Origin of the sequence: Bowmanella yangjiangensis (genome assembly GCF_018531185.1) — a bacterium.
Classification (GTDB): Bacteria; Pseudomonadota; Gammaproteobacteria; order Enterobacterales; family Alteromonadaceae; genus Bowmanella; species Bowmanella yangjiangensis.
In genome coordinates this window covers 57,468-114,886 of record NZ_JAHDJU010000005.1, presented here as the reverse complement: position 1 = coordinate 114,886, position 57,419 = coordinate 57,468, and the positions used below count along the sequence as shown (strand labels likewise).

Sequence of the window (57,419 nt, the reverse complement as noted above, 5' to 3'; positions counted from 1 at the left end):
GCTGGGCGACTGGCAAGGACCATTAATTATGGACTCATGCTGCGGCGTGGGGGAAAGCACTGCCGTTATCGCAGCACTCTATCCAGAGGCTAAAGTGATTGGCGTAGATAAGTCTGCTCTGCGCACCAGCAAGCACGAGCGCGGATATGCAGTGGATCAGGACAACTATCTGGTGCTGCGCGCTGATTTAAACGACTTCTGGCGTCTGGCTTATCAAAGTGGCTGGAAACTGCAACGACATTTCCTGCTTTACCCCAATCCCTGGCCCAAATCTATGCACGTTAAACGTCGCTGGCATGGGGGGGCGGCCTTTGCCGATATTCTTAAGCTAGGCGGCACCCTAACCGTGCGCAGTAATTGGCCTTTGTATATTGAAGAGTTTGCTCTGGCATTGGCTATAGCCGGCGTGACAGCCACACCAGCGCTATATCAAGCGGCCGAACCCATGACACCATTCGAACGTAAGTACTGGGCCAGTGGTCAGCAAAGCTGGCAGTTGGAAGTCGACTTGCCCTAAAAACACAAAAGCCCCGCCGATGCGGGGCTTTTCTTTTTAAACCTACTTTAGAGAAAGGTAGATATCTCACTCAGGTCTTTTTTCACCAAGGCATGTTCGGGCACTGTGGCGTCCTCGGCGGGATAACCCGCGATCAAGAGCATAAAGGGACGTTCGTTATCCGGATTGCGCTGGCATATTTCAGTAAGAAAGCTCATGGGCTTGGGTGTATGAGTCAGTGTCACCAATCCCGCTTGATGCAACGCCTGGATCAGAAACCCCGTGGCCAGTCCAACAGATTCATGCACATAGTAGTTCTGCTGATTATCTTGCGCATGAATGCCACCACGCTTTTGGCTAAACACAGCGATAAGCCAGGGCGCCGTTTCAAGATAAGGTTTCTGCGCATCGGTCCCCAAGGGTTTAAGTGCCCCCAGCCATTCTTCGCCGGCACGCCCTTCATAAAAGGAGCGCTCCAGGGCTTCAGCCTGCTCGCGAATCTGACGTTTTACATCAGCATCCTGAATTGCTACGAAATGCCAGGGTTGATGATTTGCACCACTTGGCGCGGTTCCTGCTGAGCGTATGCAAGTTTCGATAAGTTCTTTACTGACCGGCTTATCTGAAAAGGAGCGAATGGTATGACGGCGCTGACAACTGGCATAAAAAGCTTGGGCCCGAGCGAGCATTTCGTCCGGGGAAAATTCCTGATAATCCGTCAGGGGAACGCAGGCATGATCTTGCATGAAAAGTCCTTGGCAGTATTAAGGTAAACGCATAAGTACCTTATCCTTACCGGGCTGGTCAATTCGCCGGACGAAGATGGCCTGCTACATTTTATTTACAACTGTCAAGAATCGCGGCCATCGCGCTTCATGACCAAAAGCACTGATTAATTTAAAAAAGCCTGGGGACGGCTGAAATAGAATCCTTGTCCATAGCGAATTCCCAACCCCTGCACTGCTTCCAGTGCACTTTGGTCTTCAATATGCTCGGCAATTACGGCGATATTGCGCTCATCAGCCAATTGGTTCAGGTAACCAACAAAATCAAGCGCTTCCTGGCTTTTGACGACTTGCCGAATCAACGAACCATCGACTTTTACGCCGTCTATGGGCAAGTCAAGAATACTGGTGATATTGCTGGAAATAGCGCCAAAATGATCAACAAACAATCTGACATTCAACGTCTTACATATGGCCAGGAAGGACATAAAGTCATCACGATAATCAAACGCGGTAGATGCCATCAACTCCAGGGTCACCCTGCTGGGGTCGGGATAGTTATCCAGAAATTCAGCCAGGAACTTGGCAAAACCGGGCTCCACAATATCCTGCTGGCTGATATTGATACTAAAGGCCATGTTGTTGTTACGAAAATAACTGGCACAGTTATAGAAAATCCGCTGGCTCAGCTCACCGAAGCATTGATGACGCTCCACCAGGTAGAGAAACTCACTGGGTAAAAAGGTTCGTTCGTCATCGGTGACAAGCCGGGCCAGGCACTCATAACTCCACACCGCATGATGCTGCAGATCCATTATCGGCTGGAAATAGGGCACGATACGCTCCATATCGAACAAACCAGCTATCTCTTTAATTCGCATGCAATTTCTTCTTATCAACCCGATAATCTCAATATAGCAGCGCTATTGCCGGGCGGATACCAATTTGTCCACCTCACTTTGCAGTGGATGACGCCAGAGGGGAAAAAGGGTAAAGTCCGCGTCCGGACGGTTGAATAGAGAATGTCAGTGACCAACGCCCAAGCCAGCCTGGCACATCTGTATCGAGTTTTTACCAAGCCAGAAGGTCAGGATTCCAAGCTGGCACAAATAGAGCGCCATTTGTCTGACAACCTGGCAGATTTTCTATCCAGGCACGTTGTCGCCAGCAACCGCTCTCTGGAGGATATCGAGCAGGACTTCAACCAGTCACTCATTCCTGAGCAGCCCCAGTTTGTCTCCGAGCATGCAGAACAGCTACTAGACAAGCTGGTAGCCCATTCGGTCAATACTTATTCCCCCCGCTTTATCGGCCATATGACCTCAGCGCTCCCCTATTTTCATCTGAGCTTGGCTAAATTGCTGGTAGGCCTTAACCAGAATCTGGTCAAAATTGAAACGTCCAAGGCCTTTACGCCTCTGGAGCGTCAGGTGCTGGGTATGATTCACCGTCTGGTTTACAAACATGATGACAGTTTCTACCAGCAGTACCTGCACAATGCTAACCGCAGCCTGGGTAGTTTTTGCAGCGGCGGCACCATCGCCAATATTTCGGCCTTGTGGGTAGCCCGCAACCGGCTTTTTGCCCCCAGAGAGCAATTCCGCGGTATAAGCCAAGATGGCTTGCTGGCAGGAATGCAAGAATACGGCTACAAAAAACTCTCTGTTATCACCTCCCGACGCGGTCATTATTCACTGGGTAAAGCGGTAGATGTGCTGGGTCTGGGTCGTCAGAGTCTGTTGACGCTGCCTTGCCCTAATCAGACTTTAGATCCGCAACTTGCGCTTAAAGAGGGCCAAACGATACTGGCCCAGGGAGGCAAAGTCATGGCCCTGGTTGCCCTGGCCGGTACGACAGAGACCGGTCACATCGACCCACTTGATGAACTGGCGGATGTCGCGGCTGAATTGGGCTGCCACTTACACGTAGATGCGGCCTGGGGTGGTGCAACCTTGTTTTCGCGCCGCTATGGCGGCTTGCTCAAAGGAATTGAACGGGCAGACTCCGTCACCTTGGATGCCCATAAGCAGATGTATGTCCCCATGGGGGCCGGTATGGTGCTGTTTAAAGATCCTGATGCGGGTAATCAGGTCCGTCATCACGCGCAATACATTCTGCGCCAGGGCTCAAAAGATCTGGGCGCCACCAGTCTGGAAGGTTCGCGTAACGGTATGGCGATGATGCTGTATGCGTCATTACATATTCTCGGCAGAAACGGGTACGAACTGTTGATTGATCAAAGCATCGAAAAAGCCAAAGCCTTCGCTGCCATGATTGAAGCACACCCACACTTTCAACTGACTACCTCCCCGGTTTTATGTTTGCTGACCTACCGCTTTGTGCCAGAAGTGGTGCAATCCAGTCTACAGGCAGACGCGGCCTTGGCGGCGCAATTGAATCCGCTGCTTGACGAGCTAACCGTCGCCATTCAAAAACAACAGCGTGAATCAGGACATTCATTTGTTTCTCGCACTCGCCTGGAGATTGCGGCTTATGACGGCCCGATAAACGTCTTCAGAGTGGTACTGGCGAACCCCTTGACCAGTGAAGATGACCTTGCCGACATCCTTGCAGAACAAGAGCGCTTGGCCTGTTCATTACCACAATATCAGCAACTGCTCACCACAATAAACAGCAGCACTACTTGCTAATCGAATTGCTGCGCTCCACGACATAGCGCAGCTCCCTTTCAACATCAGCAACCTGCTCGGCGTAACGCTGGTGCAAATAATGGTAAACCTTGCCTTTATAAACGGCCGGCAGCGCGATTTGTATGCCTTGTGAGCCAAGCATAGGGATGTGCTTGTAAGACAACGCCAGCAGAGCATAGTCAATACGTTTGTGTCCCAGCATATCCAGTACCTGTTGGTGGGATGACAATTCAATGCGTCTTACCGGAGAATCTCCCAACACTTCGCTCAATACGGTTTTTCCCCCAACCAACGCTATGGTCTTTCTGGCATCCTGTAACACTTGGTGCTGACAGACGACAGATTGGGAACACACCAGATAGATCTCTACAGTCATTAACGGCACATCCACCCTGACCATATCTGGCAGTTGCTCTTCGGCAAACGCAAACTTAGCGGCAATACCGTCAACGTCGCCACGATTACCCAAAATAAACTCCCTTTCACTGGCAACAGGTGTAAAAGCCAGTTCAATGCCCAGATTCGAATAGGCTTGCCGTAATTCGTCCTGAATCAGACTAATTTGGGGGTGGCTGATATAACTAAACAGCAACTGAGGAGCAAAAGGGTGAGCGAGAAGCGGGAGAGATAAAGCGCCGAACAACATCGCTATGCCGGCGCGTATTTGCCTGATAATCATTTAGCACTCCTTGGCCTAGTACCAGACAAGTGTAGTGCTTATTCCTGCAATTCCACTTGGATGTTATCAATTAACCTGGCGCGTCCCAAAAATGCAGCGCCCAATATTACCAGATGGGTATCTTCATGGCTGGGATGCAATAGGGACTCCGCCGAGCGGATCTCTATATAGTCAGGTTTAAATCCGTCATCCAGCAGCTTTTGCTTGTGCTCCTGAATCAGGCGTGAGAAATCACGGCGACCCAGTTGAATCGCATCGGCGATGGACTTAAGGTGACGATACAACGCTGGAGCAATTTCCCGTTCGGCCGTCGTCAGATAGTTGTTCCTGGAGCTCATAGCCAGGCCATCACCTTCTCGGACCGTCGATACACCATGGATCTTTAGGTTCATGGACAAATCCGTGACCATGGCTTTAATCACCTGGAGTTGCTGGAAATCTTTCTCGCCGAAGAAAGCATGGTTTGGCTGTACCATATTGAACAGCTTACAGACGATAGTGGCTACGCCACGAAAATGCCCAGGGCGACTGGCCCCACAAATCATATATGAGATGCCAGGAACCTCGACAAAAGTTTGCTGCTCCAAGCCACGCGGGTAGATATCCTCAACCTGCGGGGTAAATACAACATCTACCCCCAAAGATTCCAGGGCAGCCAGATCATGTGCCATAGTGCGCGGATAGGCAGCCAGGTCCTCGTCTGGACCAAACTGCAAGGGGTTAACGAAGATAGACACGACCACAATGTCGGTGACTTCCCGGGCTTCTTTAACCAAGCGCAAATGGCCATGGTGCAGATTACCCATGGTCGGCACAAAGCCTATGACCTTACCTTCTAGTTGCCAGCGTCGTCTGATGTCTCGCAGGCTGGCGATATCACTGATCACTTGCATCATTTACCTCAACTAAAACTATGCTGCTCGGTTGGGAAGTCGCCATTTTTGACTTCTTCGATATACAAGCTGACGGCTTTACGAATATCACCGGTTACGGCCAAATAATTCTTGGAAAACTTCGGCATATAGTTTGCGCTGATACCCAACATATCGTGCATCACCAATACCTGGCCATCGGTATGTGGACCGGCACCTATACCTATTACCGGGATGCTCAGGGCCTGACTGATTCGTTGACCAAGCTCGGTAGGAATACATTCCAGCACCAATAGTTGGATACCGGCCTGCTCCAAGGCCTGAGCCTGGGCAAGAATATCTTCGGCAGCCTGCTCGTCACGGCCTTGCACTTTAAAGCCGCCAAACTTGTGTACGGATTGGGGTGTCAGGCCAAGGTGACCACAAACCGGCACACCGCGTTCGGTCAGTCCTTTAATACTCTCGACTAACCAAGAGCCACCTTCCATTTTGACCATTTCAGCCCCTGCCGCCATTAACCTGGCAGCATTGGCATAAGTTTGCTCGGTAGTGGCGTAAGACATAAAGGGCATATCAGCGACCACAAAGGCACGCTTAGCGCCGTTTTTTACCGACTTAGTGTGATAGGCCATTTGCTCTATGGTTACGGGTAAAGTGCTGTCTTCCCCCATCAAAACCATACCCAGAGAGTCACCTATCAACATCACTTCGATACCTTGCTCGTCAAATAGCTTGGCAAAGCTGGCATCATAAGCCGTGATAACACTGATTCGCTCACCCTCTTGCTTCATTTTAGCCAGAGTTGAGATCGTCACTTTCTTCATAGGTTTCCCCCACGTCGCTACAAGCGATTTATCCCACCAGAACGGAATTACCGTCCCCTTGGTACACCGAAGTCAGCATACCGCCAGAGCGTCGTGTACTTGGTTGCTATCCAGCAAGGTTAGCAGACCATTGGCCGGACAATTTGCCAATAAGGTTGTTAGCTTTTGTCCATCCGGCATTTGCAGCGCTGGCGCTATCTCATACAACGGGTACAACACAAACTCCCGGTCTGCCATTCCATAGTGTGGAACCGTCAGATCGGGTAACTCAATCACTTGTTCGCCATACAGCAGAATATCCAGGTCCAAGGTTCTGGCGCCCCAGCGACGCTCTCTTACCCGCCCTTGATCATTTTCAATAGCTTGTAAGGCCCTTAACAAATCCAGTGGAGACAGAACGGTTTCAACCGCCGCCACGGCATTCACATAATCGGGCTGATCCTGAGGCCCCATAGGCTTGCTGGTATAAAAAGAAGAACAGCGGACCAACCTACCAATATCCGGATGATTCAACATGCGCAGTGCTTGCAGTAACTGAGCCTGGGGCTGGCTTAGATTACTGCCAAGCCCAATATAACAAAGGTTCATCAGGCTTGTGGCTTCTTGCTGGTGCGAGGTCGTCTGCGTCGACGGGTATTTCGCTTGCCACTGTCTCCACCCTGCAAACGCTCGAGCATGGTTTTACGCTGTTCAGCATCCGCGTGCTGAAACTCAGTCCACCAGCTAGCCAGACTTTCCAACTCACCACCTTCAATACCGGCCCGCAGCAAAAGGAAATCATAACCAGCCCGGAATTTCGGATGTTCCAACAGCATATAGGCACGGCGACCAAAACGTCTGCTCAGACGATGCTGCAATGCCCAAATATCTCTGATAGGTAAGGTAAAACGCTTGGGAATCATAATGCGCTGCAATTGACGATGCAGCACATCGTTCATGGCCATGCTAAAGGCATCTTGATTGCTTAAACCACCGTCTGCTTGCAACTGCTGGCTGCGCAGCTCCACCGGATACCAAAGTAATGCGGCATAAATAAAAGCAGGAGTAACGCGCATGTCCGCGTTAATACGTTCATCGGTATTAATCAGCACCTGCTCGACAAACTGGCACTCTTTGCTACCTGGTACTTTTAGCATGGGCTGCAACTGTGGGAAAAGCTGGGCAAACAGGCCGTATTGTTGCAACAAACGGTAGGTTTCCAATCCCTTACCGGATAAAAACAGTTTCAGCACTTCTTCAAACAAACGCGCCGGCGGGATATTGGCCAGTAAGGGAGCCAGATGTGGAATAATATCACCGGCTTCTTTGGAAATTTGCATATCCAGCTTGGCAGCAAAGCGCACTGCCCGCAGCATGCGCACTGGGTCCTCGCGATAGCGGGTTTCCGGATCACCAATCAGATGGATCTTGCGCTCTTTCAGCGCCTGCATACCACCAGCAAAATCCGTGACACTGAAATCAGCAATGTTGTAATACATCGCATTGCAAGTGAAGTCACGTCGCTGCGCGTCTTCTTCAATGCTACCGAAAACGTTATCACGCAGGATTAAGCCTTCATCGCTGTGCTTGCTTTGCTTGTCATCCACCTCGTCAGATTGCGACTGGTGATGTCCACGGAAAGTAGCCACCTCAATAATTTCTTTACCAAAAACCACATGCGCCAAGCGAAAACGGCGACCAATCAGTCGGCAATTGCGAAACAGCGCCTTAACCTGCTCAGGTTCAGCGTCTGTGGCCACATCAAAGTCCTTTGGGTGTAAACCAAGTAACAGGTCACGTACGCAACCGCCTACCAAATGCGCCTGAAAACCGGCATTGTGCAGTCGGTACAAGACTTTCAAGGCATTGTCACTGATGTCCTGACGAGAAATGCCATGCTCTGCACGAGGAATGCTCACAGGGGTAAGCTTGATCTTGGCAGGCTGGCCGGAAAGCACCTGTTTGACCTTGTTTATGACACGGGAAATGATAATGCTGTCTCCTGCACTGCCCATGAGCCTAAAAAATGGGCGCTAATAATATACCAGCAAGGGCAAAAAGAGAATCGACGTGCTTAGTGTGATGATAGTTCAAGTTGCACTTCCCGGTGACGAGGAAGCCGCGAGATGTGCCAGTTAGCCACGGCCCAGTTTAGCAAGCTGTCCACTTGATCAAAATCGGCCAGCAACTCCTTGCCAAAACCCAAAATTGCCAGAGCTTGACGAATATTAGCTAAAGCTTGCCTGCCTTGCAGAGCCGGCGCATGATTCTGTTTGCTGAGTTTAAAACCTGGTTTGCTCACCGCCAGGGGTAAATGCAACCAACTCGGCGCTACTGCGCCAAGTGCGTGATACAGAGCAATCTGCAATACTGTAGCTTCCAGCAAGTCAGCCCCTCGTACCACCTCGGTGATGCCTTGCTCAATATCATCGGCTACCACCGCCAGTTGGTAGGCATATAATCCATCTTTGCGGCGAATCACAAAGTCTTCTTCGGCTAACTCGGGTCCAACCTCAATGTTACCCAGATGCCTATCGGTAAATCCATGCACAGGTTTTTGATTTAAGAAACGAATGGCGGCAGGTCCGCTTTTTTCACGGGGACCTGCACAGCGAATATGCCCCCCGGCCGCTTTTATCTGTGCCCGGGTGCACTGACAAGAATAACTTTGCCCGGCATCCGCCAGCCTTGCCAATATGGCGTCATATCGCGCTGATTGCTGACTCTGATAGAGCACCTGTCCATCCCATGTCAATCCATGCTCCTGCAACTGCTGTAGGATAAGTGCTGAAGCGCCCCCAAGCTCTCTGGGCGGATCAATATCTTCAATACGCACCAGCCACTTGCCATTTTGACTGCGTGCCTGCAAAAAACTACCAAGCGCAGCAACTAACGAGCCTAGATGTAATGGGCCGGAAGGAGATGGCGCGAAACGCCCGATGTAAAGAGAGGATTCAGACATGGGGACAATAATGACAGCAGGGAAGCTGCGATTTTTAACCTCGACAGAATCTCAGCCCGACCTGAGCCGGGCATAATCTGGAAGTGACATCATTCACTTCTGACAGCAGGTGAGGAAGGGCTTAGCCCTGCATCTGCTTTTCTTTGATCTCTGCCATGGTTTTGCAGTCGATACACAAATCTGCGGTAGGACGAGCTTCTAATCGGCGCACGCCAATTTCGATACCGCAAGCATCGCAAAAACCGAAATCGTCTTCTTCAATACGCTTGAGTGTTTTCTCAATCTTCTTGATTAGCTTACGTTCACGATCTCTGGTACGCAATTCCAGGCTGAATTCTTCTTCCTGGGCCGCACGATCAACTGGATCAGGGAAGTTTGCCGCTTCGTCCTGCATATGGTGCACGGTACGATCCACTTCCTCGCGCAACTGATCACGCCACGCCTTCAAAATCGCGCGAAAATGCTCCAGTTGCCCCTCATTCATATACTCTTCGCCGTCTTTCTCCTGGTAAGGAGTTAAACCGGCCAGAGCCAATAATCCGAGTGACTTATGTGAATTTTCTGTTGGCATCAGCCAAGTCTCCTAAACAGCTTTCCGAGCTAAAGCAAGCGGCTATCTATAGCAGAAAGCCCTTTGCCAGGCAATTTTTATCATGACAGGCTCATAAAGTGCTGCACTGTCCAAAATCAGAAGCCTTATATGGTCTTTAGCGGGTAAAAATCAACCCTCAATTTCAATTAACAAATTCGAGGGGTTGATTTAATAGAACTTTTTCAGCATTAAAACAGCAATCATAAGCGATGATTTCTACTCCTGACGCCTGTGCCTTAGCAAGGGCATGAGCGTATTGCGGGTCAATATGGCTTGCCACTTTTACAGACTGGATACCAGTATGCTGCACACAAAAAAACAGCACAGCCCGCGCGCCCTGCTCTACCATATAAGCCAACTCAGCCAAATGGCGCTGACCGCGCTGAGTCACCGCATCAGGAAAATAGCCTTGTCCATCCTCCAGCAAAGTGACGGACTTTACCTCCACATAGCAGTCAGCCTTATCAGATGAACTGAGCAATAAGTCGATACGGCTGTTTTCCTGCCCGTATTTCACTTCCCGGGTAACTTGCTGGTAGCCGCTTAGCTCTGCAACCTTCCCCACTCGCACGGCTTCTTCCACGATGCGATTAGCATTTAGCGTGTTAATACCAATCCAGTGCAGCTGATGAGTTTGCGCCAATTGCCAGCTATAAGCGAGTTTGCGCTTTGGGTCAGGATGATAGGACAACCACACTACAAACCCAGGCTCAGCGCAGCCGGTCATGGCGCCGGTATTGGCACAATGGGCAGTCACGACATCACCGTTATCAAGCTGCACATCAGCCAAAAAACGTTTGTATCTTTTCAGCAATACACCGCGAATTAAAGGAGGATTAAAGAGCATGGCTTGAGACACACACCTTAGCTGGTAAAATGACAGGACTTAACTGCCTGGGCAAACAAGCCGCTCAGGATAGCATAACAGGAGTATTTCATGTCCAGCTTGCAAGTCCGCCTTAGTTCATCAGCCCCAGACAGCCTATGGGGAAGCAAAGCGCCAGTATCGTTCGACAAACAAACCGCCACCATTCACCTTTCAGGTGCGGATAAAGATCAAACCCGTAGCATTCGCAAAGCCGCCCGCGTATTAGATGGTATGGGAATAGAGCAAGTGCAACTCGCTGGCACATGGAGCCTGGATCAGCAATGGGCTTTTGCGGGCAGCTTCACAACGGCCAAGAAACAAAACCATATCCAATGGGCAGAGGATGCCAACCAGGACAAACTGGCCAAGATGTACCAGGCATTGCTATTTACCCGCAACCTGGTCAACCGCACCCCTGAAGATATTTATCCTCAGAGCCTGGCCAGCGAAGTGGTTAACTGGCTGTCCGAGCTGGCCCCTGGCCATATCTCAGCGAAAACACTGGTGGGAGAAGAGCTTAAAGAAGCTGGATGGACCGGCATATACAATGTAGGTCGTGGTAGCGAGCGCCCACCAGTGCTGCTTGAGCTTGACTACAATCCAACTGGCCAGGCTGACGAGCCGGTGGCAGCGGCCTTGGTTGGCAAAGGTATTACTTTTGACAGCGGTGGTTACAGCATTAAGGTCAGCGAAGGTATGTTGACCATGAAATGCGACATGGGTGGTGCAGCAACCGTCAGTGGCGCGCTGGGTTTGGCGATATTACAAGGCCTGAACAAACGTGTGAAACTCTTCTTGTGCTGTGCCGAGAACCTGATCAGCGGTCATGCCTACAAATTGGGCGACATTCTGACCTATAAAAACGGTCTGACAGTGGAAATCGTTAACACCGATGCCGAAGGACGCTTAGTACTGGCCGATGGTTTGCTGGCCGCAGGTGAGACAGGTGCGCCCCTGACAATCAACGCTGCCACCCTGACCGGTGCTGCAGTGATGGCGCTAGGCGGTGAATACCATGCATTATTCGGATTGGATAAAGACACGCAAGTACGGATGCAGCAATTTGCCGAACAGGAAATGGAACCCGTATGGCCGTTGCCATTGGATGTTTGGCACCAGGAAATGTGCCCATCTCCTTATGCGGATACGGCCAACAGCCGTCCCATGAAAGGTGGTGGTGCCGGCGGTGCCTCTAATGCTGCGGGTTTCTTATCTCGCTTTGTTGCCAACGGTGGTAAAGGTTGGGTACATATGGACCTGGCCGGTGCCTTCAATAATACCGCCACTTCGACTATGCCAGCGGGTGCAACAGGTATGGGAATTAGAACCATTGCCCGCGCACTACTTGATGCGTAAGCAATAATAAAAAGGGAAGCTATGCTTCCCTTTTTTCAGATACCGCCTAAGCGCTCTGCTAATTCTTTGTATCTGCGTACATCATCACTGTCAAACAAAGGGTTACCTTCAGCATCTTTCTCTTTTGCCACCAACAAGCTCTCGCGCTCTAAACGCTCAACCCGGATTTCCTGTACGCCCAGATAATCTGCCACTTCAGATACTGACATCAAACTCATTTTTCACATCCCCGTTACTGGTATAGGTGTTTTTCATACAGACCTGTTACCACTAGCCTCCCCCGAACAAACACAGTCTAGTATGTCGTCAGTACCACTTGGCTGCCACATGATGGTCTTTTTAATTAACTTACTGAAAATCTGCCTATTTTGACAGATAATACGCAGACACAAAGAATGTCACTCAACTCCTGGGAAATCAATGGATACCTGGTCTGCTGCTATCATGTTGTTTTTCATCATGGATCCTCTGGGCAATCTGCCCATCTTTATGTCTGTACTGAAAGGGATACCCTCCAGACGCCGACGTATAATTGTAGCCAGAGAGTTACTTTTTTCCCTGGCTATCATGCTGTTGTTCTTATACAGCGGTCAGGCCGTATTGGATTTTCTCAACGTCAGGCAAGAAACCGTCAGTGTCGCGGGTGGTATTGTGTTATTCCTGATCGCCATCCGCATGATCTTTCCCCAACCAGGTGGCCCAACAGGTCACAGCTCAGATTCAGAACCCTTTCTGGTACCTTTGGCTATCCCTCTGGTTGCCGGCCCGTCCTTGTTAGCAGCGCTGATTCTGATTGCCAATCAGGATCCTACCCGCATGACTGACTGGACTATCGCCGCCGTGTCAGCCTGGTTTGTGTCATCAGTGATTCTTATGTTTTCTGGATTGTTCCATCGCATCCTGGGCGAGCGAGGCTTAACCGCTGTGGAGCGTCTGATGGGTATGATTCTGGCCATGATCTCTATTCAGATGTTCCTGGACGGTATCGCCAAATACTTGGAGCATAGTGCATGAAGTTAAACACCTTTCAACGGGTAAGAACCCTGCAGGATTGGCAAGCTGTGGCCTTCGGCGCCACCCTGGTGGAACGCAGCCTGCCTAACTATCAATTATTTTGTGAAGTCAGCGACTTTGGTGATGCAGAACAATACCGCAACAGCCTGAATGCCGTGTGGGATTGGTTGGCCAATCCTAAAGCCAAACTAAACTTGGGCGTGCACCTTGAGCGTATTGAAGAAGCCACGCCGGATGCAGATGCATTCGACTCCTATGGCGTGTACCCCGCCATCGACCTTTGCATGTCATTTGCAGCACTGTTGCAGCTAATGATGGGAGAAGATTTACAAGGTGCGGTGGTCATAAGCAAGCTGTCGCAAGGCTCGGTTGAGGCTTTTATTGAAGCTACCAGTGAAGAAGAACTGGACGCCAAACAAATTAAAGCCCACCCTCTGATGGAATGGGAAGTGGCCTTTCAAAATGAGCTGCTGGACCGTCTCGAGTCGCTGAAAAGGGACAAAGAAAGTATGTCGCAATTGCGCACTATGGCCACAGAAGAAGGCATCAGTAATATCGGCCTGGAAATTAGCGAATAACACCAGGCCTACGGAGCGAGGCTGTGATCAGAAGAGGCTGAATATGAACAAATTCATGCTCAAAAGATAAGCAGCCCCGTTCCTTACTGCATTGCTAACTGCTGCAGCTGAAACGCCTGCCAGGCTGACGACGCTAACGTTCGAACTTCAAGCAAGCGTAGCCTTACCGACTCATAGCCAGGCTCATCCCCAACAGGGATGGCATAACCTACAAGGCCTTTGCTTTGTTTATCAAACCAAATATCGCCCTGCTTGCCAGATAATCCCGTACCGCCAATAAAATAATGCAGGCTGGTCCTTCCATCCACTTGTTGTTCATCAACAAACTGCAACTGCACTTCACCAAATGATTTAAATTGCACCGGTTTTTGTTGCAAATCGAAGTCTAACCGCTCAAATGCCAGTGTCGTATGCTCATCAGCCCTACCGGCGAAAAAACCGCTGAGACTGGCGAAGTCAAAATCATAGCTGTGCCAATACTGCCCATCTAACGCAAACTGTATTTGCTGCCCACCCAGCGCTATTTGCAAAGAGCCATCTTGTTCCAACAAACTGGCCATTTGTTGTTGCTCACCTTGCGCATTCAATCTAACCACGGCAAAGCTTGAAACGTTTTTAGTCAGTGGATGAGTAACCGCCCGGACAAGGGTTGCGCGACCTGCACCAGGATGCCATTTAAACGATTCAATGTGATTTTCAGCGGGAAAGTAAACGGCAATATAGGCGGCGTTACTGCCGTCCAGATTAGACTTTTCGTACCACCACATCTGTCCGGTTTGGTCAGCATAAGCCTGCACAGTAAAAAGCGCCCCACTTAGCACAAACCCGATCATGTTCAATAATATACGCACAACGGCTCCTCCATTCTGGCTAAATCAGCATAGTGACTAACCAAATATCAGGCTGTTGCAAAGTGTAAGGATTTATATGACTAGCGTGAGGTGCTATTTGGGCTAAAGATTTTGTCCAATCTGGTCTCCACTGCTGACAGCTCTCTAAAGCAACTTGGGCAGCAGGATAGCGAGCCAGCTCACAACTATGATTAACATGGTAAAAAACACAGCTGCAGAGCCTAAGTCTTTCGCTTGTTTAGATAGCGGATGGCGCTCGGTGCTTATCCGGTCTATGGCCGCTTCTACAGCACTATTCAAGCACTCAACCACCAGCAAAAACAGCAGTGGAACAATAAGCAGAATTAACTCCACAGGGGAGTCTGCCAGCCACAGCGCAACAGGTATTAACACCAGACACAGCAGGATCTCCTGGCGAAATGCAGATTCATAGCGAAACGCATAGCCAATCCCATCCATGGAACAACGGGTGGCGCGCCAAATCCTGGTTAACCCTGTTCCGTTGGGCTTTTGCATGTTATCTCCAGGTACTGGTAGAGTTGATAACTGACTTGCTTAGTCTGCTTTTGTTTTAGCAATTGCCATTCGGTAGGTATGGGCAATAACGCACCAACCTCAGCTTCCACATATATCAGAGCACCATGATTGAGCAACTTGTTGGCACTCAGTAAAGGGATAACCTCGCCTAATAAAGACTGGTGGAAAGGCGGGTCAAGAAACACCAAGTCAAAACGCTCAGTACAGCTTGATAAATAGGCTTGCACACCACCTTTAATCAATTTGGCCTGTTGGTGAGCGCCCAGCGTTTGAATGTTTTTTTCCAACAACTGCGCGGCCTGGCGATCCTGCTCCACAAAGGTGGCAGAAGCCGCGTGCCGGGATAGCGCCTCAAGGCCCAGCCCACCGGTACCCGCAAAAGCATCCAGACAATGACTGTCTGCCACATAAGCGGCTAACCAGTTAAACAGCGTTTCTTTGGTGCGGTCTGTGGTTGGCCTTAAGCCATCCAAATCCATCACTGGCAGCTTTCTGCCTCGCCATCGCCCACCAATAATACGGATGCTGCCCATGGCAGCAGCCGGGCTTTTAACAGCTCGCTTCATTTGTCAATTCAAGAAATGCTATGATTGCGCACAGTCTAATCGGCTAGAGCCGATAACCCAACGATTTTCAAAGGATCCGCAACGCCCATGTCAAAGTTTTTCGGCTGGTTCAAAAAAGACAAACCAGCGCCCGTAGATGACAAACCCACGCCTCAGGCGGAACCCTCTTCCCCGGTAATTGAAGAAAGCAAATCTCCGCTGTTATCCCCAGAGCTGACTTCGCCCGAACCGGCGAAAGATGACGCAGCAGTAGAGCCACAACCGGAAACACCACCAGTAGTTCTCACACCTGAGCCTGAGCCTGAGCCTGAGCCTGAGCCTGAGCCTGAGCCTGAGCCTGAGCCTGAGCCTGAGCCTGAGCCTGAGCCTGAGCCTGAGCCTGAGCCTGAGCCTGAGCCTGAGCCTGAGCCTGCAAGCAAAACCGGTTTCTTCGCCAGACTCAAGCAAAGTTTATCCCGCACCAGCAATAATATTGGCAGCGGTATCGCCAGCCTGTTTCGTGGCAAGAAAATTGATGATGAACTGTTTGAAGAGTTGGAAACCCAACTGTTGGTGGCAGATGTGGGTATCAACACCACGGCAACCATCATTCAGCAGTTAACCGATGCAGCCAAGCGCAACCAGTTACGAGACGGCGATGCCTTATATGGTCTGCTGAAATCGCAAATGGCCGGTATGCTTGAAGGAGTCAGCCAGCCTCTGGAAATCAAGTCAGGCTCCGGACCTTTTGTAATTCTGATGGTCGGCGTTAACGGCGTGGGTAAAACCACCACCATCGGCAAGTTGGCCAAACAATTCCAGCAGCAAGGTAAAAGCGTGATGCTGGCCGCCGGCGATACTTTCCGAGCCGCAGCCGTTGAACAGTTACAGACTTGGGGCGAGCGCAATAAGATTCAGGTGGTGGCCCAGCATACCGGCGCAGACAGCGCGTCGGTTATCTTCGATGCTCTGCAATCGGCCAAGTCCCGTAATGTGGATGTGCTGATTGCCGATACTGCCGGGCGTTTGCAGAATAAAGACAATCTGATGGAAGAGCTTAAAAAAATCGTACGGGTGATGAAGAAACTCGATCCTGAAGCGCCCCACGAAATTATGCTGACCCTGGATGCCGGTACCGGCCAAAACGCCATCAGCCAGGCGCGTCTGTTTAATCAGGCGGTTGGCCTGACGGGCTTGTGCCTGACCAAGCTGGATGGAACTGCCAAAGGCGGAGTCATTTTTGCACTGGCAGACCAATTTTCCCTGCCTATTCGCTATATTGGCGTGGGTGAAGGCATTGATGATTTGCGCCCCTTTGATGGTCCGCAATTTGTTGATGCGCTGTTTGCTGAGAAAGACTAGTTATGATCCGGTTTGAGCAGGTCAGTAAAACCTATCCGGGTGGCCAGCAAGCGCTGCGCCAGGTGAATTTCCATATTGCCCCCGGCGAGATGGCTTTTTTGACCGGCCATTCCGGCGCCGGGAAAAGCACCCTACTGAAACTCATCAGTATTATGGAGCGCCCAACTGTGGGCAGAGTGCTGATTAACGGCCATGATCTGAATACCATCCGTCGTCAGCAGATCCCTTTTATTCGTCGCGATATCGGCATGATCTTTCAAAGCCATCAACTGCTGATGGATAAGACCGTATTTGACAATGTCGCCCTGCCTTTGATTATCGAAGGCTACACCCATAAGGAAGTCGGTAAGCGAGTAAGTGCCGTGCTTGAACGGGTCGGTCTGAGTGACAAAAGCCGCTGTCTGCCCATTGCCCTGTCCGGCGGTGAACAACAACGGGTAGGGATAGCACGGGCCGTGGTCAACAAACCCCCCTTGCTGCTCGCCGACGAACCAACAGGTAACCTGGATCCCAAGTTGTCTATGGAGATCATCCGCTTGTTTGAAGATTTCAACCAAGCGGGTGTAGCCGTGCTGATTGCCACGCACGATCTTGGTTTAATTGCCCGAATGCGATATCGCACGCTGACCCTGAAAAAAGGCCAGATGATCACAGATGGGCTGACCGAAGACTGGCCGGGAGAAGATGATGAGCCTGCTATTTAAGGGCCGCAGCCAAGGCGCGGAAAGAACCGGTATTGCCTTGTCACAGCGAATTGTGATGTTTTTTGTCAGTCATGTTCGTCAGGCATTATCCAGTCTTGGTGAATTGTGGCGAAACCCAGCAGCGTCCATGATGACTATCGCGGTACTGGGATTAAGCATTACCCTGCCCAGTACCTTGTATATTCTGCTCAAGAATACCGAAAGAGTCAGCGCTGGCTGGGACCAGGCATCAGAAATAACCCTGTTTTTGCACCGTGACACCCAAGCCGGTGATATCCATCAACTGCAGACCCGGCTGGGATTGTGGCCCGAAGTCGAGAGTGTGGTACATATAGATAAAGCCAAAGCCATGGAAGAATTCCAGCAGCTATCCGGTTTTGGCGAGGCACTAAGCTACCTGGATAACAACCCCCTGCCGGATGTACTGTTGGTTACACCAACCAGCAAACACACCTCTCCCACTGCCGCCGGTCTGCTGCTGGACAAGCTACGTAAAGAGCGCGAAGTCGAAGTGGGTCAGTTGGATATTCAGTGGCTGGAGCGTCTTCACGGTCTGGTGGGGATAGCTAAAGAATTGGTAAGCGTGGTGGCCTTGTTGCTGTTTTTGGCCGTGGTGCTGATTATCGGCAACACCATCCGCTTGAATATTCTCAATAAGCGCGACGAGATTCTGGTGATGAAGCTGGTTGGCGCGACCGATGCCTTTATTCAAAGACCCTTCTTATACACCGGATTTTGGTACGGGTTGCTGGGCGGCTTGTTGGCTTGGGTAACCGTCGCCCTGCTGCTCTGGTGGATGGGGGACAGCATCAGCAAGGTAACCCAGCTCTACCAAACTCAGTTCAAGGTCGACGGCTTACATGGCCAGGCGTTGTTGTTGATGTTGGGTTTATCAATTCTACTGGGGCTGGCCGGTTCGCTGCTATCCGTGCATAAACACATTAGGGCGATCGAACCTAAATAAGTTTGGCAGTTGAGCCTCTCTCAACTGCCAATCAGACACTACTCTCTGAAAGCTTCAGGGGATAAGTGGTGTTTATCCAACAGCTTATAAAACTCGGTACGATTACGACCGGCAATGCGGGCAGCTTGGGTGACATTACCCGTGGTAGCTTTGAGGAGATCCGCCAGATAACGGCGTTCAAATTCATCTCTGGCTCGGGCAAAGGACGGCAATGTACTGGGCTTATCACGCAAGGCCTTCTGCACCAGCTCGGCAGGAATCAAAGGCCCGTTACATAGCGCCACGGTCTGCTCCACCACGTTTTGCAGTTGTCTGACGTTCCCCGGCCAGGGCGCCGCGATCAACAGCTCCATAGCTTCATCGGAATAACCTGTCACTTGCTTGCGACTACGTGCAAGCACCTGACCAAGAAAATGATTCACCAATAAGGGAATATCATCCCGCCGCTCTGACAGCGGTGGCAACTGCAACTCCACCACATTCAAGCGGTAATAAAGGTCTTCCCGGAAGTCGCCGGATTGAATGGCCTGTTCCAGGTCTCTGTGCGTGGCACTGATGATACGCACATCAATACTGATAGGTTGAGTTGCCCCAACCGGTCTGACTTCACGCTCCTGAATTGCACGTAGCAGCTTAACCTGGAAATTAAGCGGCATATCGCCAATCTCATCTAAAAATAAGGTACCGCCATTGGCTGACTGAAACAGACCAACATGCTCTCGGTTGGCGCCGGTAAAGGCACCTTTAGTGTGGCCAAACAATTCTGATTCAAACAGAGATTCAGGAATCGCCGCACAGTTCACAGCCACAAAAGGCGCATCAGCGCGCTCACTGACCAAATGAATGGCCTTGGCCAGCAGTTCTTTACCTGTACCACTTTGGCTATTGATGAAGATACTGACGTCACTGTCTGCCACTTGTCTGGCCTGTTGCAGCAATTCTTCCATCTTTGCACTGCGGCTGATAATGGCACTACGCCAGTTTGCATCATCGGACTGCTGATTTTCATCTGACACCATGGGGTGCAAACGTATTGCGTCAGCCGCAGCAGTGAGCAGTTGCTGGCTGTCAAATGGCTTGGTCAGATAAGAAAAGACCCCCTTTTTCGTGGCCTCAATCGCATCAGGGATTGTGCCGTGAGCGGTCAGAATAATAACCGGTAAGCCGGGGTATCTTTCACGTACTGCGCCAAACAGGGCCATGCCATCCATGCCTTCCATTCGCAGGTCGCTAATAACCAAGTTAGGGTTAAAAGTTTCCATGATGCCCAACGCCTGCTTTCCACTGTCGGCCTGCGCTACCTGATAACCCGCTCCTTGCAAGCGCATACTGATGAGTTTCAGCAGTGATGGGTCATCATCCACCACCAACACTCGCTTATCTGCTAACTCATTTGCCATTGGTTTCCGCTTCCCTCTTCAGAATGTTTCGCTCAATCGCTTTCAACTGCTGCAATTGTTGTTCCAATGACTGCTTTTGTTGTTGCAACCACAGCCTGTCTCGCTGTTCTTTCTTCAATTCAACTTCCAGACGACGATATTTCTCCTCGAGTTCAGCGTGTTTGTTTTGCCACTGAACACTTTGCTGCAACTGGTCTGATAGCAAATTTACCAAGCCCGCGTCATCCGCTGATACCTCCGACAACAAGTTCTGTAATTTCATTCGGGCCAGTTGAGGATTGCTGGCCGCTCCATCTGGTAAACTGAGCAACAAAACCAAACGCAGCGACGCTCTTGCGTCTCCATTCTCAGCCAAGTGTTGTTGATGAGCGACTTCCTTATCTAAACCTTGGCTATCCAATGCCGCGATATGTAGATAGTAGTCACCCAGATTGTCGGCATTTACCACAGGCGATACACCGTCAGCACGCCATGTAGGCAGGCTCTCACAACCAAATAAAAAAGCAGCCGTTATAATTAACCAAGGCAAAGGTGAACGGCGTTGATTAAACATGAATGATTTTCTCCACCCCGCTTAGGGGTAAACTGATTTCAAAATGGCAGCCTCTGCGGCTGTCTTTCAATAGAATCTGGCCATTATATTTACGCACCAGTTCCCGGGTAATGGTCAGACCTAAACCACTACCTTTGATTTTGGCATCTGCTTTTACCGCACCCTGAAAAAATGGCTCAAACACCAGATCATGCTGATCATGCGGGATACCTGGGCCTTCATCCGCTATATCCAGCTTCAGCGTCTGATCACGTAACTCGGAACAAACGGTGATCTTGCCCTCCACCGGGGAAAATTTCACGGCGTTTGACAGCAAATTATCAAGAATTACTCGTAAATGCTCGGGATGCATAGGTATTCTGTAATCTTCACGCGGTAAACTCAGCAACAATCCCTTACCTTGGATCTCCAAAGCCCGGTCTGCCAGCACCCGTTCCAAACTGTGCGACAGATAGCAGCTCTGGGGTTTCAATGAGGAACTATTGTCTAACACCATATTGAAGTTCAACAGATCTTCAATAAGTTGTTGCAGCCTGCTGACACTGCTACGAATAATACCTGAGACTTCCTGCTGGGATGGATTCAATGTTCCCGCAGTGCCGTCATAAAGTAGTTCTGCCCCCTCACGAATAGCCGCCAAAGGAGTCTTTAATTCGTGCGATATATGCCGGATAAAGTGACTCTTTTGCTCTTCAAGCTCCAATAGCTGCACACGCATAGCTTCAAGAATCTGTGCCATTTCCTGAATCTCTTGTACCCCTTCTACAGAAACTTTTTGCTCAAAATTACCTTCTTGCAAACGGCTGATCTGAGGTTTCAATTGGTTGATTGGCCTCATGAGCAATCTGACAAACAAAAGCGCTATTACTAAAGAAGCGGGGATAACCAGTGCAGACTGCAACACAGTGGTGCGCAGTTGGTCAGCACTCTGTTCCAATGCACTCACTTTAGTGTCTATAGCCTGGCGACTGAGACGGTATAGATCATTACCTAGTTCATTGAGGCTGTCATATTTCTGTTGCAGTAACTCTATATCAAAGTTGACCAGCTGTTCGCTCAAGGCTGCATGTAGTTCAGCTTCCTGGCGCAACAGCTCGCGAACACCGGCTTGTAATTCCGGTTCATTGTCTAAATCACCGGTCAGTAGTAATAGTTCATTGCGAAGCTCAAGATAGCCTCGCCAAATCGCAGGATCGTTTAACACCAAGTATTGGCTTGCGCTGCGCTCCATATTGCTGAGTAATTGCCCAACTTGCCTTGTGGAATAAACCAGGCTTGATACTTGCTGTATCGCCAAGGTTCCTTGGTTAGACAACTTGTCAATTCTTACCAATGCCATGGCCAGTGCCAGAATCAAGGGCAAGCTAACAAGTGCAAAGCCAAGTAGAGTCAACGATTTGAGTGAGGACGGCGCGTATTTTGCCAAGACAGAATCCTTAACTAGCAATGGGAAAGCTCTGCAATATTGTGCCTCAAATACCCCTGAAATCTAACAAAGTTTAACTCTAAGCATGGGTAAAGAACGACACCGTCTCAATTTGACGACAACGAAAAATAAACAAAAAGAAGAGCATATCCTGCTGTTTTTCATTGAATTTATTTCAAATTCCATTTTTCTTCGACTACTAAGGCTTAGAATTATATTCCGCTATGTCACTGTTTGGAGACAAATACCCACTTAAATCTTCGATTAATTTAACTAACTATCTAAATACAGTAGGTATTTTAAATTGGCATAGTTCTGGCTAGAGAAAACTAAACAGCTGACATGCTTTAAGTCACTATAAAAATGCATCAACTTAGTTTTAATTCCTTCAGTTACTGCCCCAACTTGGTTTCGCTAAATCTTATCGCGGCATCTAAAGCTATTATTTATCTGGCATTACTAATTTCATCTCTTGATTTTTCATCTGAAAAAAAAACAGGATTAATATTCGTAAAAAAGAAATTCGGCACCTGGTAAAGCCAGCGCCCAGAACAGGTGCCACACATTCGGGACAGTCAGGTCCAGAATACTTGCAGCCTTCAATTCTATAGGTGAGAATGGCTTGGCAAGCTACAGGGACAGCGAGTAGTTGCTGTTGATTGCTACTGAAGTTTTTTTAAAAAATTCAGGAAAGTCGATGTATTCCCCCGGCCGGAGGCCGATAACCCGGTTATGAGTCTGGGCTTTTCATTCAGGATGGAATGAATTAGTACCAAATGCAGTTACTCCTAACGTTCGTCATTTACAACCTGAAAAATTTACCCAGGGCATGGGCCCATATGCTTTTCACAGGGGGAAAAGATGGAAAATAGCGCTAATCGCTATGTTAAAGTTGGGAACTGGATTTTCGAAGTCAAAATGGTCAGGGCCATTCGTGTAGAGGAATACGGCAAACCCTACGACGCTGTAGCACATATGACATTCAATGGTGATGAAGTCTATGTTGACAGCCAACTCAGTAGCTCCGAACAGAATTTGGATCGCAGTGATATGGACGCTTTTCTGGATTTCGCGCAGATGATGGAAGTAAACAATTTCCGTTATGACAGATTTCAAAATGGCGAGCGACGATCCAGAAATATCCGTTTACTTGAAAAACAAGAAGTACAGCCCAATATAAGGCTGGTTAAGTAAAGGAACTTTGCTCGATACCCATTGTCTATTCTGAGCATTTTATCCGAGACAGATGGGCTGGTGATCACGCATACTGGGTGCTACACTGGCTCAACTCAATTTTCGTGAGGTAAACGATGAGCTCAAATATGCGTTCTATGGCGTTAAGCGTACCTCAGACAGGCAGTCTGGAAGCCTACATGCAGGCAGTAAGCTCGATTAATATGCTTACCGCCGAGGAAGAAAGGGCATTAGCTGAACGTCTTCACCAAGAAGGGGATCTTGAAGCAGCTCGTAAGCTGATCATGTCGCACCTTCGTTTTGTTGTACATATCGCAAAATCTTATTCAGGCTATGGCCTGCCGCAAGCTGACTTAATTCAGGAAGGCAACATTGGCTTGATGAAAGCGGTTAAACGCTTTGACCCCAGTGTCGGTGTGCGCTTGGTGTCCTTTGCAGTGCATTGGATTAAAGCTGAGATCCACGAGTTTGTATTACGCAACTGGCGTATTGTTAAGGTAGCTACAACTAAGGCACAACGTAAGTTGTTCTTTAACCTACGAAAAGCAAAGAAACGCCTCGGTTGGTTCACCCATGAAGAAGTTCAGCAAGTTGCTGACGAGCTGGGCGTAAGCACAAAAGAAGTGCTGCAGATGGAAGCTCGTATGAGCAGCCAGGATCAAGCTTTCGATTTGTCTAATGATGATGATGAAGCCGGTAATTTCGCACCAGTGCAGTATCTGGAAGATAAAAGCGGCGACGTAGAATCCACCGTATTAAATGCGGACTGGGATGAATCATCAACTCAGCGTCTCTACTCTGCAATCAAGACTCTGGATGAGCGCAGCCAGCATATCATCCAATGTCGTTGGTTAACCGATGACAAGACTACGTTGCAGGACTTAGCTGATAAATATCAGGTCTCTGCTGAGCGCGTTCGTCAAATTGAAAAGAATGCGCTGAAAAAACTTCAGGCAGCGATGGCTTAGTCCAAGACTTAAAAATAAAGGCGCCTAATGGCGCCTTTATTCTTTCTCATCTGCAGGTGGCAATATCCAATAAACACCACGAAATTCAGCCACCGAGTTATGGCCATCATGAATTTCAACCACTAACTTAAACGGCGATTTCTTGCCTTTTGCCAGCGTGTCGAACTTTCCACTAACAGACTCTATATTGCACAGTGCCCTGGGCTGCATACTGACTGGTTTGTGGTAATGAATATCAGCATCCCCCAGCACAATTTCGCCATCCAGTTGTTTTTCTTTTAACTGCAAATACAACATCCCCCAGCCGGTCAGTGTGGCCAGGGAAAAAATGCTGCCCGCAAACATAGTGCCATGCAGATTGATATTTTTATTTAGAGAAGCGCGCACCTCCAGCGTTCGGCCGGTGTACTGATACAACTTGATTCCCATCTGTTCGCTGATTGGGATAGTTTCATACCACGTGTCCTGAAGCGCTTTACACCACTTAGGATGCAACATCACCGCGTTCAATTCAGTTAATTTCTTAACCATTTGCTCGCGCTTCAACTGACCAAGTTCGGTAGTTGCTTCACCCACTACTTCAAAGCCACAGCTCTTAAAAAAGGGGGTAGATACTTCACGACTGTTTGTCACTATACGCTCAATACCCTGACTGCGCGCTACGCCTTCCAACGCTGACACAACCAACTTACCCAGGCCTTTACCGTGATAATCCGGATGTACCGCTATATGTCGAATCTGTGCTTCTTCTGGCGTATTAAAATGCAGTCGCCCGATAGCAATCACCTCACCATCCGTGTTAGTAACCATTCGGTGTAGGCCTACTTGCTCATACTCGTCCTTTTCTGAACCCTCGGGATAGTTCCAGGGCTTGCGCAGCATCACCCAACGAAAATGGAAGTACTTGGCAAACTCTTCGTCCGTGTTAGGCGTATCAACTTTAAACATTTATCTCACCCAAAATTCTATCCGACCAACGACTTAACAAAGCGTAAACAGGGCCCTATAGTAAAGGCCTTCAACGCAAGGCTCTAGGTATCGCTCTGTTTGAACTGAATAAAGCACTAAGGCATGGCGAACTCATTTACTGGCATGAGCCAGACCTGTTCGTCTACCAAAATCAAGCGTATCGTTGGCTATGTCTGGGTGACACAGTACAGACTGTGATGGATTTGGGCAATCCCCAAGCTTTGGTATTACCGCATCTACATGCAATGGCCCTGGCCCTTTACTTTTACCCCCAGGCCCAGTACGTCCTGGAATTGGGCTTAGGGGGAGGCGCTATGCAACGTTACCTACATAAAGCGCTACCCGATGCCAAGATACATACGCTGGAGAATAATTCCGCCGTTATTCAATCTGCTACAGACTTTTTTGGATTAAATCCGCACAAGGTCTCACAAATAGACGCCAGTAGCGGCATTGACCAATTTAAGCGAGTCGATCTTCTCTTTGTGGATCTGTTTGGTCGCCAGGACCATCCCCATTGTTTGCATCAGGCAGATTTTCTGAAAGCCTGCCTGCAAACCTTGTCTGCACAAGGTGTAATGGTGTTTAACTTATTACCCAGTTCGGCAACACACACTGAAGATTGGCTGGCGTTCTTGCATCTTCAGTGCGGCTTTGCTCCCCTTTGTTTTGCGATACCTCAGTATCAAAACAAAGTGATTCTCTGTGCGACCCGCCCACTGAAATTACCTGATATGCAGACACTAGCGCTTTACGCAAAGGACGGTTCAATCAATTTGGATTACCTTACTCTCTACAGCTTATGAGAAGAAACCCTGCTGCAGGGGTTTCACGCTACTCGCAGTTGAAAAGTTACCGGCCCATCATTCACTAGGCTCACCTGCATATCGGCACCAAACTGTCCGGTCTGGCATTCAATTCCTGCAGCTTTTACCTGGCTGACAAAGTACTCATACAAAAGCTTACTTTTCTGTGGTTCGCCCGCACGGGAAAAGCTGGGTCTGTTGCCTTTTTCCGTGTCGGCCACCAAGGTAAACTGAGATACCACTAACAGTTGCCCCCCTACCTGAGACAAATTGAGGTTCATCTTGCCTTGAGCATCGCTAAAGATTCGATAATTCAACACCCGCTCACAAAGGCGCTTGGCCTTGGCTTCGTCGTCGCCCTGCTCAACCCCTAACAACAACATAATGCCCTTACCGATCTTACCAACCGTTTTCCCTTCCACATCGACCTGAGCAGAAGAAACTCTTTGTAACAACGCAATCATCTGAATTTCCTGAATCTTCCGGGTCGTCGATTGTGGCAAAGTTTGCCTACTCTGCATAATTGAATTAACTTAACTGCGTAGACAACAGCTCAATGGAGATATTCATGTCAGGACAAGGGTCCGGCGGCAATGTAATAGCCGCTATCTGTAACGTATTTTTCCCTGGTTTGGGCCAACTGGTTCAGGGACGTATTTTAGCCGCACTCATTTTTGCCATCATCGCGTTTGGTGGATATGCCTTATGGTTCCTGGTAGTGCCGGCCATCATAGGCGCTATCGCACACCTCTGGGCGATTATTGACGCAGCAAAGTTCAAGGCAAACGAATAATGTTACGCTGGGCATCAATACTGAGCATTTGGCTGTTACTGACAGGTTGCCAATCTGCCTACTACTCTGCCATGGAGAAAGTCGGCTTTGAGAAGCGCGATATACTGGTCGACAGAGTGGAAGACGCCAAGGATGCGCAGGAAGATGCCCAACAACAATTTAGTTCGGCGCTGGAACGTTTCAGTACCTTGTTGCAATTTGACGGTGGCGAATTACAAAGCGTATATGAGGATCTCAAAGACCAATATGACGCCAGCGAAGCCTCAGCCAATAAAGTCTCCACTCGCATAGACAAGGTTGAAGATGTCGCCGAAGCTTTATTTGACGAGTGGCAGGATGAGCTGGAGCAATATGAGAGTGAAAAGCTCAGACGTGACAGCACAGTTAAATTAAAAGACACCCGCCGCCGCTACCAGCAACTCATTACCTCGATGCGCCGCGCCGAGAGTAAAATGGCGCCTGTGTTAAGCGCCTTGAAAGACAATGTGTTGTACTTAAAGCATAACCTGAACGCAAGCGCCATAGGTTCACTGCAAGGTGAATTCGGCAGTATCAAGCGTGATATCAATCAGTTAATTAGTGAAATGAATCGTGCCATATCACAATCCAACGATTTCATTAAGAGTATGCAGCAATAATCAGGGCACTACTCTTCAACAACAACTCTGAGTCCATTTTGATCAGCTACGGCCAAATATGAGCGGCCGTAGTCTTGCTGACACAAGTCAATAGGGTGATTGGCCAAAAATAAAGAACCGCTGCAATGTTCGACGCTTATATGTGCAGACACAACGCCAGACTTAGCTCGACTCAACACATTCCCATCCACCGCCACATCCATATCAACGCTAGCCAATACTCTTAAGGTAATAGTGTCACTGCGATTACGGGGGGACTTTTCAAACACAGATAACTGATAGTCGTTCCCTTTCATCCAGGCGACGACCCAGGTTCGTCCACCGTCGGTTAAATTCGCGTCCAGCTTATGTTGCTTATTATTGCTGTTGTTGTCACGCACCCCAAAAGTGGTCTTATGATGATCCTTGTTCCATGCATAAAGATAACTACGATAATCGTTCTTGAGCAGATCTGCCGCTTTGTACTTTTCCTGAAACACATCGCCAATCATCACCTGAGGCTGCAGGTAAAACCTAGCGTCGTCGTTTAGCGCATTAACAAAGGTCAGGGCCGTGTCCCTGTTCTTAGGTCTGTCATCAATGGATTTATCTATCTGATCGCCACATGCCACAATTCCCAGTGCACCTAAGAGCAACAGCGTAATTTGTTCCACACCAATTTTCATAATTCCCTCTCGGTCAATAAACAGCATCTTGATATCTGCCAGGGCAAGATAACAAGTTGATATTCATCTAACTGTTAGGAAGTGTGGAGAACTGTAGGGGGCTGTGCGATCTCTGCTTAAACTTGTTCATCCCCGGCGGATTGCTTAGCCAGATTTTCAACCTGAACGGTGAACTCTGCGCCCAAAAGCACCACTATCCAGGACAAATAAATCCAAACAAACAAGATCGGCACTGCAGCCAGGGCACCGTAAATCACTTGATAGGAAGGAAAACTCGCCACATACAAGGCAAAGCCCTTTTTGGACAACTCAAACAAACAGGTTGCCAAAAAAGCGCCAGCAAAGGCGTGGCGGGCACGTACTGCTCGATTGGGCACCACCATATACAAAATAAAGAAGGCCCCCATGGAGGTAATAAAGGGCACCATTTTCAACAATACCGTGGTAATGCCAGGCGTATAGTCTTCGGCGAAAGCCGCCAACCCTACCAAGTAAGAACTGATGGCCAGACCAGAACCTATCAACATAGGCCCCAAAGTCAGCACCATCCAATAAATCGCAAAAGTAAAAATCGCGCGTCTGTCGCTGCTGGTACGAAAGATATGATTGATTGTCTTATCTACATTGGAGATCAACATCAGGGCCACAACCACCAGAAACAGAATGCTAACCGCCCCCATCTGCGATGCATTGCCGACAAACTCAGCCACATACTTCTGCACTACGCCACCAGCGTGAGGCACAAAGTTACTGAAGATAAAGGCTTCCAAATCGCCACGGGCCGAACCAAATGCGGGGAACGCCGATAAAATAGTGAAAAACACCATAATAAAAGGCACCAGTGACAACAGAGACACATAAGCTAAATGACCGGCTGTCACTGTTATGCGGTCTTGCTGGCAACGAGCCAACATGGCGGAAGCAAAAAACTTCACCTGGCCTGCTGACAACTGAGTTAAACGTGTGAACTTGTCCATGCCCTGACTCCGGCGCTAATTCAAGTTCAAGTGTACCGCGGCCAAAAAAAAAGGACATCATCAGATGCCCTTCAATTAAGATTCTGCGCTTCAACCTGCGCGCAGACCCAACATATGGCAGATGGCATAGCTCAGTTCGCAGCGGTTTAGTGTATAGAAGTGGAAATTACGCACACCTTCTTTGGCCAGGATACGCGTAGTATCCATGGCGATACTGGCTCCCAGCAGGTTACGGGTGGTTTGATCGTTGTCGTCCAAGCCTTCGTACATCTTGTGCAACCAGCCAGGTACATGCACATTGGTCATACCGGCAAAGCGCACTAAGGTGTTGTAGTTTGTGACCGGCAAAATGCCCGGAATTATCTCTAAATCAATACCTGCCGCCGCCGCTCTGTCTCTGAAGCGTAAGAATACCTCGGCATCAAAGAAGAACTGCGTAATAGCAGAAGTGGCTCCCGCTTCGGCCTTACGCTTAAGGTTGAGCAGGTCGAACTGGCCATTGGGCGCTTCAGGGTGAATTTCCGGATAAGCCGCCACGGCAATATCAAAGTCTGCCACCTCTTTTAGCAAAGCCACCAGGTCCGCTGCATAGAGTTCGGTTTTGTCCACGCCTTTAGGCAGATCGCCGCGTAGTGCAACAATTTTACGGATGCCGGCCTGCCAATAGTCTTGGGCAATTTGTTTTAATTCTTCACGACTGGCATCAACACAAGTGAGGTGCGGTGCTGCAGCCACGCCGGTTTCGGTTTGGATGCGTTTAACCACATCGTGCGTACGGTCACGCTCACCACTGTTCGCACCGTAAGTCACCGACATATAAGCAGGCTTTAAAGGCGCCAGACGCTTTACGGAATGCCACAGGGTCTGTTCCATTTGCTCAGTCTTGGGCGGAAAAAATTCAAAGGACACATTGATATTGCGCAGTTCTGACAGCGAATTGTTCAGTGCATCAATGCCCTGGGCATAGGAAACCATAGTGACTCCTGGAAATCGGCTCATATATCTAGACGTTTAGACGGCCAAATCTACTTGGATTCTGCTCAGACATCAAGATGTTTGGACTTCTAGATTGACTGAATTCTGCCAGCGGTTAGAATTTTGCCATCTAACATACAATAAAACAGGCAGAAACATGGCTAAATGGAATGGCGAATATATTCATCCTTACGCCGAGCATGGAAAGAAAAGCGAGCAGGTCAAAAAGATTACCGTGTCCATTCCATTGAACGTACTGAAAGTGCTGACCGATGAACGGACCCGTCGTCAGGTGAATAACCTGCGACATGCCACCAATTCAGAATTACTCTGCGAAGCATTTCTGCACGCCTTTACCGGGCAGCCGCTGCCCAATGATGCAGACCTACAAAAAGATAATCCGCACCGCATCCCTGCGGAGGCACGTACTATCATGGAAAAAATGGGGATAGATGTGCAGGCGGTAGAAGCTCAGGACGACTGAGTATCCTTTTAAGCGCGCCTGACCTTGGGTTGGGCCGCTTGCAGCTCTTCTGCCCTTCCCCGTAACAAGTAAAAATCAGGTTCTTCGGCACTCAGGCTGAAACCGGCATTCAAATAAAACTGTAACGCCTGCTGATTACAGCGGAACACTCTCAGCGTTATCTCCTCAGCCTGATAGGCTCGCTGCAGCGATACCAAAACCTGCCGTCCAATACCTTTATTGCGCCACTGAGGCGCAATTATCAGCATAGTGATATACAACACCGCATCCGAACCGCGGCTGACCTGCGCATAGCCCAAATTAAGACGACCCGATACCAGCAGCAGATTGTCATTGTCCTGCCAGCGTTTAGCAAAATCCTCTCGCTGCCAAGTCTCATCCCATCCCCACTGGCTTTCGACATGCCCGCGCATAGCCTGCTGGTAAAGCCGCCAGAAATAACTTTTATCATCACTACCAGCCTGCGCCAGGCGAATATGCTTCATGAAGGGTCCTGCACAGGTGTGACATCCAAACGTCCCACCGCAACTTTTACAACCTGCACCGTCTGTCCTGCTTCGATGGGTTGCTGACTATGCACCTGCCAGGTAATACCAGAATAACGATATTCCATACTTTTACCCGGCTGCAACGCTTCTGGAAGTTCAAACTGATAACCAATTAAATCACTTTGTACTTGCTTGGGTTTACCTTTGCTTTGTAAGTTTTTAAGTGGCTTCCACAAGATAAGCGCTAGCAAGGCGCTAAAAATTGCCACGCTAGCCAGAGCGCTGAACATATCCTGACTCAATATGCCCATATACATCATCAAACCTGTCGCCAACGCCGCTAAGCCGACGAAAAACAGCACAAAGGTGGCAAAACCCAGCACCAACACCTCAATTGCCAATAGTGCTAAACCCAGCACCATCAAGCTTTCGGCCATATGTTCAGTGAACACTGTCATCAGGCCCCCTTGTTGCCTTTGATTCCGGTGATAATGGTCATGGCCTGGGCCACCATAGAAGCGGCATCAGTACCACTCTCCGGCAACAGCACCACAGAAGACTCTTTGGCTATAGCCTGTTTAGCAGCGATGGCCTTAGTGGCCAAATCCAACTGAATAGCTTTTTGTCCTTGCTCGGTGTTGGCGGCCTCCCCCACCAGACGTAATGCTTCGGCCTGGGCTTCGGCCACCGCCAGAATGGCTTTGGCCTCACCTTCAGCACGCAGAACTTGCTCGGATTTTTCTGCCTCCGCGGCCAGCACCACAGAGGCCTTCTCACCTTCAGCACGGTTGATGGCAGCCTGCCGGTCACCTTCTGACTCAAGAATCTGTGCCCGCTTGACCCGCTCGGCTTTCATTTGCGCTTCCATGGCTTCCATTACCGAGTGAGGCGGCACGATATCTTTGATTTCGTAGCGCATCACCTGGATCCCCCAAGGGCCAGACGCTTCATTGATGGCAGAGACTATATTGGTGTTCAACTGGTCACGCTCTTCAAAGGTTTTGTCCAGCTCCATTTTCCCCAGCTCAGAACGCATGGTGGTTTGAGCAAGCTGGGTCACGGCAAAGATATAGTCATCCACGCCATAGGTCGCTTTGTAAGGGTCCAGCACCCGGAAATACAGCACCCCATCCACTTTAAGGGAAATATTGTCTTTGGTGATCGCGCTTTGCTCTGGGACATCCACCGCCTGCTCTTTTAATGAACGGTCAGCGGCAATACGGTCGATAAATGGCACGATAAAGTTCAGCCCCGCCTCACGGGTAGACTGATATTTACCAAAGCGTTCAATTAGATAAGCGCGATTTTGCGGTACGAAGATGATGGAGGATTTAAGCACCACCACCACAAAAATAAGCAAAAACGTTTCGATGCGCAGTACGTACTCAAATAACAATTCCATCCGTCACTCCCGTGATGTCCCCTGTAGTTAGCCTACGATATGTCAGTGACGGACAACTGACAATATTTAACCTATTAATTATGCAGGCAAAAGAGACCAGCCGCCGACAAGTCCAGGGGGAAAACCTGCCGACGTGCTGTGTTTACTCTACACCAATGAGAATAATTCAACCTACAGCTGCTAACCGTCTTGGTTGACGTTGCAGGTAAGGGCTGACCATACCTAATAAAAATATCGTTCCGATCAGATACCATGCTCGGTAGTCAGGCTCAACAGTGGAATCATTCTGTACCTCTTTAAGTTCCTGCCCTTGCACTTGCTGAGCCCCTATCGCTGCGTTTGCCGCCGACGGGGCACTGACAAGTGGTGCCAAACCAAAGCCGGCCGCTTGCTGTGCAACGAAGTCCTTAAACTTCTGATTGTCCGTAAACACATCGTAGCGGCTAGCCAGATCCTGGTACTCCTCCAGCATTCGCTTCAGGGTTTGCGCGTCCGCCTGCCAATAACCTTTGCGCACAGCTTCCAGCATACGTTCCAACATTTGTGCCAACGCATCAGCATTGTGTTTTTCGAAGAAGGCTTTCATATCAAGTTGGTACTTGTCATCCACATAGACATCGAAAAACTCCTGCCATTGGTCGTCTCTCACCGCCTCAGGCGTCATGACCTCCCATCCCCACATATTGTTCATTCTGTCCAAGATAGCTGTAGCCCCAGCATACCCAGCCTCCTGCATGGCACCAATCCAGCGAGGATGGAAATAGCGGCTGCGCATCTCCTGATTAAGAAAATCCGTCATAGTCTGACTCTTTACATCGTCTGCACGGCGCAAGTTCGACACGTACATTTCCGGCGTCTGACCATCCAGATGGCGCACGGCCAATCCAACACCACCAAAATATTGGAACGGGTCATCATTCGTCATAAGGGCATAAAGATTGGTTGAACGAGAAAAAATCACAGCATCGGTGCCAGATAATACCTTTGCGTATAACTGTGCATCTTCCACATTTTCACTCCATCGCGCTTCATCATTGCCAAAAGCAAAGCCCATTCGACGTAAGTAAGTCTGCGCCATATCCGAGTCATCTTCCCAAGTATCGGATGCCAATGCTTTACCCGCCAAGCCTGTGCCGTAAGCTCCCGATTGATTGGAAAAAATCCTCACCGAAGACAAATAGTCGGCATCTTCATCTGTCTTGCCACTTGCCAATAGTTGTGTTTTCAACGCATTGGTGTGCTTATATACAAAGTTATTTTCTTCTTTCTGTTTAGCGATTTTATCTATGGCGTCGGCCAGCCACAGCATCACATTGGGAAATGCATCACGATACAACCCGGTTGCCGACACCACCACATCAACACGGGGACGCTTTAGTTCGCTGTAGGGAATGATCTCGGTGTCGGTCATCTGCCCTTGTGCATTCCACACGGGTTTCACTCCTAACGCATAGAGAATCTGCGCTTCCAGCGCGCCCTGATGGCGCATGGTTTCCAAAGACCATAGGGAAAATGCCAGCTTTTGCGGATAACGTCCGTGTTTCGCTACATAATCCGCGATGGTCTGCTCCATAACCGCCACCCCTGCCTGGTAGGCTTCCGGTGATGGCACCTTGGACGGATTAAAACCAATCAGATTTCGCCCTGTTGGCGCGGCTTGCGGATTACGGATGGGGTCGCCACCATGAGAAACGGGAATGTACTGTCCGCTTAATGCCTTAAGTAAATTCTGCACTTCCGCAATTTGCTGAAAGTTGTCCCAATGCTCGCGAGCTTCGTTAAGTTTGGTTGTTAGTGACGCGGTCAGATTAGGCGTGGGCTGACCGGTAATAAAAGCATGCAGCAGTTGAAATCCGTCAATCGCTTCTAATGCCAGCACAGCGTTTTTGTCCAGTCGCAACGCCGCCGGCAAGGTTAATCCCTGCTGCTGCTCATATTCCGCCGCCTGTTGCATAAAGGATTCACCAAGTATCTGCAATATTGTGCTGTACAAGTGTGCATCCTGTGGCAGCAATCCAAAGGTGTGCACACCCAACGGTTGACTTTGTTCACTGAGAGCGGTGAGATGGTCCTGTATTCGGCTGAGGTATTCTTCAAAGCTCCCCGCCAATTGCTGCTTGGTGAGCGCCAGGTCAGCGAGAATATTCAGTTCATCTGCCAATTGGATGATTTTATCCCGGGTATTATCCCGCGTTTGGCCCTGATCCAACATGAGATGGTTGTTAATCAGTTCATTAAGTTTAGCCACGTCTGCATATAAACCAGCCTTAGCAAAACCCGGAGTCAAATGGCTTAGCATAGTCGCCCGTCCTCGACGCTTTGCCTGCATTGCTTCGCCAACATTATCGATAATGTAGGGATAAAATACCGGCAGATTACCAATAGCAAGATTAGGTGCATCAAACACTGACAAGCCACGTTCCTTACCCATCAGCCATTCCTGAGAACCATGGGTACCGAGATGGATCAGCGCGTTGGCTCCAAATACCTGACGAGCATAGAGATAAATTGCCAGATAACTATGGTTAATAGGTGTTTTGGTACTGTGGTAAGACGCTGTATGCTCCTTTGCCGTCTCTCCTCGCACCCCTTGAGGTAAGACGATTAGATTACCCAGTTGCATACGCGGAATAACAAAGTGTGGCTGACCATTATGTACAGTAAGCATATGACTGTCTTGGGCGTCACCCCAGCGTTCAACAATCGGAGCACGCACTGATTCTGGCAGGCGATTAAACCACGCCAGGTAAGTTTGCAATGGCAAATAGTCAGCCAGGCCTTTCTCCACTAGGCCCTTACTATCTTCATTACGGTAATATGGCCGCAATAATTGACCTGCCGCATCGATCAATTGCTGAGCGGCTGGCGTGTCCACCTGATACCCCTGTTCATGCATGGCTCGGGCTATTTCTGCGATAGACGCGGGCACATCTAAAAAGGCCGCTCCAATGTTCTTTTCACCCGGAGGATAATTCCAGATAAAGGTAGCGACCTTTTTATCAGCATTATTAATATGTTTCAGATTGGCATGGTTGAAAGCACGTTCCACCAGCGCATCCATCTGCTCCTGCATGACCACTTTGCGACCATCTTTACTGGCCGCAATAATTTGCGGATCAGCACTACCGGTATCTTCCGGCATGACCAGAAAGAAGGGCGTCAATCCGGGAGAAATACCGGCATGGTCGGCAGAAAATGCCGCTTCGTCCCCTTCGGTGTAATTCAGCACGTGCAAAACAGGTACACCGAGCAGTTCGAACTCTTTACGGCGTTTTTCAACATAATGCAGTGAGCGATAATTGATCAACAAATCCGCACGGGTATTCCCCTGTTCATCCTGCAATAACTCGGTGTAATTCAAGGCTTGGTCTTCCCCCTCAAAGAAGAAGCCAAAGGCTCTCCCACCTTTGCTTTCAATCCCCCGAATCATGGCATCAACAATCTGCTGCTGCTCGTAATCCACCACTGAACGATGTATAGCAATCCCCACCAGAGGCAGGTTTTTATCTAGATTAAGTGAAGCGAAAAAACGTTGTTCATCATCACTCACCTGATGGGGGAAATCCGGGTGATAAAGACCTACATCAGGTATCGACACCGGCGCTGCCGGTAGTTCTGTGGTCAACGCAAAAATCTGCGAGCTCAGGTACAGCATCAGGTTACGATAGTTGCCGCGTCCGGCATTGTTGAAATACTGCGTCACCATGCTTTGCTGTTCGGCATTTAATCCTTGGTTCATTGCCGTATTTTGTGGGTCGCCAAGACTCACCACAGGAACATCTGGAAACTGGCTGAGCATCGGTTGATATTTGCCAAACATAAATCCGGACAGTGCAGGATTGATACCATCAAGCAGAATCAGGTCCGCGCGCCCCCACTCTTCAGCGATTTGTGCATCGCTTTTACCTTTCGCATTAAAACGTTCGAGCTTGAATGGCTGGTCTGCCGCCAAGGATTCGAGTAAGTCCCCTTTTGCTTTTGCAGCATGACCTGACATCATCAACAGCACCGTTTTCTGGTGCGTGGACGCCTCGGCCTGCACAGCAAATGCCAACAAACAAAACAAAACAACCAGCCATCGGGTCATGGTTTCACCTCCGAACCAGACACTGGCGTATCCTTATCCTCAGGCACATAGACAAAACTGCCATCCGCCATCTTGTAAGCCACTCCTGCTCGCATGCCTTCCCCCGAGCCAATTTCGCCGCTGGCTTTGTACTGTTTAATTTCTTTCCCCTGCTTTACGATCATTTGCATGTTTTCCTGACCAGGATTTTTTATCACTGTCACATCCTCGGTTGAGAAAACACTAAGAGGATTCTGCGCAATAGAAATAAGTAACGCCGCAATGATCACCAGGAATACATCCACCAGGTTAACCGCGCTGATAATGGGATTCAGTTCTTCATCTTCGTTGAGAAACTTCATTAGGCCTCCGGCTTAAGCTTGCGGATGTTTATCAGCTCAGATGCAAACCAGCGTTTCTTTACCGAGGCGGGCCAAAAGGTCAACGTCGCTATCACTAATCCCCAGATAACTGCTGCAAAAGCGATGATGAGATTCTCACTTATCCCTTGGATATTACCGTCCGCCAGGGATTGCAGCGCTGGGCCCATCGGGATCATGGTGGCAATCAGCCCCAGCATGGGCGATACACGGGTAACAATGCGCAGATTCTCGAGCTTTTTCAGTGCGTAAACTTCCAGTTCATCTTCGGAGGCACGGGGGTTGGTTACAAAATAGTTGTGAATCGGATAGCCAGAAAGCCAACCGGCTTGTTTGTTTTCGATTTGCCGCATGTACCGAATGGCGTTTTTCTTTCGCACTGAATAAAGCGAGACAAATCGCCCCAACGCAAATATTGCATAAACAAACAGGGCAATGATTACCAGCAATACCGGTGTCATTAGCATGGCGGAAATGTCTGCCATCATGGATTCAATGTATTGAATATTCATAAAGTTACTGCTCATAGGAAGGTGGCCAAATTGCATACAGCGGGATTCTAGCAAAGACCGGCAAACGCAACAATACGAATGCAAGTGAGAATAATTCTTATCTGTATTGACATGTAATTGTTTGCTACTTAACATGCCCCGCATCCCGTACCTGCAAATATAAGGAACCTTATGATGTTCAAGCCAGCCATGCTTGCGTTCTCAGTCAGCAGCGCACTATTCGCTTCCCTCCATGTATATGCTGAGGAGCAAGTCGGCGAGTCCGTCAGTGAACACGAAGTGATCGTGGTCAGCGGCAACCGCATAGCCAAGCCATTGAAAGACGTGGCAGGAGCCATCAATGTGGTCACTGCGGACGACATTGAGAGTTTGAGCATCAACGACATGAATCAGTTGTTTAACTATGAACCGGGTGTTTCCGTAACCGGGCGTTCAGGCGGTGCACAAAACGTGATCGTACGCGGTATGGGAGGGGATCGGGTGCTGATGATTAAAGACGGCATGCGAATGAATGAAGGGTATGGTGCCAATGGTCTAAACGACGTTGTTGGCCGGGGGTTCATCGACACTGACACCCTTAAGCAGGTAGAAGTAGCCAAAGGAGCGGCGTCCTCCCTCTATGGGTCAGATGCCTTGGGTGGCATTGTGGTGTTTACCACCAAAGATGCCAGTGACTATCTTGAAGACGGCGAGCAAATCGCCGGACGCACTAAACTAAGCTACAGCGATTTAACCAATCAATTTAGCCAAGCGGGCACATTGGCGCTGCGCTATGCAGACACCGAGCACCTACTCAATGCCAGTTTTCGACAGGGCGAAGAGGAACAAAACTACCAAGGTAGTGCAACACCTTTTGATATCGATAGTCGCAGTTTGCTGTACAAGGGAAAGCTCCATCTCTCCGATACCGACACCCTGAGTTTGCTGATTGATTTGTGGCAGCAAGACACACTGGGTGACAGTGCAGATGGCCTACTGACCTATTTTCGCGGCTTGGGTCAATACGGCTATCAGATAGTGCATGAGAACAACGAGGGAGAAAAGGAAACCCAGTCATTCAAACTCAACTATCACTCCGATGCACAACGTGCTTGGCATGACTACCTCGATATTAATCTCTACAGAAATAAGAGTAGCCAAGCAGATACTGAATATGGTCGATTGGATATCGATGCACCCATGTTTGGCGTGAAGGAAGTCCGTGACATGTGGCAAACGGCGCTGTTTGAACAAGACACATGGGGTCTATTGTCAAACGCCAGCAAAAAACTGAATACCACCCACACCTTAGGCTTTGGCTTAGATATTGAACAAACCGAAAGCCTTCGCTCTGTTCACGAGCTACGTATCGCTGACGGCACCACCACCCGCGATCTCAGCACCAGTAAGTTTCCGACTAACGATACAAGGCGCTACGGTGTTTTTATCAACGATGAAATACGTCTGCTTGACGACCGTCTGACAGTGACACCCGGCGTTCGTTTTGACAGCTACAAAATGGATCCTAATAGTACCCAAAAGCAAGATGGCACCGAATTCTCTGTCATTGAAGAACAGCATTTTTCGCTCAATCTGGGCGCGATCTACAGCATCAATCCTATGCTCAATTTGTATGCTCAGTACGGGCAGGGATTTAAAGTACCGGCCTACGACCTGGCTTATATTGAACACTATCTGCAGCCGACCTCCACCTATGCTTATGAAATAGTGCCCAGCGACAAAGATCTGGCACCAGAGCAAAGTGACACCTATGAGTTTGGTCTACGCGGACACATTGGCGAACTGGCCATTAGTGGTGCTATTTTCTACAGCAAGTACGACAACTTCCTGTCGACTGTGCTGCTAAGCAGCGAAACCATGCTCGACAGCAATGGCGATTTCTCACACATTTTTGAGAGATACCAGTACCAAAACCTTGAATCTGTCACCATAAAAGGCGCCGAACTTAGTATTAACTGGTACATCAATGATGCATGGACTCTGCAAGGAAATGCGGCCTATCAGGATGGCAAAGATGATGAAAGTGATGACTACCTGCATTCCATTTCCCCCCTTTCTGGTCTGCTGGGATTGAGCTATCAAGGGCAAGCGCTAAGTTCTCATTTAGTGCTCAATTGGGCCAAGGCCATGACGAAAGTCAATGAGGGCAATGCCGGTTCAAGTGGCTACGGTGTGCTGGACTGGCTGGTCAGCTACAGGGTCACGGATAACTTACGTTTTAACCTGGCAGCCAATAACTTGCTTGATAAAGAATATAACCGCTACAGCAGTATTGCCGGGCGCGCTGAGGGTAGCGATCTGAGTTCATTGGCCGAGGCTGGCCGAAACTACACGGCGAGTGTTAGTTTCAGCTTCTGAGGCGACCATCTGTTCAGGCCTGGCACTTAGTCAGGCCTGAGTTTTTCAGCGAAAGTAACTCATACCAAGGGTATGCTTACTGTGACGTTGACTCCATCCGCCTTTGAGTTATCGGTTAACTCGATACTTCCCTGATGAAATTCAGTAATAAGCCTGGCGATGTAAAGCCCTAACCCCAGATGCGGTTGTCCTGGCTGCCCGGATCTGACCGACACCATAGAATCAAACAACCGACCGCGCATCTCGTTAGGTAACAGTGGGCCAGTATTGCTGATTTGCAATACCGCTTTACGCCCCTGACGCTGCAATCTGATCATGATAGGCGTACCCCGGGTGGCAAATTCCACCGCATTAGCTACCAGTTTATCCAGTAGTTGCGCAAAGAGTTCCGGCGCTCCATCCACCTTAAGTTGGCGGTCTGCCATAGTTAATTGAAGCTGCGCGTCAGGATAAGCCAGTTGGTAACCCTGCACGCAACCTTCAAGTACCTCATCAAGCAGGTAGTTATGCCGATCTACTGTTTGCAAACTCTGCTCTAAACGCGTGGCTTCGCTCATATTAGTGAGTATCAGAGACAATCTGTTCAAGCCTTCCTGCGCTCGCTGCAGGTATACCGAGTCGGCCAGTTTCTCCTCTTCCATCTGCAGGGTCTCCAATGACGAGCGCACCACCGCCACAGGCGTGCGCAGTTCATGAGACAAACGTGAAGACATGCTTTCCAAATAGTGATGGTATTGGCCCAGGCGCTGCACCATATCCGCCACGGTACGCGACAAATCGCCGATTTCATCCTGAACGTCGGAGGCTTTCAGTTGGCTGCGAATGCGCCCTTGCTCATCAATGGCTTGGTCGGCCTGGTCACGCAGGCGACGGATGCGACTGGATATTCTCGATGCCAGCAAAAACAGTCCGAGGGTGCCAAGCAGCATCACTGCCAACATCAGGGTGAAAAGTTTTTCCAGCGCCAGGTTGCGTAAACTGCGGATACCGTTGGTTGTCTCTTCGGCGATCACCGCGCCCATCACCATATCATCAATATAGACCGGATAAGCGGCTGCCAGTACCACCGCTTTGCTATCCGGCGTTAAGCGCCAGCTGGACCCTGCTTTACCTTCCAGTGCCTGTTCAATATGGCTACCCTGCAGGTTCGCCACATCATAAAGTTCATCGATAAAATCGCTGGGAGGACGAGTCAGAATCTTGTAATACAATGGGTAAAGCCAACGCTCGGCTGCCTTACCCCACCAACTGTCATCTCTGGTGGCGGCCGGTCGACTCCAGATACCGTCGGAGTTTTTAATATCACCGGATTTCGCCAACACCCGCTGATGCTGATCCACCACCCAAATACGTGAATTGGTATGCCCTAATCCCTTAATAATCTGTTCAATCTCAGGCGAAGGCACTAATACCGTACCCAATTTATCTTCTTCCCATACATTGGAGGTGCCAATAGTCGCCACGGGCTGGCCGCCTGGTTCATCCACGTCGGTGATGGCAAAACTTAGCTTGCTGCCCAATAACTCTAGGGGGATACGCAGTTCAATGTTGTAGCCCTGCTCAGTTTCCAGCCAAGCGCCCTGAATTCGGGTTTCCGGTCTGAGTGCCTTATTGGTTTGCCCGACTTCCACACTCATTTCATAGGGGGTTAACCAACCAGGTTTATTTGTCGCAATCAGATAGCGGCGAAAGTCTCCGGCTGGGGTGGTAAAGGCAATTTGCAAATAGTCGTTATTGTCCACACTCAGACTGTTGGCCGAGCGGTAAATCACCACATCATCTGACACTTCAAAGTAGGCATACAAGTACTGCCGGTACTTGCCAATCATGTGTTTAAAACTGAGTGTGGTTGGCTGATAGGCATTGCTTTGAGAAATCACATAGTCCTGGCCATATTGCAAAGCGTGTTGTTGCTGACGCCAGTCAGACAAATCGCCGTCCAGACGAATAGGGTCAATGATGGGATAAGCATAGAGATCCCGGCCTTTTTCAACGCTCAGGTAACTGGCCTGAGCATCAAATAGCTTGGGTCGCTCGTGCAAGGCGGTGGCCACCGCCCGCACTGTGCCCAACAACGTTCGCTCCTGCCCAGCGCGCAGGTACTTCTCCATTTCCCACACATATTCGTAACCCAGCCAGGGAATGCTGAACAGAAAACCGGACAACAGCAGCAGCTTAAAGCGCAGACCAAAGAAATGAAACTTGCGTGACACCCTTGTCAATCCTTATCGCTGGTCCAGCGATAGCCCATGCCATAAACGGTATCAATACAATCAAAGGCTGTATCCATCTGCACAAATTTCTTACGAATACGCTTGATATGCGAGGTGATGGTACTGTCATCTACCACGACACGGGCGTCCTGCATCAAATGTTGGCGGCTTTTTACGTGGCCGGCAAAACGCGCCAGTGCATGCACCATCCAGAATTCCGTCACGGTCAGATCAACAGCGATATCCTTCCAGCGAGCTTGCATACGGTTGAGATCCAGACTCAGGCTGCCACATTGCACTAGCTGTTGTTTGTCATCTGGCTGACTCAGCGCTTCCATACGTCGGAACAGCGCCGATATGCGCGCCGTCATATGCGGCATACTGATGTCTTTGGTCAGGTAATCATCGGCGCCCATGCGCAAACCAGATACCGTATCCAGATCGGAATCACGCGCGGTCAAAAAGATAATCGGCAAGGTAGGCGACATGCCGCGCAACGACTGACATAGCAAAAATCCACCATCAATTTCGTCTTCCAGGCCAATATCAATAATGGCCAAATCCGGTAAACGCTGCTCAAAGCCACCCATGGCCTCGCGGCGATTGGAATAGGTGGCAACCTGATACCCCTGGCGTCTCAATACTGCCGCGTAGTTCTCACGGATGGCAGCTTCATCTTCAACAATGGCAATTCTTCTACTCATAACTATGACGACAATCCTCTTGCATGTGCCGGACTATACCTTAACTGCTCAGGGAAACTAGCAGGCCATGGCAAATGCCATGATTTCGCCACAATTCATCGGTGCATTGCCCTTTTTGCTCCCCTTTTGTGCCAACTGCTGTGTGTTTAATGGAATTGTCGAAACACACATATCCCTCGTTAAGGAGAGCAAAGATGAAAAAGTTAGTAATTGTATCCGGATTGATGATGGCCTTATCTGCCCCTGCAGCCATGGCTGCGAGCGAGAACATCAAGAAAGCCGAAAACATCGGATTTGGTTCAGGCCTGGTGGTCGGTGCCATAGCTGGTGGGCCACTGGGCGCCATTATCGGCGGTATCTCAGGCATCTTTGTCGGCCACTCTGTGGCAGCCGACAAGGAAATTAAAACCATGGAAACCGCATTAGCGCAAAATGAAGATGAAATAAATCAGCTGCTGGCATCTAACCAGCAACTGCTGGGTCGTCTGCGTAATAGTGAAGAGCAGCAGCGTCTACAACTCGTGTCGCTGACCGAGCGCGAGAACGCGGCTATGGATACCAATCTGACTATGCATGTGCAGTTCCGTACCGGTTCCAGCAAGTTAGAATCCATTTACAGTCAGCAGCTTGCCGAACTGGCCGATGCCATGCAGCACAACAAGCAGCTGAAAATTGAATTATCGGGTTTTGCCGACCGTCGTGGTGACGAAACTTATAACCAGAGTCTTTCTGCAGAGCGGGTCGAGTCGGTGAAACAACTGCTGGTCAGTCAGGGTGTCTCAGCAGCAAGGATCAGCACCATGGCATTAGGTGAAGCCATGCCGCTGGATACCAACTCCAGCCTGGACGGTGATAGTTTCGACCGTCGTGTCAGCCTGCGCCTGAGTGCCGACAGCCTGCAAACTGTGGCTAACCACTAAGCTAATTTCTTATTGCAACATTCTCCAGTTCCTCAACCCCTTTGGCGCCTGGCAACAGGCGCCTTTTTTAGACTCCGCCTATGGCTCCGAGGTAATCCTTTTTACCAATATCCACGCCAATATGGCGCAAAATTCCGTAGGCTGTACTCACATGAAAGTAGAAGTTAGGCAAAACAAACTGCTGGAGATAATCCTGGCCGTTGAAATTCAATGTGATACTGGGGAAATTCAACTGAATTGCCTTATCTTCACTGCCAGCAAATTGTTCTGGGCTGAGTTGTTCAAGAAATGCCAGGGTTTTGTCCACCCGTTGCAACAACTCCTGCAAGGTTTTCTCATCATCAGCAAAACTGGGGTTTTCTACCCCGCTTAACCTGGCGCCACAGCCTTTAGCCGTATCGCAAGCTATCTGCACCTGTCTGCTTAAGGGCACCATATCAATAGCCAGACGGCTCCCCGCAATCACCTCAGATGCGACTTTTTTACTGTCAGAAAACTCTACCGCCTTGACCAAAATAGCCCGCAAATTCTGTAAACCGTGACGTAATACCGGTACCGATGCACCGTACATTGAAAGAGACATTTTCACCTCCCGACTGTTAATTTAATGCTTGTAGTTGTTCAACTAACCATTGCTGAAACTGCAATTTAGGTAAGGCACCCGACATACGGGCCACTTCTTTGCCCTGATAAAACAAAATCAAAGTTGGAATAGAGCGAATGGCAAAAGCCGCACCGCTTTGCTGATTGGCCTGAGTATCCAATTTCAAGAAGCGAACCCGTTCTTTCGCCTGCCCTGCAACTTCTGCATACACTGGTGCGAAGCCCACACAAGGGCCACACCAGGGCGCCCAAAAGTCCACCAGTACAGGTAAGTCGTTGCGCTCAATATGCCGCTGCAAATTGGCATCTGTACATTCAATAGGTTTCGCCGTTATCAATGGAGCCCGACATTTTCCGCATAAGGGTTGCAATGCCAGCTTCTCGATAGAAACACGATTCACTCCATCGCATTGGGGACAAACTATTTGCACAACACCTGACATAGGACTAACTCCGCATTATTTTATACTTCAAATATTGGCCTGTTTAATGCGCTTTCAATGCGATTTATTGATATTTTTCACGCCAGGAAATTGTTCTTGCTACTATTCTTGGAGATTGGTACACAGAAGAAAGTAGTAAGATTGACCATGCCAGACAAGGATAAGCGAACTTGACGTCACCACTTGAGCGAATTCGCAGCCAATTCAAGTTTGCCCAAAGACTAGCTCGCCCATGCAACATACTTCTCTTATTAATGTTGGCGGTGTTATTCATTCTCGGCTTTTATGCCGATCATCTAAACAATCGTCGCTATCTTAGTATCAGCCAACGCAATGTCAGCGATGAACTCAGTGTTTTACGCGCGCAGTTGGAAGGCACCATCATCAGCAATGTTCAGGTGGTACAGGGTTTAATAGCCGTCATTCAGACAGAGCCGCATATCAACCAACAGCGCTTTGCCAGTATCGCCCAACATCTGATTGGCACTCATACCGAGCTTCGTAATATTGGCGCCGCACCGGATATGGTAATTCGCATGATTTACCCTATGGAAGGAAACGAGAAGGCCATTGGTCTAAATTATCTGACCCATCCAGACCAAATGCGCAGTGCAGAGTTGGCAATGAAGAGCGGGAAAATGGTGTTAGCTGGGCCGATAGATTTAGTTCAAGGAGGGCAAGCTTTTATAAGCCGCATTCCGGTGTACATATATGACGAACAGAACCAAGCTCACTTCTGGGGACTGGTATCTGCCGTTATTGATATAGAGCAGATTTATAAAAACAGTGGCTTGCTGGATGAGAAACGTCATCTACAAGTATTGCTCAGTAAGGACTCCTCTCTTGAAGATAGCGATGCGGTATTTTTTGGCTCGCCAGACATTTTGACTAAGCATCCGATACATATGCAAGTGACCTTACCTGAGAGCACCTGGCGGATCGCCGCCATTCCTAAGGACGGGTGGCCGACCACAGCTGACAATGCGCCTGTATTCCGCACCATTTTGACTGTTGTGGGCTTAATCATATTTGTCTTTCTATACCTTTTAGTGAGCTTACTTAACAAGCGACGGGATCAGGAAAAACGCCTGAAGGGCCTGTTTAGCATGTCTCCATTGGGGATTGGCTTAAACGACTTTAACAACGGCAATTTTCTGGAAGCGAACCAGGCGCTCCTGGATATCATCGGGTATAGCAAAGAAGAGATTCAAGATCTCGACTACTGGCAGATTACACCTAGGTCCTATGAAGAACAGGAACAAAAACAGCTCCAGCAATTAAAAGCTACCGGCCAGTATGGTCCCTACGAAAAAGAATATATTCACAAGCAAGGGCACCGTTTTCCCGTCGTACTTAATGGCATGCTGATCCAGGACAGTCAGGGACGAGAGATGATTTGGTCAATCATTGAAGACATCTCGCAACAGAAAAAAACCGAAGCCTTACTCAAAGAACAGCGAGAACAGTTAGAGCTGGTCATGGAAAGCACGGCGGTGGGTATCTGGGACTGGCACATTCCCAGTGGAACCACCCAGTTCAACGAACGCTGGGCTGAAATGGTAGGCTACAGTTTAGAGGAATTGCAGCCAGTATCCATCAGCACCTGGCTAAGCCTGGTGCATCCCGATGACCTGGCCAAGTCAGACACACAACTTGACCGTCACTGGCAAGGCGAAAGCAGCAGATACATATGTGAAAGCCGTATGCGACACAAAGACGGCAACTGGATATGGGTACTGGACACGGGCAAGGTGGTCGAGTGGGACGCACAAGGCAAACCGGTACGTATGGTTGGCACTCACATTGACATCACCGTACAGAAGCTTGCCAGTATTGAGTTGGAGAGGTCTCAGAAAGAGTTGCAAAGCTTCTTTGAGGTATCTCGAAACTTACTTTGTATAGCCAACAAAAATGGTTTTTTTGATCGGGTTAATCGCGCATTTGAGACTGTTTTAGGCTACAGCGAAGCAGAACTATTGCTAACACCTTACATGGAGTTTGTTCATCCAGAGGATACAGAAGCAACCCAGGCAGAGTTGCAAAGCTTGCGGCATGGCAAGCCAACCACCTCTTTTACCAACAGATTCCGATGCAAAGACGGCAGTTATGTCTATTTGCGCTGGTACACCACACCGGATCTCGCGACAGGCAAGTTATATGCTTCAGCCAGCGATGTAACTCAGGAAAGAGACAGCGAATTAAAACTGGCAAGGCAAAAAGAGCTGCTGGAATCCATGAGCAGACAAGGCCGTATCGGTGCTTGGGAGCAAGACTTTATCAAGTCCCGGGTTTACTGGTCGACTATGACCAAAACCATATTGGAGTTAGATGAAGACTTTGTTCCACAAGCAGATACCACGGCCAACTTTATCAAGGCCGGTCAGCATCGCAAACGTTTTGAGAAGGCCATAGCTAACGCCATAAAAGATGGCTCAGCCTGGGAATTGGAGCTGCTGGCAGTTACCGCCAAAGGCCATGAAATGTGGGTCTCAATAACCTGCAATGCCGAGTTCAAAGACGGACACTGTATTAGGTTATTCGGCTCAGTTCAGGATATTAATTCACGAAAACGCGCACAAAAAGCCGATGAAAAAATAGCACGCCACAATGAGATACTTGCCCGACTAACAGTACACCCGGCAATACTACAAGGAGAACTGGGGCTAGCTAAGCACACTCTGGTAGAGCAGCTCAGTTATGGTCTGGAGGTAGAGAGGGCGAGCCTGTGGCTGTTCAACGAAGACAGAAGCAACCTCTACTGCAGTATCGCATTCCAGCGCAGTACTGAGACTTTTAGTCATGGTGATGAATTAAAACAAAAAGACCACCCGCACTTTTTTGCAGCGTTATATATGGACTCTCATATTGCCGCGGAAGATGCCCAACAAGACATTCGAACATCGGAACTAACCGCGTCCTACTTAAGCAAACAAGCCCCCCAAGCTATGTTATGCACTATCATTAACGGTGGTAGCAGCATTGTCGGGGTACTTTGTGCAGAGCATACGGGCAGCAAAAGAAGTTGGACTAAGGCTGAGACAGCTTTCATCAGTTCACTTGCCACCTTAACCGGCACTATTCATTCCACTGAGCAGCGCAAGCGTGCAGAGAAAGCCTTAGTCAGTGCTAAGGAAAGTGCTGAAAAAGCCGCCAAAGCAAAAAGTGAGTTCCTCGCGGTGATGAGTCACGAAATTCGCACCCCTATGAATGGTATTCTCGGCATGCTCGATTTAATGCAGGCCGGTGATCAGAACGATGAACAGCGACATCGTACCAATATCGCCAGAAGCAGCGCGGAATCATTGCTTGGCTTACTCAACGATATACTGGATTTCTCTAAAGTAGATGCTGGGAAAATGGAGTTGGAGGCCACTCGCTTCGAACTCAAACACTTGTTGGTAGATATTGCCAACGCTTCTGCTCTCAAAGCACAGAGCAAAGGGTTGGAGCTACTGCTTGACGTGCAGGACGTCCAGCACCCATGGGTTATCGGCGATCCAGGCAGATTGAGACAGATTTTGGTGAACCTGATTGGCAATGCCATTAAGTTCACACACAAAGGACATGTACTACTGCGTTGTCGTACCCAGTCGTCTGGTCAAAGGTTGCGTTTATATGCCGAGGTAATTGACACTGGTATTGGTATCCCAGCTTCTCGCCAGGCTGATTTGTTTACCCCATTTACTCAAGTTGATGTGTCAACGACCCGCCACTACGGTGGCACAGGTTTGGGACTCGCCATTTGTCGCCAATTGTGTGACCTGATGCAGGGCGAGATAAGTATGCAAAGCACTGAAGGAAAAGGCAGTTGCTTTAGCGTTGAGGTAACTTTAGCACCTTCGGAAGGGGCAGACGCCAATGTACCAGACTTAACCAAACATAAGATTTTGGTTGCATCTCCCCTTGAGCTGGCGCGAGCTATATACACCAAACAATTAACCTCTTGGGGAGCTATCGTTCAACAGGTCAGTACCACTCAAGACCTGATGCAACAAATACAAGACAGCTTGGCTCATCAACGTCCATGGAACATGCTGCTGCTTGATACCGACTTGTTAATTCTGGATAAAGAGCTGATTGAGGTTATTAGGGCAGCCAAACTACCAATGCTCGCCCTCTATCCAATCCAAAGTGCTGGTCAAATGCCGCTCAGCAAGTACAGCTTTGCCAACCTGTTTAAGCCCCTGTCCCCCATCGAATTGGCCAAGCAATTACTCACCTGGCAATCGGGCCTGTGTGAGTTGCCTTTGCTCAAACCCAACGCCACTTCAAACACGTCAGAACAACAGAAACTCAAGGTTCTGTTGGTGGAAGATAATTTGATTAATCAAGAGGTCGCCAGGTCCATGCTAGAACGCCTGGGTTTGCAAGTTGACTTGGCAGAGAATGGTGCAGAGGCAATTAAAAAACTCGCATCACATGAAAATTTTCAGCTTGTATTAATGGATTGCCAAATGCCGGTGATGGATGGTTATGACGCCACCCGCCGCATTCGCCGGGGAGAAGGAGGGCAGGCTAACAGCCATATTCCTATCATTGCTATGACAGCCAATGCTATGCAAGGGGATGAAGAGGCATGCCTGGCCGCAGGGATGGATGCATACCTCAGTAAACCGATAAATCTAAGCAGATTACATAACGCTATTATTGCGCAAATACCGGCCGCCCAATTGCAACAAGTGGACGAATAGTATTTCCGTCTATCTCGCGGAGAAGGAGGAAAATTCCTCAATCAGCGCTTTTGCGGCAAACTCAATAATACGTTGTCCGTCTTCTACACAGGCCTGACTGGGATCAGAACCAATACGGCCATCAGGGAAACTTTGCCGATAAGCATAGGCGTGACTTATTTCACCAAGGGGGGCAATTTTCGGTGTCATTTCCACCTGCTTCTGCGCATCAGGATAGCCGGCATAGGTTACCGCCACTTCGGATGCTGTCGCATGCATACCATGCCCTACGGGATAAATTTCATTACACAACTCACTGACGCCAGCAAGTTGCCACCAGTTTTGCAACTTAAGTTGTAAGGCGGGTACCGGCGGGGTGTTAGCAAAACTCAGCTCGGCATAAACTTCAGAAAACGCAGCATTGATGGTGGGTATATTACCGCCATGGCCGTTCAACCAATAAATACGTTCAAATCCGTGTCGGCGCAGCGAGGCAGTCCAATCCTGGATGGCTGCAATCATGGTCGAGGGGCGCAGGGTTATAGTACCGGCAAACCCCAGATGGTGTTGCGCGCACCCCACATTAAAAGTTGGCCCAACCAGAATATCTGCCTGTTCGGCAGCGCGGTGTGCAATGATTTCCGGACACAAGGCATCGGTTCCTAGCAGCCCATTGGGTCCATGTTGCTCCACGGAGCCGATAGGAATCACAATGGCTTTAGATGTCTGTAGGTATTTTTCAACTTCAATCCAACTGGCTTTCATCAACTGCATAACGGGATCCCTTAAAATCAATGATGACTGAGTATATGACGGCACTTTATCGCTGCCTATCTCCCCAGCCTTATTAGAAAGCACATTCGCCGCAGACAATGCCGGCAAGATCGTCGTAAAAACCTGTAATTTCTCCTCGATTCCTCTATAATTCGCGCCCTTTTTAATCAAATAGAGTGAGCGGTATGTCGGACAAGAAATTCATCACCTCACAGGAACTGCTGCAGGACGCTTTTCGCCTGGCCTCCATAGTTTATGAGGACGGTTTTCGCCCTGACTATATCATCGGTATCTGGCGCGGTGGTGCACCTATCGGGATTGCCGTGCAGGAATTCTTCGATTACAAGCATGTGAAAACCGATCATATTGCTGTACGTACCTCTTCCTATTACGGTATCGGTAAGCAGTCTAAAGAAATCAAAGTGCATGGTTTGCACTATCTGATTGAAAACGCGAATGCAGATGACAAATTGTTGATCGTAGATGACGTGTTCGATTCCGGTCGCAGTATTGAAGCGCTGCTAACTCAGATTCGTAAGCTGTCGCGATTGAACACACCTCATGATATCCGTGTTGCCTGCCCCTGGTACAAACCTCAGAACAGCAAGGTTGATATCGTTCCTGACTATTACGTGAACAAGAGTGATGAGTGGTTAGTGTTCCCTCATGAACTATCAGGTTTGACCCCTGAGGAAATTGCCCAGGGCAAAACTGAACTGGCGGATATTCTGGATATCCTGACAAAGTAACGCTAATAAAACCGAAAAAAGGGAGCAAAAGCTCCCTTTTTTATTTGCCAACACAAATTGGGTTTAATGGTCGAAAAACGCGATTTTCAACACAAATAGTGCCGTAAGCACCCACACGCTGACACTGACTTCACGCCATTTACCGCACACGGCTTTGGCAAAAGCGTAAGTAATAAATGCCAAGGTAATGCCATGAGCAATGGAAAACGTCAGCGGCGTAAAGAGTAATACCACAGTAACCGGTGCAGCCTCGGTAATATCTTCCCAATCAATCTCGCGCAAGTTGAACAGCATCAAAATGGCGACATAGAAAATCGCACCAGCGGTGGCATATACCGGGATCATACCCGCCAAAGGCGCAAAGAAAATACTCAACAAGAACAGTAGTCCCACCACCACGGCAGTGAGCCCGGTGCGGCCTCCAGCCGCTACACCCGCCGCACTTTCGACATAACTTGTCGTTGTGGACGTTCCCAGTGAAGCGCCCGCAATAGTCGCCGCACTGTCACTCATCAGGGCTTTGCCAAGCCCTGGCACATGGCCATTTTTATCGGCCAAGCCGGCTTTTTGCGTAACTGCGATTAACGTGCCTGAAGTATCAAACAAATCAACAAACAGAAAGCCAAACACTACGCTCAACATGGATATTTCCAGCGCCGCTTGAATGTCCATTTGCAGGAAAGTTGGAGCCAACGAGGGCGGTGCTGAGACTATGCCGTTGTATTGCACGTCACCGCTCAGTAAACCAATAATGGTCATCGCCAATATGGCAAACAGCACCGCCCCGGGCAGATTGCGGGCCGTGAATGCCGCAATCAGAAAGAAACCGAGAATGCTCATTAGCGGCACAAACTGGGTCAGATCCCCCAAGGTCACCAAAGTAACAGGATGCGCCACAATAATGCCGGCATTTTTGAGTGCAATCATCGCCAGAAAAGCGCCAATACCCGTGGCAATGCCCAACTTCAAGGTTCTGGGAATGGCATTGATGATCCACTCGCGCACCTTAAAGGCGCTCAAGGCAAAAAACAGAATGCCGGATAAAAACACCGCGCCCAGAGCTGTCTGCCAGCTGTGGCCCATAGACTGCACCACACCATAGGTGAAAAAGGCGTTCAGCCCCATACCAGGTGCAAGCGCCAGCGGGAAATTAGCCACCAGGCCCATAATCAAACAACCAATAGCCGCCGCCAGGCAGGTCGCCACAAACACCGCGCCCTTATCCATACCCGCGTCAGCAAGAATGGAAGGGTTCACAAAGATGATATAGGCCATGGTCAGGAAGATGGTCAGTCCGGCAAATACCTCGGTTTTGACATCACTGCCTCTGGCAGACAACTTGAAGAGTTTCTCCAGCATTTTTTACTTCACCGCGTCGAAAAAAGGCGGCGATTCTAAGCCATGCAGGTGAAAATTTCAGCTTTTTCCTGCTTAAGAACCCTTACCTAGACCAGCGCAGCCAAAATGGTTTAAGAAATGGCTATTCTTAAATCAACTCAGGCTGGCGCGGAGGTGCGATATAAAGACATCTCGGCCTGATGCCTCATCAATGAAGGGTCTTTGATGGTTCTCACTTTGCGGATACTTGCAATATGTTCGGCAGGTAACTGGTGTTCCTGGGCACCGGTCAGCACGTGGTTTTTATACCAGGTAAAGGGTCTAAGGTCGGGTTGAATATGGGTGGCTAAATAGGTTTGCACCTCGAGCCGGATATCTTCCAGGTAAACTGCCACTGTGCGCCTGATGTATCCATCACCTTCGATGCTGTCTAACAATGGCAATGCTGTGGCATCAATCTGGTACACCACGCCCCATACACTGTCTATTGGGTCGCCGGTGCGCAGCAAATTGCCTTTTGCTGAACCATCTATGCCGGGTTTATTGAAAGCCAGTACAAAACCCATCAACTCTGCTGCAATAAGTTTGGTCGCCGAGGGAATACGGGCAGAAAGCCTGGCCTGCGACATATTGGAGCCATAGGCAAAATACAGGATGTGGCATGACATGATACTTCCCTCCCCGGTAGTTGGCGATTGCCGACACTCCATTGCATTAGGATACAGCCCGGCTTTCTCTGTCTTAGTCTACTCTATCGGCTGAATTGTTCAAAAAACGCACCCCATTTTTTACCCTTATTAACCGTTAATAGCATGCAACGCAGGCTTCATACCCATGCGCCTGTTCAAACGACGGGAAATGGGATAGCGTGACCAGCGTCAGCCTTGGAGAACCCAATGAGAAAAACAACATTATCTTTTACCCTGCTGGGGCTAATACTCAGCCAGCCAGTCATGGCAGAATCAGCAACCACATCATTTAAGCACTTACTGGAACGCCATTGGCAGGAAGCCAATAAGGAACAAATATTCTTCCGTAAAGATCCCGATACTTTCCGCATGAATGGCAAGTTACCGGATATGTCAGAGCAAGGTCGTCAAAGGCGTGCTTCATTCAATCAGGAAATGCTCCAACAGCTGGAAAAAATTAACTGGCAACAGCTGTCAACAGCCGATCAACTGACCTATCGATTGTTCAAATATGAGAGGCAGAGCGAAGCTGAAAGTTATCAACAGTTGGATCATCTCTACCCCTTTACTATCTACGCTGGTTACCACACTTACTTTGCTGCCGCGCCTGACAATATGTCGTTTCTGAGCAAAGAGGATTACGACAATTACTTGATTAGTCTGGCAGACTTTCCGCGCTACAATCAGGATTACCTGATCAATCTGCAGGAAGCCATCAGCAAAGGCCACACGCAGTACTGCCAGAGCTTTGCTGGTTACGAGCAAACCATCAGCAAACATCTGGTGAATGATGTAGAAGAATCAGTGTTCTTTGCACCATTTAAGCATATGCCCTCACGCATTTCAGTCGACCAACAGCAGGCTCTTTCCCAACAAGGGAAAAAGCTAATCGCACAGAGCGTGATACCCGAATATAAGAAACTGTATGACTTTTTTACCGGCCAATATATGCCAAACTGCCGCCAAGAGGTGGGTATCAGCGGCCTGCCCGGCGGAAAAGATTACTACCAATATCTTATCCATTTTTACACCACGACTAATATGCCAGCTGAGCAGATCCACCAGCTTGGGTTAAGCGAGGTTAAGCGTATCCGTGCTGAGATGCAGGAAATCATTGAGAAGGTCGGCTTTAAAGGCGACTTTAAGCAATTTATCGAGTACCTACGTACCGATCCGAAGTTCTACGCAACCTCAGAGCTGCAACTACTGGAAAAAGCAGCCTACATTACCCGCAAGATGGCGGGACAACTACCTAAATGGTTTATCACCCTGCCCCGCAACACCTTTGACATTAAAGCGAGCCCAGGAGGCGGTGCTTACTATGTCGCCTCAGACGGCAGCGGTACTACGTCCGGAACCTATTTTATTGGTACCAAGGATCTCAAGGCTGAACCCCTTTACAACCTTGAAGCCCTGACCTTTCACGAAGCCGAGCCTGGGCACCATTTTCAATCCGCCATTGCCAGTGAAATGGATATGCCGGAGTTCCGTAAAACCTTGTACCACTCGGCCTATGGTGAGGGTTGGGGGCTCTATTCTGAGCGCCTGGGTAAGGAAATGGGCTTCTACCAGGATCCATACAGCGATTTTGGTAGGTTAACTTATGAGGCCTGGCGTGCCAGTCGTCTGGTGGTCGACACCGGCATGCATGCACTGGGCTGGACTAGGCAGCAAGCCATTGATTATCTGGCTGACAATACCGCCCTGTCTATGCCAGATGTGGTTAATCAGATTGACCGCTATGTAAGCTGGCCGGGCCAGGCGCTTTCCTACAAAATCGGCGAGCTGAAGATTCTTGAACTGCGCCGTCGCGCCCAGCAGCAACTTGGCGACAAGTTTGATATCCGCGCCTTCCATGATCAGATCCTGCGTACCGGCAGCCTACCGCTGGATTTACTCGAAGAGCTGACCAATGAATGGATAGCTAAACAACGCTAAACACTTCGTCCCACGCGTCAGCGTGGGACTTGCTTTCCTTAGCTCACCATTTGGCGGCCCGCGAGATAATCAGCTAAGTACTCACGCTGTGCTGAGCTAAAGTGCAACCCAAGCTTTGTGCGACGCCACAAAATATCCTCTGTGCTTAACGCCCATTCCTGCTCACACAGATAATCCACCTCTTTTTGATACAAGCCCTGTCCAAAGTGCTGACCTAAATCCATCATACTCTGGCACCCGGCTAAAAGGGCGTTAGTTAAGGTACCGTACTGTTTGGCATAGCGCCCCAGTACCTTTGTATCCAACCAGCTCCACGTGCCGGTTAACTCTTTGATAAGGCTGTCGAGATGCACGAAATCCCCACCCGGCAACGCTGCTGAGGCCGTCCAGGGTCTGCCCATTTCCGGGAAATAAGTCGCCAGTTTGTTAACTGCAGCTTGGGCTAATCGCCGGTAGGTGGTGATCTTGCCGCCAAACACGGTCAACAACGGCGCATCGCTGTCTTCCTCGCTCAGTTCAAAACGATAGTCACGGGTCACTTTGCCAGCAGAATCCTGGTGGTCATCCAATAGTGGCCTGACTCCGGAGAAGCTATGCACTATCTGCCCGGCAGTTAGTTGTACCTTAAAGTAGCTATTCACCACACCCAGCAAATAATCAATCTCACCCTGACTAATGTGTACCTTTTCCGGATCCCCCTGATAGTCCACTTCAGTGGTGCCAATCAGCGAAAATTGCTGTTCATAGGGGATCACAAACACTATCCGCCCATCGGTATGCTGCAATATATAAGCGTAAGATTGGTCATTAACCCGAGGCACAATAATATGGCTGCCCTGCACCAGGCGTATGCTGTTGTGGGTGTGTTCTTTCACCCCATCTTGTAAAAAACGGCCCACCCAGGGCCCTGCGGCATTCACTAGTGTTTTGGCCAAGGCTGCTCTTGTTTGTCCAAATGAATCAGTCAGTTCCACCTGCCAGGCACCATTTTCTCGCCTTGCCGCAGTGCAGCGGGTTCTTGGCAAAATCACGGCTCCATGATTACGTGCCTGCTGGGCGACTAAGCTCACCAGCCTGGCATCATCAACCCAACCATCGGAATATTCGAAACAGGTGTCAATGTCCGCCAATAATGGGCTTTGCTCATCCATTCTGACTCTGGCAGAAGCGGGCAGGCTAACTCTGGTCGCCAGATGGTCATACAAGAACAAGCCAGTGCGAATCATCCAGGCTGGGCGTAAATGGGGCCGGTGCGGCAGGCGAAAACGCAGCGGCCGGATAATATGCGGGGCATTTTTCAGCAGTACCTCTCGCTCGGCTAACGCATGATGCACCAGGCGAAATTCGTATTGTTCAAGATAACGTAAGCCACCATGAATCAGCTTACTGCTGGATGACGAAGTAGCCCAGCCAAGATCCTGCTGTTCACATAACAACACCGACAGGCCTCTCCCGGCCGCATCGGCTGCGATGCCAACGCCATTGATGCCACCACCTACCACTAACAGGTCATATTTATCCACCGGCCATTCCTTTTACATTAAGCCCGGTACAGACCCTCAATGTATCCAGATCAATACCCAGTGACAATCCATCAGGATGCAATTCCAGCCTGACTCGCATATGGTTATGGCAACCGGATTTAAAGGAAACACAATGAGCCGTTACTTGCTTGCCGTAGATCAGGGCACTACCAGTTCCAGAGCTGTATTGGTGGACGCTAAAGGACGCATCATGGATATGGTGCAACGGGATTTTACTCAGCATTATCCAAAGCCAAGCTGGGTAGAACATGACCCCAGAGACTTATGGCATACGGTTTTGGACTGTTGCCGCCAGTTGTTACAGGAAAACCAACTGAAAGCCACAGACATCATTGGCCTGGGTATCACCAATCAACGGGAAACCACGCTGATTTGGGATAAGCACACTGGCGAGCCAATTTATCCAGCCATTGTCTGGCAGGACAGACGCACCGCTGAGTATTGCCAACGCATGGCAGAGTCGGACCCAAAGTTGGAAGAAAAGCTGCAAAAGAAAACCGGATTGCTGCTCGACCCTTACTTCTGCGCCAGCAAAATCCGCTGGATTCTCGACAATGTGCCAGACGCCAGACAAAAAGCCGAACAGGGCCAACTGCTGTTTGGCACCGTGGATTGCTTTCTGCTTTGGAAGCTAACCGACGGCAAAGTGCATGCGACCGATGCCACCAATGCTTCCCGTACCTTGTTATTCGATATTCATCAGCAGCAATGGGATCCGGAGCTACTTAAACTTTTTGGTATTCCACCAAGCTTGCTGCCGCAAGTAGAGGATTCGGCGCATCACTACGGCGAAACAGACCCACAGTGGTTTGGTGGTGCAATTCCTATCCTGGCTATCGCCGGAGATCAGCAGGCCGCTTTAGTAGGTCAGTGCTGTTTCGAAAGTGGCATGGCCAAAAGCACCTATGGCACCGGCTGTTTCTTAATGCTCAATACCGGTGCAGAGGCCCTGCATTCGCAAAATCGCTTACTCACCACCTTAGCTTACCGACTGAACGGCAAGCCCACCTATGCCCTGGAAGGTAGTATTTTTATGGCCGGTGCCACCATTCAATGGCTACGGGATGGCTTACATCTGATTGAACAAGCTGGCGAGTCAGAACAACTGGCCCGCGAAGTGGATATTAATCATGGGGTCTTATTAGTGCCGGCCTTTACCGGCCTGGGCGCGCCTTATTGGGATCCCGATGCCAGGGGGGCTATTCTGGGCCTGACCCGGGA

Annotated in this window: 56 protein-coding genes (2 of these 56 cut by a window edge); 20 read left to right on the top strand and 36 right to left on the bottom strand. The window is 49.3% G+C overall.

Annotated elements, in window-relative coordinates:
* Window positions 1-517, top strand: partial view of a tRNA (guanine(46)-N(7))-methyltransferase TrmB gene (gene trmB, locus KJY73_RS21075; RefSeq protein WP_214345602.1) — the 3' portion only. It extends 143 nt beyond the left edge of the window; 517 of the gene's 660 nt are visible here — the last part of the coding sequence; its start codon lies off the left edge, out of view; it ends in the stop codon at window positions 515-517.
* 47 nt (window positions 518-564) lie between these two features.
* On the opposite strand, the gene KJY73_RS21070 is transcribed toward trmB, so the two are convergent.
* Both KJY73_RS21070 and KJY73_RS21065 read right to left on the bottom strand, forming a co-directional pair.
* Window positions 565-1,242, bottom strand: coding sequence for a nitroreductase family protein (locus KJY73_RS21070; RefSeq protein WP_214345601.1), 678 nt, complete (start codon window positions 1,240-1,242; stop codon window positions 565-567).
* A 146-nt stretch (window positions 1,243-1,388) separates the two neighbouring features.
* Entirely contained in the window at window positions 1,389-2,102 is a 714-nt protein-coding gene (locus KJY73_RS21065; RefSeq protein ID WP_206595867.1) for an EAL domain-containing protein, read from the bottom strand.
* A 141-nt stretch (window positions 2,103-2,243) separates the two neighbouring features.
* Between KJY73_RS21065 and panP the strand changes: the two genes are divergently transcribed.
* Window positions 2,244-3,872, top strand: a complete 1,629-nt coding sequence (gene panP / locus KJY73_RS21060; RefSeq protein ID WP_232848807.1) for a pyridoxal-dependent aspartate 1-decarboxylase PanP — start codon at window positions 2,244-2,246, stop codon at window positions 3,870-3,872.
* Here the strand turns inward: panP and KJY73_RS21055 are convergent.
* The 8 genes from KJY73_RS21055 to sfsA form a co-directional block, all read right to left on the bottom strand.
* The gene (locus KJY73_RS21055) at window positions 3,862-4,551 is read right to left on the bottom strand and encodes a hypothetical protein (protein ID WP_214345600.1); all 690 of its coding nucleotides are present in this window, start codon (window positions 4,549-4,551) and stop codon (window positions 3,862-3,864) included. The two genes, panP and KJY73_RS21055, sit on opposite strands and share 11 nt — an antisense overlap.
* Window positions 4,552-4,589: 38 nt before the next feature.
* Window positions 4,590-5,444 (bottom strand): pantoate--beta-alanine ligase, encoded by an 855-nt coding sequence (panC, locus tag KJY73_RS21050; protein WP_214345629.1) that lies wholly within the window; start codon window positions 5,442-5,444, stop codon window positions 4,590-4,592.
* A gap of 8 nt (window positions 5,445-5,452) precedes the next feature.
* Window positions 5,453-6,247, bottom strand: a complete 795-nt coding sequence (gene panB / locus KJY73_RS21045; RefSeq protein ID WP_214345599.1) for a 3-methyl-2-oxobutanoate hydroxymethyltransferase — start codon at window positions 6,245-6,247, stop codon at window positions 5,453-5,455.
* Between the two features lie 72 nt (window positions 6,248-6,319).
* Window positions 6,320-6,835 (bottom strand): 2-amino-4-hydroxy-6-hydroxymethyldihydropteridine diphosphokinase, encoded by a 516-nt coding sequence (folK, locus tag KJY73_RS21040; RefSeq protein ID WP_214345598.1) that lies wholly within the window; start codon window positions 6,833-6,835, stop codon window positions 6,320-6,322.
* A complete protein-coding gene (gene pcnB / locus KJY73_RS21035; RefSeq protein WP_214345628.1) occupies window positions 6,835-8,139 on the bottom strand; it encodes a polynucleotide adenylyltransferase PcnB in 1,305 nt (434 codons plus the stop codon). Before pcnB ends, folK begins: the two co-directional genes overlap by 1 nt.
* A 161-nt stretch (window positions 8,140-8,300) precedes the next feature.
* Entirely contained in the window at window positions 8,301-9,188 is an 888-nt protein-coding gene (gene gluQRS, locus KJY73_RS21030; protein ID WP_214345597.1) for a tRNA glutamyl-Q(34) synthetase GluQRS, read from the bottom strand.
* Between the two features lie 121 nt (window positions 9,189-9,309).
* Window positions 9,310-9,759 carry an RNA polymerase-binding protein DksA gene (gene dksA / locus KJY73_RS21025; RefSeq protein WP_206595873.1) on the bottom strand — a complete coding sequence of 150 codons (450 nt, stop codon included), beginning with the start codon at window positions 9,757-9,759 and terminating at the stop codon, window positions 9,310-9,312.
* 163 nt (window positions 9,760-9,922) lie between these two features.
* Window positions 9,923-10,627: a DNA/RNA nuclease SfsA gene (sfsA, locus tag KJY73_RS21020; RefSeq protein ID WP_214345596.1), complete on the bottom strand. Its 705-nt coding sequence runs from the start codon at window positions 10,625-10,627 to the stop codon at window positions 9,923-9,925.
* Between the two features lie 90 nt (window positions 10,628-10,717).
* On the opposite strand from sfsA, the gene pepB reads away from it, so the two are divergent.
* Complete coding sequence (gene pepB, locus KJY73_RS21015) at window positions 10,718-12,004, top strand: aminopeptidase PepB (RefSeq protein ID WP_214345595.1); 1,287 nt, start codon at window positions 10,718-10,720, stop codon at window positions 12,002-12,004.
* Window positions 12,005-12,039: 35 nt separating this feature from the next.
* On the opposite strand, the gene KJY73_RS21010 is transcribed toward pepB, so the two are convergent.
* On the bottom strand, window positions 12,040-12,222 hold the full coding sequence (locus KJY73_RS21010; RefSeq protein WP_214345594.1) for a helix-turn-helix domain-containing protein: 183 nt from the start codon (window positions 12,220-12,222) through the stop codon (window positions 12,040-12,042).
* A gap of 202 nt (window positions 12,223-12,424) precedes the next feature.
* On the opposite strand from KJY73_RS21010, the gene KJY73_RS21005 reads away from it, so the two are divergent.
* On the top strand, window positions 12,425-13,018 hold the full coding sequence (locus tag KJY73_RS21005) for a YhgN family NAAT transporter (RefSeq protein WP_214345593.1): 594 nt from the start codon (window positions 12,425-12,427) through the stop codon (window positions 13,016-13,018).
* A complete protein-coding gene (locus KJY73_RS21000) occupies window positions 13,015-13,596 on the top strand; it encodes a YjaG family protein (protein ID WP_206595878.1) in 582 nt (193 codons plus the stop codon). The genes KJY73_RS21005 and KJY73_RS21000 overlap by 4 nt, the downstream gene beginning before the upstream one ends.
* 83 nt (window positions 13,597-13,679) lie before the next feature.
* Here KJY73_RS21000 and KJY73_RS20995 read toward each other — a convergent pair whose 3' ends face one another.
* From KJY73_RS20995 to rsmD, 3 genes are all read right to left on the bottom strand, one after another.
* Complete coding sequence (locus KJY73_RS20995; protein ID WP_214345592.1) at window positions 13,680-14,447, bottom strand: hypothetical protein; 768 nt, start codon at window positions 14,445-14,447, stop codon at window positions 13,680-13,682.
* Between the two features lie 144 nt (window positions 14,448-14,591).
* Window positions 14,592-14,963: a diacylglycerol kinase gene (locus tag KJY73_RS20990; protein ID WP_214345591.1), complete on the bottom strand. Its 372-nt coding sequence runs from the start codon at window positions 14,961-14,963 to the stop codon at window positions 14,592-14,594.
* Window positions 14,936-15,550, bottom strand: a complete 615-nt coding sequence (gene rsmD, locus KJY73_RS20985) for a 16S rRNA (guanine(966)-N(2))-methyltransferase RsmD (RefSeq protein WP_214345590.1) — start codon at window positions 15,548-15,550, stop codon at window positions 14,936-14,938. The genes KJY73_RS20990 and rsmD overlap by 28 nt, the downstream gene beginning before the upstream one ends.
* 87 nt (window positions 15,551-15,637) lie before the next feature.
* On the opposite strand from rsmD, the gene ftsY reads away from it, so the two are divergent.
* The 3 genes from ftsY to ftsX are packed head-to-tail and all read left to right on the top strand — an operon-like array spanning window position 15,638 to window position 18,559.
* On the top strand, window positions 15,638-16,891 hold the full coding sequence (ftsY, locus tag KJY73_RS20980; RefSeq protein WP_214345589.1) for a signal recognition particle-docking protein FtsY: 1,254 nt from the start codon (window positions 15,638-15,640) through the stop codon (window positions 16,889-16,891).
* A 2-nt stretch (window positions 16,892-16,893) separates the two neighbouring features.
* Complete coding sequence (gene ftsE, locus KJY73_RS20975; RefSeq protein ID WP_206593185.1) at window positions 16,894-17,595, top strand: cell division ATP-binding protein FtsE; 702 nt, start codon at window positions 16,894-16,896, stop codon at window positions 17,593-17,595.
* A complete protein-coding gene (gene ftsX, locus KJY73_RS20970) occupies window positions 17,579-18,559 on the top strand; it encodes a permease-like cell division protein FtsX (protein ID WP_206593184.1) in 981 nt (326 codons plus the stop codon). The genes ftsE and ftsX overlap by 17 nt, the downstream gene beginning before the upstream one ends.
* A gap of 38 nt (window positions 18,560-18,597) precedes the next feature.
* On the opposite strand, the gene KJY73_RS20965 is transcribed toward ftsX, so the two are convergent.
* From KJY73_RS20965 to KJY73_RS20955, 3 genes are read right to left on the bottom strand one after another with little or no spacing between them, the layout of a single operon-like run.
* Window positions 18,598-19,959 (bottom strand): sigma 54-interacting transcriptional regulator, encoded by a 1,362-nt coding sequence (locus tag KJY73_RS20965; RefSeq protein ID WP_214345588.1) that lies wholly within the window; start codon window positions 19,957-19,959, stop codon window positions 18,598-18,600.
* On the bottom strand, window positions 19,949-20,512 hold the full coding sequence (locus tag KJY73_RS20960) for a hypothetical protein (protein ID WP_214345587.1): 564 nt from the start codon (window positions 20,510-20,512) through the stop codon (window positions 19,949-19,951). The genes KJY73_RS20965 and KJY73_RS20960 overlap by 11 nt, the downstream gene beginning before the upstream one ends.
* Window positions 20,505-21,938: a HAMP domain-containing sensor histidine kinase gene (locus tag KJY73_RS20955; RefSeq protein ID WP_214345586.1), complete on the bottom strand. Its 1,434-nt coding sequence runs from the start codon at window positions 21,936-21,938 to the stop codon at window positions 20,505-20,507. Before KJY73_RS20955 ends, KJY73_RS20960 begins: the two co-directional genes overlap by 8 nt.
* Window positions 21,939-22,799: 861 nt before the next feature.
* On the opposite strand from KJY73_RS20955, the gene KJY73_RS20950 reads away from it, so the two are divergent.
* On the top strand, window positions 22,800-23,132 hold the full coding sequence (locus tag KJY73_RS20950) for a hypothetical protein (protein ID WP_214345585.1): 333 nt from the start codon (window positions 22,800-22,802) through the stop codon (window positions 23,130-23,132).
* Window positions 23,133-23,248: 116 nt separating this feature from the next.
* A complete protein-coding gene (gene rpoH / locus KJY73_RS20945; RefSeq protein WP_214345584.1) occupies window positions 23,249-24,100 on the top strand; it encodes an RNA polymerase sigma factor RpoH in 852 nt (283 codons plus the stop codon).
* A 36-nt stretch (window positions 24,101-24,136) separates the two neighbouring features.
* Here rpoH and KJY73_RS20940 read toward each other — a convergent pair whose 3' ends face one another.
* The gene (locus KJY73_RS20940; protein WP_214345583.1) at window positions 24,137-25,048 is read right to left on the bottom strand and encodes a bifunctional GNAT family N-acetyltransferase/hotdog fold thioesterase; all 912 of its coding nucleotides are present in this window, start codon (window positions 25,046-25,048) and stop codon (window positions 24,137-24,139) included.
* 335 nt (window positions 25,049-25,383) lie between these two features.
* Here KJY73_RS20940 and KJY73_RS20935 point away from each other — a divergent pair, with 335 nt between their 5' ends.
* Window positions 25,384-25,875, top strand: coding sequence for a polyamine aminopropyltransferase (locus KJY73_RS20935; protein WP_214345582.1), 492 nt, complete (start codon window positions 25,384-25,386; stop codon window positions 25,873-25,875).
* Window positions 25,876-25,898: 23 nt separating this feature from the next.
* Here KJY73_RS20935 and dtd read toward each other — a convergent pair whose 3' ends face one another.
* On the bottom strand, window positions 25,899-26,339 hold the full coding sequence (gene dtd, locus KJY73_RS20930) for a D-aminoacyl-tRNA deacylase (protein WP_214345581.1): 441 nt from the start codon (window positions 26,337-26,339) through the stop codon (window positions 25,899-25,901).
* A gap of 104 nt (window positions 26,340-26,443) precedes the next feature.
* Between dtd and KJY73_RS20925 the strand changes: the two genes are divergently transcribed.
* On the top strand, window positions 26,444-26,668 hold the full coding sequence (locus KJY73_RS20925) for a hypothetical protein (protein WP_206593175.1): 225 nt from the start codon (window positions 26,444-26,446) through the stop codon (window positions 26,666-26,668).
* Complete coding sequence (locus tag KJY73_RS20920) at window positions 26,668-27,306, top strand: DUF2959 domain-containing protein (RefSeq protein WP_206593174.1); 639 nt, start codon at window positions 26,668-26,670, stop codon at window positions 27,304-27,306. Before KJY73_RS20925 ends, KJY73_RS20920 begins: the two co-directional genes overlap by 1 nt.
* An 8-nt stretch (window positions 27,307-27,314) precedes the next feature.
* On the opposite strand, the gene KJY73_RS20915 is transcribed toward KJY73_RS20920, so the two are convergent.
* The 3 genes from KJY73_RS20915 to metF form a co-directional block, all read right to left on the bottom strand.
* Window positions 27,315-27,998: a hypothetical protein gene (locus KJY73_RS20915; RefSeq protein ID WP_214345580.1), complete on the bottom strand. Its 684-nt coding sequence runs from the start codon at window positions 27,996-27,998 to the stop codon at window positions 27,315-27,317.
* Window positions 27,999-28,087: 89 nt separating this feature from the next.
* Window positions 28,088-28,948, bottom strand: coding sequence for a virulence factor BrkB family protein (locus KJY73_RS20910; protein WP_214345579.1), 861 nt, complete (start codon window positions 28,946-28,948; stop codon window positions 28,088-28,090).
* Window positions 28,949-29,038: 90 nt separating this feature from the next.
* Window positions 29,039-29,923: a methylenetetrahydrofolate reductase gene (gene metF / locus KJY73_RS20905; RefSeq protein ID WP_206593171.1), complete on the bottom strand. Its 885-nt coding sequence runs from the start codon at window positions 29,921-29,923 to the stop codon at window positions 29,039-29,041.
* A gap of 157 nt (window positions 29,924-30,080) precedes the next feature.
* On the opposite strand from metF, the gene metJ reads away from it, so the two are divergent.
* Window positions 30,081-30,407 (top strand): met regulon transcriptional regulator MetJ, encoded by a 327-nt coding sequence (gene metJ / locus KJY73_RS20900; RefSeq protein ID WP_206593170.1) that lies wholly within the window; start codon window positions 30,081-30,083, stop codon window positions 30,405-30,407.
* A gap of 8 nt (window positions 30,408-30,415) precedes the next feature.
* Here the strand turns inward: metJ and KJY73_RS20895 are convergent, their stop codons facing one another.
* The 6 genes from KJY73_RS20895 to KJY73_RS20870 form a co-directional block, all read right to left on the bottom strand.
* Window positions 30,416-30,892: a GNAT family N-acetyltransferase gene (locus KJY73_RS20895; protein WP_214345578.1), complete on the bottom strand. Its 477-nt coding sequence runs from the start codon at window positions 30,890-30,892 to the stop codon at window positions 30,416-30,418.
* Complete coding sequence (locus tag KJY73_RS20890; protein ID WP_214345577.1) at window positions 30,889-31,353, bottom strand: NfeD family protein; 465 nt, start codon at window positions 31,351-31,353, stop codon at window positions 30,889-30,891. The genes KJY73_RS20895 and KJY73_RS20890 overlap by 4 nt, the downstream gene beginning before the upstream one ends.
* On the bottom strand, window positions 31,353-32,297 hold the full coding sequence (locus KJY73_RS20885) for an SPFH domain-containing protein (RefSeq protein ID WP_206593167.1): 945 nt from the start codon (window positions 32,295-32,297) through the stop codon (window positions 31,353-31,355). Before KJY73_RS20885 ends, KJY73_RS20890 begins: the two co-directional genes overlap by 1 nt.
* A gap of 166 nt (window positions 32,298-32,463) precedes the next feature.
* Window positions 32,464-36,384, bottom strand: coding sequence for a cobaltochelatase subunit CobN (gene cobN / locus KJY73_RS20880; RefSeq protein WP_214345576.1), 3,921 nt, complete (start codon window positions 36,382-36,384; stop codon window positions 32,464-32,466).
* On the bottom strand, window positions 36,381-36,725 hold the full coding sequence (locus KJY73_RS20875; RefSeq protein ID WP_214345575.1) for a DUF2149 domain-containing protein: 345 nt from the start codon (window positions 36,723-36,725) through the stop codon (window positions 36,381-36,383). Before KJY73_RS20875 ends, cobN begins: the two co-directional genes overlap by 4 nt.
* Window positions 36,725-37,255 carry a MotA/TolQ/ExbB proton channel family protein gene (locus KJY73_RS20870; protein WP_214345574.1) on the bottom strand — a complete coding sequence of 177 codons (531 nt, stop codon included), beginning with the start codon at window positions 37,253-37,255 and terminating at the stop codon, window positions 36,725-36,727. The genes KJY73_RS20875 and KJY73_RS20870 overlap by 1 nt, the downstream gene beginning before the upstream one ends.
* A gap of 171 nt (window positions 37,256-37,426) precedes the next feature.
* Here KJY73_RS20870 and KJY73_RS20865 point away from each other — a divergent pair, with 171 nt between their 5' ends.
* A complete protein-coding gene (locus KJY73_RS20865; protein ID WP_214345573.1) occupies window positions 37,427-39,613 on the top strand; it encodes a TonB-dependent hemoglobin/transferrin/lactoferrin family receptor in 2,187 nt (728 codons plus the stop codon).
* Between the two features lie 59 nt (window positions 39,614-39,672).
* On the opposite strand, the gene pdsS is transcribed toward KJY73_RS20865, so the two are convergent.
* Both pdsS and pdsR read right to left on the bottom strand, forming a co-directional pair.
* Window positions 39,673-41,826: a proteobacterial dedicated sortase system histidine kinase gene (pdsS, locus tag KJY73_RS20860; protein WP_214345572.1), complete on the bottom strand. Its 2,154-nt coding sequence runs from the start codon at window positions 41,824-41,826 to the stop codon at window positions 39,673-39,675.
* Between the two features lie 5 nt (window positions 41,827-41,831).
* Window positions 41,832-42,530: a proteobacterial dedicated sortase system response regulator gene (gene pdsR / locus KJY73_RS20855; RefSeq protein WP_214345571.1), complete on the bottom strand. Its 699-nt coding sequence runs from the start codon at window positions 42,528-42,530 to the stop codon at window positions 41,832-41,834.
* A gap of 194 nt (window positions 42,531-42,724) precedes the next feature.
* Here pdsR and pdsO point away from each other — a divergent pair, with 194 nt between their 5' ends.
* Complete coding sequence (gene pdsO / locus KJY73_RS20850; RefSeq protein WP_206593160.1) at window positions 42,725-43,450, top strand: sortase-associated OmpA-like protein PdsO; 726 nt, start codon at window positions 42,725-42,727, stop codon at window positions 43,448-43,450.
* Window positions 43,451-43,517: 67 nt separating this feature from the next.
* On the opposite strand, the gene KJY73_RS20845 is transcribed toward pdsO, so the two are convergent.
* Together KJY73_RS20845 and trxC are read right to left on the bottom strand one after the other, a co-directional pair.
* Entirely contained in the window at window positions 43,518-44,033 is a 516-nt protein-coding gene (locus tag KJY73_RS20845; RefSeq protein WP_232848805.1) for a DUF1993 domain-containing protein, read from the bottom strand.
* 16 nt (window positions 44,034-44,049) lie between these two features.
* Entirely contained in the window at window positions 44,050-44,496 is a 447-nt protein-coding gene (gene trxC / locus KJY73_RS20840; RefSeq protein ID WP_214345570.1) for a thioredoxin TrxC, read from the bottom strand.
* 170 nt (window positions 44,497-44,666) lie between these two features.
* Between trxC and KJY73_RS20835 the strand changes: the two genes are divergently transcribed.
* Window positions 44,667-49,187 carry a PAS domain S-box protein gene (locus tag KJY73_RS20835; protein ID WP_214345569.1) on the top strand — a complete coding sequence of 1,507 codons (4,521 nt, stop codon included), beginning with the start codon at window positions 44,667-44,669 and terminating at the stop codon, window positions 49,185-49,187.
* A 9-nt stretch (window positions 49,188-49,196) separates the two neighbouring features.
* On the opposite strand, the gene KJY73_RS20830 is transcribed toward KJY73_RS20835, so the two are convergent.
* The gene (locus tag KJY73_RS20830) at window positions 49,197-49,940 is read right to left on the bottom strand and encodes a creatininase family protein (protein ID WP_214345568.1); all 744 of its coding nucleotides are present in this window, start codon (window positions 49,938-49,940) and stop codon (window positions 49,197-49,199) included.
* Between the two features lie 185 nt (window positions 49,941-50,125).
* Between KJY73_RS20830 and KJY73_RS20825 the strand changes: the two genes are divergently transcribed.
* Window positions 50,126-50,689 carry a phosphoribosyltransferase gene (locus tag KJY73_RS20825; protein WP_206593156.1) on the top strand — a complete coding sequence of 188 codons (564 nt, stop codon included), beginning with the start codon at window positions 50,126-50,128 and terminating at the stop codon, window positions 50,687-50,689.
* 63 nt (window positions 50,690-50,752) lie between these two features.
* Here the strand turns inward: KJY73_RS20825 and KJY73_RS20820 are convergent, their stop codons facing one another.
* A complete protein-coding gene (locus tag KJY73_RS20820) occupies window positions 50,753-52,048 on the bottom strand; it encodes an NCS2 family permease (protein WP_214345567.1) in 1,296 nt (431 codons plus the stop codon).
* Between the two features lie 137 nt (window positions 52,049-52,185).
* Window positions 52,186-52,695, bottom strand: a complete 510-nt coding sequence (locus tag KJY73_RS20815) for a gamma-glutamylcyclotransferase family protein (protein ID WP_214345566.1) — start codon at window positions 52,693-52,695, stop codon at window positions 52,186-52,188.
* Window positions 52,696-52,923: 228 nt separating this feature from the next.
* Here KJY73_RS20815 and KJY73_RS20810 point away from each other — a divergent pair, with 228 nt between their 5' ends.
* Entirely contained in the window at window positions 52,924-54,654 is a 1,731-nt protein-coding gene (locus tag KJY73_RS20810; protein WP_214345565.1) for a DUF885 domain-containing protein, read from the top strand.
* Between the two features lie 38 nt (window positions 54,655-54,692).
* On the opposite strand, the gene glpD is transcribed toward KJY73_RS20810, so the two are convergent.
* On the bottom strand, window positions 54,693-56,177 hold the full coding sequence (glpD, locus tag KJY73_RS20805; RefSeq protein ID WP_214345564.1) for a glycerol-3-phosphate dehydrogenase: 1,485 nt from the start codon (window positions 56,175-56,177) through the stop codon (window positions 54,693-54,695).
* A gap of 133 nt (window positions 56,178-56,310) precedes the next feature.
* Between glpD and glpK the strand changes: the two genes are divergently transcribed.
* A protein-coding gene (gene glpK / locus KJY73_RS20800; RefSeq protein WP_214345563.1) for a glycerol kinase GlpK crosses the window boundary here: on the top strand, window positions 56,311-57,419 show its 5' portion. It continues 379 nt past the right edge of the window; 1,109 of the gene's 1,488 nt are visible here — the first part of the coding sequence; it begins with the start codon at window positions 56,311-56,313; its stop codon lies off the right edge, out of view.

Bases quoted from the DNA above. Each gene is read 5' to 3' on its own strand.
- cobN (WP_214345576.1), bottom strand. From the start codon at position 36,384: ATGACCCGATGGCTGGTTGTTTTGTTTTGTTTGTTGGCATTTGCTGTG.
- KJY73_RS20950 (WP_214345585.1), top strand. From the start codon at position 22,800: ATGGAAAATAGCGCTAATCGCTATGTTAAAGTTGGGAACTGGATTTTC.
- KJY73_RS20845 (WP_232848805.1), bottom strand. From the start codon at position 44,033: ATGTCTCTTTCAATGTACGGTGCATCGGTACCGGTATTACGTCACGGT.
- KJY73_RS20925 (WP_206593175.1), top strand. From the start codon at position 26,444: ATGTCAGGACAAGGGTCCGGCGGCAATGTAATAGCCGCTATCTGTAAC.
- pdsR (WP_214345571.1), bottom strand. From the start codon at position 42,530: ATGAGTAGAAGAATTGCCATTGTTGAAGATGAAGCTGCCATCCGTGAG.
- KJY73_RS20815 (WP_214345566.1), bottom strand. From the start codon at position 52,695: ATGTCATGCCACATCCTGTATTTTGCCTATGGCTCCAATATGTCGCAG.
- KJY73_RS20875 (WP_214345575.1), bottom strand. From the start codon at position 36,725: ATGAAGTTTCTCAACGAAGATGAAGAACTGAATCCCATTATCAGCGCG.
- metF (WP_206593171.1), bottom strand. From the start codon at position 29,923: ATGGTTTCCTATGCCCAGGGCATTGATGCACTGAACAATTCGCTGTCA.
- KJY73_RS20940 (WP_214345583.1), bottom strand. From the start codon at position 25,048: ATGTTTAAAGTTGATACGCCTAACACGGACGAAGAGTTTGCCAAGTAC.
- KJY73_RS20865 (WP_214345573.1), top strand. From the start codon at position 37,427: ATGATGTTCAAGCCAGCCATGCTTGCGTTCTCAGTCAGCAGCGCACTA.
- ftsY (WP_214345589.1), top strand. From the start codon at position 15,638: ATGTCAAAGTTTTTCGGCTGGTTCAAAAAAGACAAACCAGCGCCCGTA.
- KJY73_RS20965 (WP_214345588.1), bottom strand. From the start codon at position 19,959: ATGGCAAATGAGTTAGCAGATAAGCGAGTGTTGGTGGTGGATGATGAC.
- KJY73_RS21010 (WP_214345594.1), bottom strand. From the start codon at position 12,222: ATGAGTTTGATGTCAGTATCTGAAGTGGCAGATTATCTGGGCGTACAG.
- KJY73_RS20920 (WP_206593174.1), top strand. From the start codon at position 26,668: ATGTTACGCTGGGCATCAATACTGAGCATTTGGCTGTTACTGACAGGT.
- KJY73_RS20895 (WP_214345578.1), bottom strand. From the start codon at position 30,892: ATGAAGCATATTCGCCTGGCGCAGGCTGGTAGTGATGATAAAAGTTAT.
- rsmD (WP_214345590.1), bottom strand. From the start codon at position 15,550: ATGAAGCGAGCTGTTAAAAGCCCGGCTGCTGCCATGGGCAGCATCCGT.
- KJY73_RS20820 (WP_214345567.1), bottom strand. From the start codon at position 52,048: ATGCTGGAGAAACTCTTCAAGTTGTCTGCCAGAGGCAGTGATGTCAAA.
- KJY73_RS20935 (WP_214345582.1), top strand. From the start codon at position 25,384: ATGCAACGTTACCTACATAAAGCGCTACCCGATGCCAAGATACATACG.
- panC (WP_214345629.1), bottom strand. From the start codon at position 5,444: ATGCAAGTGATCAGTGATATCGCCAGCCTGCGAGACATCAGACGACGC.
- KJY73_RS20990 (WP_214345591.1), bottom strand. From the start codon at position 14,963: ATGCAAAAGCCCAACGGAACAGGGTTAACCAGGATTTGGCGCGCCACC.
- KJY73_RS20870 (WP_214345574.1), bottom strand. From the start codon at position 37,255: ATGAATATTCAATACATTGAATCCATGATGGCAGACATTTCCGCCATG.
- KJY73_RS21070 (WP_214345601.1), bottom strand. From the start codon at position 1,242: ATGCAAGATCATGCCTGCGTTCCCCTGACGGATTATCAGGAATTTTCC.
- panB (WP_214345599.1), bottom strand. From the start codon at position 6,247: ATGAAGAAAGTGACGATCTCAACTCTGGCTAAAATGAAGCAAGAGGGT.
- ftsE (WP_206593185.1), top strand. From the start codon at position 16,894: ATGATCCGGTTTGAGCAGGTCAGTAAAACCTATCCGGGTGGCCAGCAA.
- panP (WP_232848807.1), top strand. From the start codon at position 2,244: ATGTCAGTGACCAACGCCCAAGCCAGCCTGGCACATCTGTATCGAGTT.
- KJY73_RS20910 (WP_214345579.1), bottom strand. From the start codon at position 28,948: ATGGACAAGTTCACACGTTTAACTCAGTTGTCAGCAGGCCAGGTGAAG.
- KJY73_RS20830 (WP_214345568.1), bottom strand. From the start codon at position 49,940: ATGCAGTTGATGAAAGCCAGTTGGATTGAAGTTGAAAAATACCTACAG.
- KJY73_RS20960 (WP_214345587.1), bottom strand. From the start codon at position 20,512: ATGTTTAATCAACGCCGTTCACCTTTGCCTTGGTTAATTATAACGGCT.
- KJY73_RS20885 (WP_206593167.1), bottom strand. From the start codon at position 32,297: ATGGAATTGTTATTTGAGTACGTACTGCGCATCGAAACGTTTTTGCTT.
- KJY73_RS21055 (WP_214345600.1), bottom strand. From the start codon at position 4,551: ATGATTATCAGGCAAATACGCGCCGGCATAGCGATGTTGTTCGGCGCT.
- KJY73_RS21065 (WP_206595867.1), bottom strand. From the start codon at position 2,102: ATGCGAATTAAAGAGATAGCTGGTTTGTTCGATATGGAGCGTATCGTG.
- rpoH (WP_214345584.1), top strand. From the start codon at position 23,249: ATGAGCTCAAATATGCGTTCTATGGCGTTAAGCGTACCTCAGACAGGC.
- sfsA (WP_214345596.1), bottom strand. From the start codon at position 10,627: ATGCTCTTTAATCCTCCTTTAATTCGCGGTGTATTGCTGAAAAGATAC.
- KJY73_RS21005 (WP_214345593.1), top strand. From the start codon at position 12,425: ATGGATACCTGGTCTGCTGCTATCATGTTGTTTTTCATCATGGATCCT.
- dksA (WP_206595873.1), bottom strand. From the start codon at position 9,759: ATGCCAACAGAAAATTCACATAAGTCACTCGGATTATTGGCTCTGGCC.
- gluQRS (WP_214345597.1), bottom strand. From the start codon at position 9,188: ATGTCTGAATCCTCTCTTTACATCGGGCGTTTCGCGCCATCTCCTTCC.
- KJY73_RS21000 (WP_206595878.1), top strand. From the start codon at position 13,015: ATGAAGTTAAACACCTTTCAACGGGTAAGAACCCTGCAGGATTGGCAA.
- metJ (WP_206593170.1), top strand. From the start codon at position 30,081: ATGGCTAAATGGAATGGCGAATATATTCATCCTTACGCCGAGCATGGA.
- dtd (WP_214345581.1), bottom strand. From the start codon at position 26,339: ATGATTGCGTTGTTACAAAGAGTTTCTTCTGCTCAGGTCGATGTGGAA.
- KJY73_RS20825 (WP_206593156.1), top strand. From the start codon at position 50,126: ATGTCGGACAAGAAATTCATCACCTCACAGGAACTGCTGCAGGACGCT.
- pdsO (WP_206593160.1), top strand. From the start codon at position 42,725: ATGAAAAAGTTAGTAATTGTATCCGGATTGATGATGGCCTTATCTGCC.
- KJY73_RS20915 (WP_214345580.1), bottom strand. From the start codon at position 27,998: ATGCTGTTTATTGACCGAGAGGGAATTATGAAAATTGGTGTGGAACAA.
- pepB (WP_214345595.1), top strand. From the start codon at position 10,718: ATGTCCAGCTTGCAAGTCCGCCTTAGTTCATCAGCCCCAGACAGCCTA.
- KJY73_RS20890 (WP_214345577.1), bottom strand. From the start codon at position 31,353: ATGACAGTGTTCACTGAACATATGGCCGAAAGCTTGATGGTGCTGGGT.
- ftsX (WP_206593184.1), top strand. From the start codon at position 17,579: ATGAGCCTGCTATTTAAGGGCCGCAGCCAAGGCGCGGAAAGAACCGGT.
- trxC (WP_214345570.1), bottom strand. From the start codon at position 44,496: ATGTCAGGTGTTGTGCAAATAGTTTGTCCCCAATGCGATGGAGTGAAT.
- KJY73_RS20810 (WP_214345565.1), top strand. From the start codon at position 52,924: ATGAGAAAAACAACATTATCTTTTACCCTGCTGGGGCTAATACTCAGC.
- folK (WP_214345598.1), bottom strand. From the start codon at position 6,835: ATGAACCTTTGTTATATTGGGCTTGGCAGTAATCTAAGCCAGCCCCAG.